Source organism: Caulobacter sp. 602-1, assembly GCF_003931565.1.
Taxonomy (GTDB): domain Bacteria; phylum Pseudomonadota; class Alphaproteobacteria; order Caulobacterales; family Caulobacteraceae; genus Caulobacter.
The window spans coordinates 1-57,671 of the sequence record NZ_RRYI01000006.1 but is presented as its reverse complement, the minus strand read 5'-3'; the positions used below and the strand labels follow the sequence as shown (position 1 = coordinate 57,671).

The following is a 57,671-nucleotide window of genomic DNA, read 5'->3' as shown; positions in this document are numbered from 1 at the left end:
CAAGTGCGGAAAGACACGGATCAGGGCCCCGTCATCGTCTGGTTCCGCAACGACCTGCGGTTAGCCGACAATCCGGCTCTGCGCCATGCCGCGGACAGCGGCCGGCCGGTGATACCGCTCTATATCCTGGACGAGACTCCAGGTCTCCGCACCAGGGGCGCGGCCTCGCTGTGGTGGCTGGACAAGTCTCTGAAGAGCCTCGCCGAAAGCCTTGAGAAGCTTGGCAATGGACTGGTGCTTCGCAAGGGCGTGGCGGCCGAAGTTCTGGACGACGTGATCGCCCATACCGGCGCGACCTGCGTGCTATGGAACCGGCTCTACGACCCGGTCAGCATCAACCGCGACACCGCGATCAAGACCCGCCTGAAGGACGCCGGCGTCGATTGCCAGAGCTTCAACGCCAGCTTGCTGAATGAGCCTTGGACGGTGAGCAACGGCGCCAAACAGCCCTACAAGGTGTTCACCCCCTACTGGCGCGCCGCCCGCGAGCCTCTAAGCCAGGTCACCGTAGAACCTGGGCCCAAACACCTGAAATCACCCGAACATCTCCCATGCAGCGAAAGTCTCTCCGACTGGAATCTGCATCCGACCAAGCCCGACTGGTCGAAGGGCTTCGACCTGTGGTCTCCCGGGGAAGCCGGCGCGTTGAAACGGCTGGACGACTTTCTCTCCGGCCCGGTCGACGGCTATGGCGAGCAGCGCGACCTGCCCAGCGTCGAAGCGACTTCGCGCCTGTCGCCGCACCTGCACTTCGGCGAGATCGGCCCGCGCCAGGTCTGGCTGGCCGCCCGCGACGCCGTCGAGCATCGCGGCGCTCCCGTCGGAGAGATCGACAAGTTCCTCTCCGAGGTTGGCTGGCGCGAGTTCAACCATTCGATCCTGTTCCACTGGCCGAACCTGCCGACCAGCGGGTTCCGGCCTGAATTCGACGCCTTCCCATGGAAATCGAACCCCGGCTTCTTCGAGGCCTGGACCAGGGGCGAAACCGGCTATCCGATCGTCGACGCCGGCATGCGCGAGCTGTGGGCCACGGGCTTCATGCACAACCGCGTGCGCATGATCGTCGCCTCGTTCCTGGTCAAGCACCTGCTGATCGACTGGCGCGAGGGCGAGGCCTGGTTCTGGGACACCCTGGTGGACGCCGACCTGGCCAATAATGTCGGCAACTGGCAGTGGGTGGCCGGCAGCGGGGCCGACGCCTCGCCCTACTTCCGGATCTTCAACCCGATCGCTCAGGGCGAGAAGTTCGATCCGCACGGGGTCTATGTCCGGCGCTGGGTTCCGGAACTGAAAGGCGTTCCCGACGAAGTTATCCACAAGCCATGGACTCGAGCCTTGCATCTGCCAGCGGCGGCAAAACGTCTCTATTCGAGACCAATTGTCGACCACGCCCAGGCGCGCGAGAAGGCCATGGAGGCCTATCGCGGTCTGTAGCGGGTTTACGAGCCGGTCGTTAACGGCGTTAATGAACGCGCAACCGGATGCGAGGCCACGCCTTGGATACGACGCTCTGGAACCACCCCGACCTGAAGGCCGCCCCGGCCGCCTTTCGCACCGCCCTTCGCGTGGCGGCGACGAACTGGGAGACCGGTTCGGTCACCTTCATCCTGCCCACCGGCGCACCGCTGACCGTCCGAGGCCGCCTGCCCGGTCCGGACGCCATGATCCGGATCCACGACTACAACTTCATCCGCCGCGCCTTCTCGTCCGGCGATATCGGCTTCGCCGAAGGCTTCATGGCCGGCGAATGGGAAACACCCGACCTGTCGACGGTGCTGGAGGCGTTCTCGCTGAACTTCGACAGGCTGTCGGCGCTGGTGGAGGGCAACGCGGTGATGCGGATGGTCAACGCCCTCTATCACCTGTTTCACCGCAACAGCCGCGACGGCTCGAGGCGGAACATCCACGCCCACTACGACCTGGGCAACGCGTTCTATTCGCGCTGGCTGGACCCCAGTATGACCTATTCCTCGGCCCTCTATGAGCGGCCCAACCAGTCCCTGCCCGAGGCGCAAACCGCCAAGTACGCGGCCCTCGCCCGGACCATCGACCTCTCACCCGACAAGCACGTGCTGGAGATAGGCTGCGGCTGGGGCGGATTCGCCGAGTTCGCGGCCAAGGAGGTCGGGGCCAAGGTCACCGGCATCACCATCTCCCAGGCCCAGTACGACTTCGCCCGCAAACGCCTGTTCGACCAGGGGCTGGCCGAAAAGGCCGACATCCAGTTGATCGACTATCGTGACGTCCGGGGTCAATTCGACGCTGTGGCCTCGATCGAGATGTTCGAGGCGGTCGGCGAGGAATACTGGCCGTCGTATTTCGGCAAGATCCGTGAGGTGTTGAAGCCCGGCGGCCGCGCCGGCCTGCAGATCATCACCATCCGCGATGAGCTGTTCGCCAGCTATCGCGGACGCACCGACTTCATCCAGCGCTACATCTTCCCGGGCGGCATGCTGCCCAGCGAGGCGCGCCTTAAGGAAGAGACCGAGCGCGCGGGCCTGGAGTGGAGCGATCTCAAGCGCTTCGGCCAGAACTATGCCGACACCCTGGCCGAATGGGCGCGGCGCTTCGAAGGCGCTTGGAGCGACATCCGCAAGGACGGCTTCGACGAGCGCTTTCGGCGGCTCTGGCGCTTCTACCTCAGCTACTGCGAAGCCGGATTCCGCACCGAGCGGACCAATGTCATCCAGTTGGGCCTGAGCCGGGGCTGAGTCGGCGCTGATATCCACAGACTGTGGATATCAGCGCAAGTCATGGTCAAGTTTGAGATTTGATGGCTGGGCTTATGCGCCCTCAGGAAAACTGGGGTTGCGCCGAGCGGTCGCCGCACGATCTACCAGCGATCCGAAAGATCCTCCCAAGGCCGACCATGACCGCCCTGCCCAGCGTCCCCCTTTCGAGCGTCCTGGACGCCATCGGAAACACCCCGCTGATCCGGCTGAACGGCGCCAGCGAGGCCACGGGTTGCGAGATCCTGGGCAAGGCCGAGTTCATGAACCCCGGTCAGTCGGTCAAGGACCGCGCGGCCCTGGGCATCATTCGTGACGCGGAAGCCAAGGGCCTGCTGAAGCCCGGCGGCCGCATCGTCGAGGGCACGGCCGGCAATACAGGCATCGGCCTGGCCATGGTCGCCTCGGCCCTCGGCTACAGGACCACGATCGTCATCCCGCGCACCCAAAGCCAGGAAAAGAAGGACGCCATCCGTCTGCTCGGCGCGGAGCTGGTCGAGGTGGACGCCGTCCCCTACTCCAATCCCGACAACTATGTCCGCTATTCCGGGCGGTTGGCCGAGGAACTTGGCGCCGTCTGGGCCAACCAGTTCGACAATGTCGCCAACCGCGAGGCCCACTATCGCACGACCGGCCCGGAGATCTTCGACCAGACCGGCGGCGGAGTTGATGGCTTCATCTGCGCGGTCGGCTCGGGCGGCACCCTGGCCGGCGTCGCTCAGGCCCTGCGCGAGCGCAAGCCCGATGTGAAGATCGGCCTGGCCGACCCCTACGGCGCGGCGCTGTACGCCTGGTACAAGGACGGCGAGCTGAAATCGGAGGGAACCTCGATCAGCGAGGGCATCGGCCAAGGTCGCATCACCGCCAACCTGAAGGATCTGGTCATCGACCACCCCTACCGCGTCACTGACGCGGAGATGCTGGAGGTGCTGTACGATCTCGTCCAGCACGAGGGCCTGTGCCTGGGCGGCTCGTCGGGCGTGAACGTCGCCGGCGCGATCAAGCTGGCGCGCGAACTGGGTCCTGGCCACACCATCGTGACCATCCTGTGCGACCACGGCTCGCGCTATCAGTCCAAGCTGTTCAATCCCGAGTTCCTGAAGGAAAAGGGCTTGCCGACGCCGCCTTGGATGTAAACTCGCCGCCGAGTCTGAAGTCTAGGAGGCGTTCCATGGCCATCCCGTCCGATCCGCTGGTCTCAACCGCCTGGCTGGCCGAGCACCTCGACGCGCCGGACGTGCGCGTGGTCGACGCCTCGTGGCACATGCCGGCCGCCCAGCGCGATCCAGGCAAGGAGTTCCTGGCCGCCCACATCCCGGGGGCGGTGTTCTTCGACATCGACGACATCTCCGACGAGACCTCGGACCTGCCGCACATGATCCCGACGGCGGTGAAGTTCGCCTCGCGGGTGAGGAAACTGGGCCTGGGCGATGGTTCCCGGATCGTCGTCTACGACAGCAGCGGCATCCTGCCGGCCGCTCGCGCCTGGTGGCACTTCCGCGCCATGGGCCATGAGGACGTGGTGGTGCTGGACGGCGGCCTACCCAAGTGGATCGCCGAGGGCCGCCCGGTCGAGGACGGCCCCGCCATGCCGCAGGAGCGGCACTTCACCCCGCGCTACCAGGCCGACATCTACCGCTCGCTGGAGCAGATGCGGGAAATCGTCGCGACCGGTCGCGAGCAGATCATCGACGCCCGCGCCGCCGGCCGCTTCGAGGGCAAGGATCCCGAACCCCGCGCCGGTCTGCGCGGCGGCCACATGCCCGGGGCCCGCAACATCCCGCTCTCGGCCCTGCTGGCCGCCGATGGGACTATGCTGCCGGCCGACCAGTTGAAGACGGTTTTCGAGGCCGCTGGCGTCGATATCAATAAGCCCATCACCTCGACGTGCGGCTCGGGCATCACCGCCTCGGTCGTGGCCCTGGCCCTGGCCCGCCTCGGCAAGCCGCGTTCGGCAGTCTATGACGGCTCGTGGACGGAATGGGGCGGCCTGGCGGACACGCCCGTGGTCACCGGCCCGGCGGCTTAGCGCAGCGGCGGGGCGTACAGCAGGCCCGGCTTGGGCGCGTTCCACAGCGCGTTCAGGCCGCGGTCCAGTTTCAGCGCCGAGCCGCCGCCGATCTCGCGGTCGAAGATCTCGCCGTAACTTCCCCCCGCGATAATCGCGCGGTAGGCCCAGTCGGCGTCCAGGCCCAGCATGGCGCCGAACCCGCCCTCGCCCAGCAGCCGCCGCGCCTCTGGATCGGCGCCGGTCTTCATGTCCTTGGCGTTGGCCTTGGTCACCCCGTGCTCCTCGGCCAGAACCAGGGCGTAAAAGGTCCATCGGACGATGTCGGTCCAGGCCGGATCGTCCTGGCGAACCAGCGGGCCGAGCGGTTCCTTGGAGATGGCGTCGGGCAGGATCACGTGGGCGCCCGGATCATTCAGCACCGACCGCGCCGCCGCGAGCGCGGAAATGTCGGCGCTGACGGCGTCGCACCTGTCGGCCTGATAGGCCGCTCGGGCCTGCTCCTCGCTGTCGAACGCCATGGCCGTGTAGGCGATGCCGCGCGCGCGGAAGAAGTCCTCCAGGTTCTGAGCCGAGGTGGCGCCGCTCTGGACGCAGATCTTGGCCGTGTTCAGCTCAACGGCGCTGGTCAGGTTCAGGCCGCGGCGGACCATGAATCCCTGGCCGTCGAAATAGGAGATCGCCGCCATGTCCAGCTGGTCGCCGGTGTCGCGCGAGAAGGTCCAGGACGTGTTGCGCCACAGGACGTCGACCTTGCCGGTTCGCAGAGCCGTGATCCGCTCCTCGTTGCCCAGCGGCACGAAGGTCACCTTGTCGGGCTTGCCCAGCACGGCCGCGGCCAGGGCGCGGCAGAAATCGACGTTGAAGCCGCGCCAGTGTCCGCCATTGTCGCGGAAGGCAAAGCCCGGCAGCCCGGGGTTCACGCCGCAACGCAACTCTCCCCGCGCCTTGACGGCCTTCAGGGTCTTGCTGGGCGCGGCGGGTTTGACGGCCAGCGGCGGCGCCTGTTCAGCGGGACGCGGCTCGGGCGCGGATTCGCGCCGATCGCACCCGGCGAGCGCGAGCATCGACAAGACCACTACGCCAAAACGCACCGACACTCGATCACTCCTTGAACCGTGCGCGCGCGGCGCTAGAGCCTGCCTGAGCAGGCTCTATCTCTTACGCTTAGAGCGTGGCAGACGCCAAAACCGCTCACACTTTTGGCTGCCACGCTCTAAACCACAACCGTACCGCCGCGTCGCCGAGAGTCCCCGCCATGGATGAAGAAACCCGCCTGATCCGCAAGGGCTCCGAACCGACCGCCCTCGCGCGCACGGTCAATCCGCCGATCCAACGCGCCTCGACGGTGCTGCTGCCCAACGCCGCGTCACTCTACGACGACGACCAGATCACCTACGGCATCACGGGCCTGTCGTCGCCGGCCGCCTTGCAGAAGGCCTTGGCCGAGCTCGAAGGGTCGCCGGATGTCACCCTCTATCCCTCGGGCCTGGCGGCGATCACCGGCGCCATGCTGGCGGTGCTGAAGGCCGGCGACGAGATCCTGGTGGTCGATAGCGCCTACAAGCCCACGCGCCGCTTCTGCGATCGTGTTCTGACCCGTTTCGGCGTCGCCACCACCTACTACGACCCAGCGCTGGACGCCGACGGGCTGATGGCGCTGACGACGCCCAGGACCCGGATGATCCTGCTGGAAGCCCCGGGCTCCCTGACTTTCGAGATGCAGGACGCGCCAGCCATCGCCAAGGCCGCCAACGACCGGGGCATCATCACCCTGATCGACAACACCTGGGCTGCCGGCCTCTACTTCAAACCCCTGGCGCACGGTGTGACGATCAGCGTCCAGGCCCTGACCAAATATGTCGGCGGCCACTCGGACTGCTTCATGGGCTCGGCCACGACCATGGATGTCGACATCGGCAACGCGCTGGGCGACGCCATGTGGGACATCGGCTGGTCGGTTTCGCCGGACGACGCCTACACCATGCTGCGGGGCCTGCGGACCTTGACCACTCGCCTGCCGCGTCACCATGAGAACGGCCTGGTCATCGCCCGCTGGCTGCAAGACCGTCCCGAGGTGGCGCGCGTGCTGCATCCCGCCCTGCCCGGCGATCCGGGCCACGCCCTGTGGAAGCGCGACTTCACCGGCGCCTGCGGCCTATTCGGCGTAGTGCTCAAGCCGTGCAGCCAGCGCGCCGTCCACGCCTTCCTCGACGCGCTGAAGCTGTTCGGCCTGGGCTTTTCCTGGGGCGGCTACGAAAGCCTGGCCATCCACTGCGATCCACAGCTGAAGAGCCGCTCGGTCCCGGTCGGTCTGGAGGGGCCGCTGCTGCGCCTGCACATCGGCCTCGAAGCGATCGAGGACCTGAAGATCGACCTCGACCGCGGGTTCGAGGCGCTCGGCTCGGCCTAGAGGTAGCGCATCTCAGCTTCGCTAGGCTGCTCCCACCAGAGATTGTCACGGCCGTTGCCGTAGTTGATCGGCGCGGCCGCCAGTTCCTCGGGCCTCGTGTCGTCCAGCGTGGCGACCTGGATCGAGACCACCTTGCCGCCCAGCTGCTCGACATCGGCGCGCCCGAACACGCGCACGCCGCACGTCACGCAGAAGCAGTGATCGCCGCTCATCGTGCCGAACCTGTAGGTCCCCAGGCTGTCCTCGCCGGAGAGCAGGCGGAAGGCCTCCGGCTTCATCAAGGCGCCCCAGCTGCGGGTCTTGGCGCAAATCGAGCAATTGCAACGGCCGGTTCCCGCCTGCAGGTCGATCTCGGCTTCGTAGCGGACGGCGCCGCAGTGGCAGCTGCCGGTGTGAATCTTGAGCATCTTCGTTCCTCGTGTCCGTTCGTTGGACACGGTTCTAGGCTCCTCCTGCTGACAGCCTGCCGTCAGTATCGATGTCGCGATGACGCCAAACGCGATTGGAAGGTGCAATCGCCGCCTTCGCTCTTGCGGTCAGGTTGCAAGGCAAGCCAGTCTCGGCGTCTCGTTGTGAGGGGGAATCTTTTCATGTTGCTCTACGTGTTCGCGTTGCTGATCGGCATGATCGCCGGCCTGCGCGCCATGACCGCGCCCGCCGCCGCCGCCTGGGCCGCCCGTCTGGGCTGGTTGCCCCTGGCCGGCTATCCGCTGGCCTGGCTGGGCGGGCTGATCCCGGTCCTGGTCCTCAGCGCCCTGGCCGCTCTGGAGCTGATCGCCGACCAGCATCCCAAGACGCCGAGCCGCAAGGTTCCGCACCAGTTCATCGCCCGCGTGCTCACCGGCGCCTTCGCGGGCGCGGCCCTAATGATGCCCGGCACCCACTGGCTGCGCGGCATGGTCATCGGCGCGGTCGGCGCGGTGATCGGCACGTTCGTCGGCGCCGACTTCCGCAGCCGCCTGGCGGCCCGGTTCGGCAAGGACAAGCCGGCCGCGATCATCGAGGACGTCGTCGCCGTTGTCGGCGCCTTCGCGATCTTCTTCCTGGCCAAGGCTGCGATCTGACCATGGCCGCCGCCGAAACCTTCGACGCCATCATCATCGGGGCCGGTCAGGCCGGCCCCTCCCTGGCCGGTCGCCTCAGCGCAGCGGGCTGGACCGTGGCGATGGTCGAGCGCAAGGACTTCGGCGGCACCTGCGTCAATACAGGCTGCATGCCGACCAAGACCCTGGTCGCCAGCGCCTATGCCGCGCATCTCGCTCGCCGCGCGGCGGACTACGGCGTTGTCCTCCAGGGCGAGGTCGGCGTCGACATGAAGCGGGTCAAGGACCGCCAGCAGACCGTGGTCCGCAACGCCCGCGGCAATGTCGAAAAATGGCTGCGCGGCATGAAGGGCGTCACGGTCGTCCAAGGCCACGCCCGCTTCGAGAGCGCCGACACCGTCCGCGTCGGCGAGCGTGTGCTGACCGCGCCGAAGATTTTCCTGAATGTCGGCGGCCGGGCCAACGCGCCGGACATGCCGGGGATCGGCGACATCGACTACCTGACCAATGTCGGGATGATGCAGCTCGATACGCTGCCAGAACATCTGGTCATCGTCGGCGGCAGCTATATCGGGCTGGAGTTCGCCCAGATGTTCCGCCGGTTCGGCAGCCAGGTGACGGTGGTCGAGATGGGCCCACGCCTGATCGGCCGCGAGGACCCGGAGATCTCTGACACGGTCCGCGAAATCCTGGAGGCCGAAGGTGTCGCCGTCCGCCTCAACGCCGAGTGCATCAGCTTCAGTACCTGCCCCGAAGGCTACTGCGTCCACGTCACCTGCGAGACCGGCGCGCCGCAGGTGACGGGCTCGCACGTGCTGCTGGCCGTGGGCCGCAAGCCCAATACCGACGACCTGGGACTGGAGGCCGCCGGGATCGCGACCGACAAGCGCGGCTATGTCGTGGTCGACGACCAACTGAAGACCAATGTCCCGGGGATCTGGGCGATGGGCGACTGCAACGGCAAGGGCGCCTTCACCCACACCGCCTACAACGATTTCGAGATCATCGCCGCGAACCTGCTTGATGACGATCCGCGCAAGGTCAGCGAACGCATCACCTGCTACGGCCTGTTCATCGACCCGCCCCTGGGCCGTGTGGGCATGACCGAGGCGGAAGCCAAGGCCAGCGGCCGCCCGCTGCTGGTCGGCCAGCGTCCGATGACCCGCGTAGGCCGCGCGGTCGAAAAGGGTGAGACCCAAGGCTTCATGAAAGTGGTGGTCGACGCCGAGACCAAGCAAATCCTCGGCGCGGCGATCCTGGGCCTGAACGGCGACGAGGTCGTCCATGGCATGCTGGACCTGATGTACGCTAAGGCGCCCTACACGGTCATCTCGCGGGCGGTGCACATCCACCCCACGGTATCGGAGCTGGTTCCGACCATGCTCCAGGAGCTGAAGCCGCTTTAGATTTTCACCGCGTGGCTTTCAGACGAAATCGAGACTGTTGCGGTTGCGATAGAAAACTCGGTCCCCACCTAGCTTCGCAGACGCCGACGGAGGGTCGGCGCCCCGCTCGAGGGACAAGTCTCCTATGCCTACCCTGTTCGACCCGCTGCGCGTCGGCGCGCTTGAATTGCCCAACCGCGTGGTTATGGCGCCGCTGACCCGCCTGCGCGCTGGTCCGACCAACATCCCCAACGCCCTGATGGCTGAGTACTACGCCCAGCGCGCCTCCGCCGGTCTGCTGATCACCGAGGGCGTGCCTGTGAGCCCGCGAGGCGTCGGCTATGCCGGCGTCCCGGGCATCTGGTCGAAGGAGCAAACGGAAGCCTGGAAGCAGGTGACCAAGGCCGTGCATGACAAGGGCGGCCGCATCTTCATGCAAATCTGGCACGTCGGGCGCATCTCCGCCCCCGAACACCTGCACGGCGAACCGCCGGTCGGCCCCAGCGCCATCGCCGCCAAGGGCCATGTCAGCCTGCTGCGCCCCGAGCGCCCCTACCCGACTCCGCGCGCCCTGACGACCGAGGAAGTCGGCGGTGTCGTCGAAGCCTTCCGCCAAGCCGCCCAGAACGCCAAGGACGCCGGCTTCGACGGCGTGCAGCTGCACGGCGCCAATGGCTACCTGCTCGACCAGTTCCTGCAGGACGGTTCGAACCAGCGCACCGACCAATATGGCGGTTCGATCGAAAACCGTGCTCGCCTGCTGCTGGAAGCGACCGACGCGGCGATCTCGGTGTTCGGCGCCGACCGCGTGGGCGTCCATCTGGCCCCGCGCGCCGACAGCCACTCGATGGGCGACAGCAACCTGCCGGCCACCTTCGGCTATGTCGCCAAGGCCCTGGGTGAGCGCAAGATCGCCTTCATCTCGGCCCGCGAGCACGAGGCGTCCGACAGCCTGGGTCCGGCGCTGAAGGCGGCTTTCGGCGGTGTCTACATCGCCAATGAGAAGTTCGATCTGGCCAGCGCCAACGCCGCCATCGCGGCCGGCAGGGCCGACGCCATCGCCTTCGGCAAGGCCTATATCGCCAACCCGGATCTGGTGGAGCGCCTGAAGAAGGGCGCGCCGCTCAATGCGCCCGATCCCACCACCTTCTACGGCTTCGACAACGGCGCCCGGGGCTACACCGACTATCCGACGCTGGCCCAGGTCAGCGAACCGGCCGAGTAATCGATGCGATCCTCGCGATGGCTTCAGGTCGTCGCGGGGATCAGCCCCTCGGCCATGTAAGCCTGCGCCACGGCCTCGGCGACCTTGATGCCATCCACCGCCGCCGAGAGGATGCCGCCGGCATAGCCCGCGCCCTCACCGGCTGGGAACAGGCCGGCGGTGTTCAGGCTCTGGAAGTCCTTGCCCCGGGTGATCCGGATCGGCGAGGACGTCCGGGTCTCGACGCCCGTCAGGAGCACGTCGGGGTGGTCGTAACCGGCGATCTGGCGGCCGAAGACCGGCAGCGCCTCGCGCATGGCCTCGATCACGAAGTCCGGCAGGCAGGCCGACAGGTCCGTCAGGGTGACGCCCGGCTTGTAGGACGGGACGACCTCGCCCAACTCGGTCGACGGCCGGCCCGCCATGAAGTCGCCGACCTTCTGGCCTGGCGCCTGATAGCTGGAGCCGCCCGCCACATAGGCCAGGCTCTCCCATTTGCGCTGGAACTCGATCCCGGCCAGCGGATGGCCCGGATAGTCGCGTTCGGGGTCGATGCCGACCACGAAGCCGGAATTGGCGTTCCGTTCGTTGCGCGAATACTGGCTCATGCCGTTGGTCACCACGCGGCCGGGCTCCGAAGTCGCCGCCACGACCGTGCCGCCCGGGCACATGCAGAAGCTGTAGACGGTGCGGCCGTTCTTGCAGTGGTGCGACAGGCTGTAGTCGGCCGCGCCCAGGTCGGGGTGACCCGCGCAGGCGCCGAAGCGCGCCTTGTCCATCCACGACTGCGGATGCTCGATGCGCACGCCGATCGAGAACGGCTTGGCCTCGATATGGACGCCACGATCGTACAGGACTTCGAAGGTGTCACGCGCGCTGTGGCCCAGGGCCATGACCACGTGGCTGGCCTGAAGGTATTCCCCCCCGGCGATATGCAGCCCCTTCAGCCGGCGCGCGCCGTCGGCGCCGACCGCGATGTCGAAGTCCTCGACCTTGTGCTGCCAGCGATACTCACCGCCCAGGCTCTCGATCAGCGCACGCATCTGCTCGACCATGTGCACCAGGCGGAAAGTACCGATGTGCGGATGGGCCTCGGTCAGGATCTCTTCCGGCGCGCCCGCCTTGACGAATTCCTCCAGCACCTTGCGGCCCAGGAAGCGCGGGTCCTTGATCTGGCTGTAGAGCTTGCCATCCGAGAAGGTCCCCGCCCCGCCCTCGCCGAACTGGACGTTGGACTCCGGGTTCAGCTCGCCGCGCCGCCACAGGCCCCAGGTGTCCTTGGTCCGCTCGCGCACCACCTTGCCGCGATCGACGATAATCGGCTTCAGGCCCATCTGGGCCAGGATCAGGCCGGCGAACAGGCCGCAGGGGCCGGCGCCGATCACCACCGGGCGCGGACCGTCGAAGCCCTCCGGCGCCTTGGCCACGAAGCGGTATTCGGTGTCGGGCGTGATGCGGACGTGGTGGTCGCCCGCAAAGCGCGCCAGCACGGCGGCCTCGTCGCGCAGCGCCACGTCGACCGAATAGACCATCAGGATCGCCGACTTGCGGCGCGCGTCGTGAGCGCGGCGGGCGACTTCGAAGCTCACCAGGTCGTCGGCCTCGATCCCCAGCCGTTCGACGATGGCGGGCTTCATCGCCTCCGGTGGATGGCCGAGCGGCAGCTTCAGTTCCGAAATACGCAGCATGGCGGGCGTCTTAGCCAAAAGCGGGCCGGCGCGCCATCGCGACGCGCATCGTCCGCGCGCCGCGCAAAGCCGTCAGGACAAGGATGAATCGGCCCAACCGTCGCAAACACTTCACAAAATTCCGGCTCCGAAAACTGTCCCCGTCGAGGCCCCGGCCGCCTCTCCCCGCCAGACGGCCGGCGGAGAAGCCTCTCCGTCCCGTCATCGCTCAAGCGGAAACCGCAAGGGATCGGGGCCATGCTCAAAGTCACCAAGTTCAACCTTCTGACCACGACGGCGCTGACCGTCGCCATGCTGAGTGTCGCCGCCCAGGCGCGCGCCGCTGAAGCGCCGGCGACCGCGCCCGCTCCCGCTCCCGCTCCCGCTCCCGCCGACGCGCCTGGCGACGTCTCGGAAGTCGACGCCATCGTCGTCACCGGCTTCCGCGACAGCCTGCTGCACGCCCGCGACCTCAAGCGTAAGGCCGTCGGCACCGTCGACGTGATCGTTTCCGAAGACATCGCCGCCTTCCCCGACCTGAACCTGGCGGAATCGCTGCAGCGGGTGCCGGGCGTCACCATCTCGCGCGACAGCGGCGAAGGCCGTCAGATCACCTTGCGAGGCCTGGGGCCAGACTTCACGCGCACCCAGCTGAACGGCATGGAAGTGCTGGGCAACACCGCCTCGGGCATGGACAACCGCGGCGGCGTCAGCCGCTCGCGCGCCTTCGATTTCAGCCTGTTCGCCTCGGAACTGTTCAACCGCGTGACGGTGCAGAAGTCCTACGCCTCCGAGCAGGACGAAGGCGGCATCGGCGGCACCGTGCAGCTGGCGACCGCCAAGCCGTTCGACTATCCGGGCTTCAAGGCCGTGCTGTCGGCCAAGGGTCAGCGCAACAGCAACGCCGACGACAAGATCACGCCGCGCGTGGTCGGCCTGATCTCGAACCGCTGGGGTGATTTCGGCGCCCTGGCCTCGATCGCTTATGGCGAAACCGACTCCAACGAGTTCGGCTATCGCAGCTACAATTGGGGTCGGATCCGCGCAAATCCGGGCAACATCGGCTCGGGGGTCAGCGCCGCCGACGCCGCGCGCCTGACGGCCGCCACCGCGACCGTCTTCGCCCCGCAAGCCAACACCTATTCGACCTGGTTCGACCACCGCAAGCGCCTGGGCGCGACGGTGGCCCTGCAGTACGAACCGGGCGACAAGCTGAAGCTGGCCTTCGACGGCCTGTACAGCCAGCTGGAAAACAGCCGCCAGAACTTCTCGCTGGCCACTTCGGGCGTCAACAGCCTGACCGGCAACATCACCGGCACGCAGGTGATGCAGACGGCGGTGATCCAAGGCGACACCCTGATCGCTTCCAGCTACACTGGCGTCGACATCCGCAGCGAGTTCAACCGCGAGGAAGACAAGACCAAGTTCTACCAGCTGGGTCTGAGCGGCTCGTACCAGGCCACCGACAAACTGCTGCTGTCGGGCCTGATCGGCTACTCGAAGTCGGACTACGCCCTGCCGGTCTTCGACAAGGTGTTCCTGGAATCCAAGAACTACGCCTTCAGCTTCGACGACCGTCCGAGCATGCCGGTCAACACCTACGGCGCCGGCCTGACCGACCCGGCCAAGTGGGACCTGATGCGCATGGACACTCAGGAGAACAAGATCTCCTCGGAATACACCAACGCCAAGTTCGACGTCGCCTTCGCGGCCAACGAGATCTCCTCCCTGAAGGGCGGCGTCTCGTACAAGAAGTTCAAGAACTACGGCGCTCAGTGGGGCGACAAGCAGTTCAGGAACGTCCCGGCCAACACCAAAATCCCGGACAATCTCAAGCTGGTCCTGCCGTTCAAGTCGCTGGGCGCCTACATCGTCGGTGACGTCGATCCGGTCTACGCCCAGATCGGCCAGACGCGGAACCTGGAAGCCCAGGGCGCGAAGTTCGCCACCCCAGGCACGGCCTTCACGGTGACCGAGGAGACCAAGGCGGCCTATCTGCAGTACGACCTGAACACCGAGATCCTGGGTAAGGGCGTGCGGGCCAACGCCGGCGTGCGCTACTATTCGACCGACCTGAGCTCGGACGGCACGCTGAACACCGGGACCAGCCTTCAGCCGGTGTCGATCAAGCACAAGTACAATGGCTGGCTGCCGGCCCTGAACGTGGCCGTCGACGTCAACGAAGGGATGGTCGCCCGCTTCAGCGCCAACCGCGACATCAGCCGCCCGGCCCTGGGCGACCTGGCCGCGGCCGGCTCGCTGACCACCGCCCCGTTCGGCGGCACGATCAGCACCGGCAACCCGAACCTGACGCCGTTCACGTCGGACTCGATCGAAGGCTCGCTGGAGTTCTACGACGGCAAGGTCGGGTCGTTCACGATCGGCGTCTTCTACAAGAAGTTGAAGTCGTTCATCACGTCGCAGACCAGCATCATGCCCTATTCGCAAACGGGCTTCCCGCTGTCGTTCCTGCTGCCGGGCCAGGATGGCTCGATCCTGTACAATGTCAGCCGCCCGGTGAACGGCCCCGGCGCCGACATCCAGGGCCTGGAAGCCTCGTTCCAGCGTGATTTCGACTTCCTGCCCGCCCCGTTCAACCACCTGGGCGTCGTGGCCAACGGCACCTATGCCGACGGCTCCTCGCCAGTGATCATCAGCGGCCAGTCGGTGACCCTGCCGCTGTTCCAGCTGTCGAAGTACTCGGCCAACGCCACGATCTACTACGAGACCGACACCTGGGGGATGCGCCTGTCGACCGCCTATCGGGACAAGTACCTGACCGGCGCCGGCGGCAACGGCAACATCGGCGACGGCTACAAGGCGACCAACAATATCGACTTCGCCGCCCACTACAACGTGCTGCCGAAGCTGAAGCTGACGCTGGAAGGCATCAACCTCTCCAACGAACACAGCATCCAGTTCACCGACATCGCCGCCAAGCGGACGACGGTGAACGTCAGCAGCGGTCGCACCATCCTGATCGGCGCGACCTACGAGTTCTGACCCCTCGAAGAGACCCCTTGAACTGGGCCGCCGTCCTCTTCCGGATGGCGGCCCTCTTTTTTCGCATGGCCAGCCAGACGTTGCTGTTGGGCCACGCCGGGGCGCTCGGACAGATCCGCCCACAGAACCTTCAAATTAGTGACATGCGTCCTTTGTAGGGGTTCGCGTGGGCGCCTGAAGCTTTGCCGGCCGCCGTTGTGAGGACCCTTATGGCGGGACGGCGCGCCTGGCTGTCACGATCAGGTCCGGTCATGGCCGGCTCGATACTGGCCCTGGTCGCCGTAGCGCCTGTGTGGGCCGAAGCGCCGAAGCGCTTCGAGATCCGTGGCGGCGATCTCTCTCAAGCCCTCAACGCCTTTTCTCATCAGGCCGACGTGCCGGTCATGACCCTGGCCGACATCCGCCGCCGCACCAGCCGTGGCGTGCGTGGCCTGCTGACGCCCGAGCAGGCGCTGAACCGCCTGATCGACGGTCAGAATCTGCGCGCCGTGGCGGCCGGGGGCGGCTATGTCCTGCGCGAAGCGACCGCCCCGCTTTCCCCGCCTCCTCCCGTCGCGCCGCGCTACCTGTCCTCGCCTGAGGCGCCGACCGAGGTCGACCAGGTCGTCGTCACCGGCTTTCGCGAAACCCTGCTGCACGCCCGCGACCTGAAACGACGGGCCGCCGGCGCTCAGGAGGTGATCCTGGCCGAGGACATCGCCGCCTTCCCCGACCTCAATCTCGCCGAGTCCCTGCAGCGCGTACCCGGCATGACCATCTCGCGCGACACCGGCGAGGGCCGCCAGATCGCGCTGCGCGGCCTGGGTCCGGACTTCACCCGCGCCCAGCTGAACGGCATGGAGGTCTCGGCCTCGACGGCCTCGGGCATGGACAATCGCGGCTCGGTCAGCCGCACCCGGGCCTTCGACTATTCGATCTTCGCCAGCGAGCTCTTCAACAGGGTCACGGTCTGGAAGTCCTACGCGGTCGACCAGGATGAAGGCGGCATAGGCGGCACGGTCGAGCTACGCACGGCCAAGCCCTTCGACTATCCAGACGACAAGCTGGCCTTCTCGGCCAAGGCGTTGAACAACAGCGCCACCGGCGTGGTCAGCCCGCGGATCGCGGCCCTGGCCTCGCGGCGTTGGGGCGACGTCGGGGCGCTGATCTCGTTGGCCTATAGCCAGAACGACGCCAACGAGTACGGCTATCGCAACTGGGGCTGGTCGCCGGTGACGTTCGGCGCGGCCAATATCGGGCCGGACGTGGCGCGCGACGTGGCCGATCGCCTGCTGGCCACCGGTCCCGACCGAGTCGTCGCGCCCATGGCCGAGAGCTATTCGACCTGGTTCGACCATCGCGAGCGGCTGGGGGTCACCCTATCCCTGCAATATCAACCCGGCGATCGGATGAGGCTGGGCGCGGATCTGCTTTACGGCCGGCTCTCCAACGATCGCGACGAATTCTCGCTGGCGGCGGCCGGCGACAATCCGCTGACCGGCGATGTCAAGGGAACCCAGCGCCTGCGCGCCGCCGAGATCCGGGGCGACAGCCTCGTCTACGCCGACTATTCCAGCGGCGTCGATCTGCGCAGCGAGCATAAGCGCTCGGAGGACACGACCGTCTTCCTGCAGGGCGCCATCAATGGCGAGATCCAGGTCAGCGACCGCCTGCGCCTGCGCGGCGCGGTCGGCTACTCGAAGTCGGATTTTGAGGGACCGATCTTCGACAAGATCTTCCTTCAGGCCAGCGACAAGGCCTTCGCCTACGACCTGCGCGGCGACGATGCGGCCGCCCACAGCACCTACGGCTTCGACCCAACCGATCCGCACTCATGGAGCCTGATGCGGGCGGACACCCGCGAGGATCAGGTCGTCAACCAGTTCACCACCGGACGCCTCGACTTCGACTACCAAGCCGCGCCGGCCCTGACGATCGAGGGCGGCGCCCAGTACAAGGCGTTCCGCAACGACGGTTACACCCGCCGCGGCCGCGCCGACTATCCGACCGGCGCGTCCGCGCCCCAGGCGGTCAAGGCGCTGGTCTTCGAGAAATCGCTGCGGCCCTACGTCGTCGGCGATATCGACGCGACCTTCGCGCGCCTGGGCCTGAACCGCGACCTGACCGAAGCCGACGACATGCCCGGCTCGCACTATTCCCTCAGCGAGAAGACCTGGGCCGCCTATCTGATGGCGCGGGCCAATGGTGTGGTGGGCGACAGGACCTGGCGCGCCGATTTCGGCTTCCGCTACTACGCCACCGACCTGACCTCGGCCGGCATGGTCAACACCGGGACCAAGCTCGAGCCAGCCTCGATCCACAGCCGCTACGATGGCCTGTTGCCCGCCATGAACCTGGCGGTCGACCTCTCATCACGTGTCGTCGCCCGCGTCTCGGCCAATCGTAACATCAGCCGGCCGAGCCTCTCGGACCTGCGGGCCGCCGGCAACGTCAACTCGGCCCCGTTCGGCGGGACCATCTCGGCCGGCAATCCGAACCTGCGCCCGTTCCTGGCCGACGCGGTCGAGGGCGCGCTGGAAGTCTACCAGAGCCGCGGCGGCTATTTCGCCGTCAGCCTGTTCTACAAGCGGATGGACTCGTTCATCACCACGGCGACCAGCGCGGTGCGTTACGGCTCGACCGGCTATCCGCTGACGTTGCTGGCGCCCGGCAACGGCCCAGACACGGTCTACACCTTCGTGCGGCCGGTGAACGGCGACGGAGCAGCGATCAAGGGGATCGAGCTGGCTTGGCAGCGCGACTTCACCTTCCTGCCCGCCCCGTTCGATCAGCTGGGCTTCGTCGGCAATGTCACCCACGCCGCCGGCCGCTCGAACGTGCTGATCGAGGACCGCTCGATAGCCCTGGACCTGTTCCAGCTGTCGAAATGGACCTCGAACGCGACGCTTTACTACGAGACCGCGCGGTGGGGCGCGCGGGTCTCGTCGGCCTATCGCTCGGGCTATCTGGACGGCGCGGGCAGTCCAGGCTCGATCGGCTCGGGCTACAAGGCGTCGAACAATATCGACTTCGCCGCCCACTACAATACGGCCGGCGGCCTGCGGATCGTGCTGGAAGGCGTCAATCTCACGGATGCGCCGATCACCCAATACACCGATATCACCGAGAAACGCCTGACCGCCCGCACGGTCAGCGGCCGCACCTTCACCCTGGGTGTGACCTATGAGTTTTGACGGGCGAATTCCGATTCCGAAACATTTTCTGTCCCCGTTCGCCCGGCTCGCGCCTCTCCCCTCCATGGACGCGTGCACGACCATGCCGACTGGAAGCGCCATGAAGGACGTCCTCGCGGCGCTGCGGCCTCACGAGCGCAAGCTCGCGGCCTATATCGTGCGGCGGTCCAAGGACCCGGCGCGCGCAGAGGACATCCTGCAGGAGACCCTCCTGATGGTGTTGCGCCAGGCGCGAAAGCAGGAGATCACCCAGCCGCTAGCCTATGCCTACCGGGTGGCGGATTCGCTGATCTACGCCCAGGCCCGCCGCGACCGGCGCGAGGAGCCGATCGGCGACGAGGACTTCGGCTGCGACCTGCCGCTGCCCGACGCGGTGCTGGAGCACAAACAACGGGCCGCGGTGTTCGAGAAGGCGCTGAAGCGTCTCTCGCCGCTGCGCCGCGACATCTTCATCCGCCGTCACATCGACGGCCAGTCCAGACAAGCCATCGCCGACGATCTTCGGATCAATGTGGAGGCCGTCAAGAAACACCTCGTGCGGGCCATGACCGAACTGGCCGGCGCGATGCAGGACGCGGCGGTCAACGCCGCGCGAGAAGGGAGCCGCCAGGATGCGCGCTAACGACAACTGGCGCCTGCCGTCCGAGGAGGATCTCGAGGTCGCCGCCGACTGGGCCGATCGCCTGCCCGACCTGACGCAAACCGAGCGCGCCGAGCTGGAAGCCTGGCTGGCCGGCGCGCCCAGCCGCGCGGCCGCCTTCGCCCTGATGCGTGACACCCAGCGCGACACCGCCCTGCTGGACGCCGCCGAGCGCGTCCGCGCCGCGCCCGCCAAGAGGCGACACCTGCGCATGGGCTTGATCGCCGCCGGCGTCGCCATGGTCGCGGGGCTGTCGGTCGTGGTGCTGATGCGTCCGTACCTGAGCGAAAGGCCGATCGACCTGGCCACCCCGGTGGGCGCGCGCGCCGAGCATCGGATGAGCGACAAGTCCGTGATCACCCTGGCCGCCGACACCGGCGTCTCGGTGCGCTACAGCCGCGCCGCCCGCGACGTGGCGCTGAACAAGGGCGACGCGGTGTTCGACGTCGCTGAGGACGCCAAACGACCCTTCCGGGTCCAGGCCGGCGACACCCAGGTGACCGCCGTCGGCACCACCTTCGAGGTCGAACTGGTCAGCGACGCCGTCCAGGTGCGCGTGTTCGACGGCGTGGTGCGGGTCAATCGCGATGGCGCCGAACGCCGCGTCGGCAAGGGCGAGTGGCTGATGCTGGCCGCCGACCGCGCGCCGGTCCAGGGTCGCCTGGGCCCCGACAGCTACCAGGCCTGGCGCTCGGATTGGCTGGACGCCGACGCCCTGCCGCTGAAATACGTGATCGCCCGCCTCAACCGCTACACGCTCCAGAGCGTGGCGTTGCACGACACGGCGCTGGGCGAGCTGAAGGTCAGTGGCCGGTTCAAGCTGGACCGCCCCGCCGAGTCCCTGGCGATGATCGCCGCCCTGCTGGACATGCGGACCGACCCGGACGGCCGCAAGGTCTATCTCTCGCCGCGCCAGACCTCGCCCGAAGGGGCGCGGGGACCGACAACCTAGCCCCGCGCGCCGTCGCCCAAGCTATCGTCGCGGCTCTGAGCTAGCTTTCGACCGGCTCACCGATTGCGATGAAGCCGTGGGCCTGGCTTCGCGTCGCCTCGCCGGTGGTGATGCGCATCAAGGGATTGGGCCGCGGCTCGGCGACCTTGGTCAGGGCGTTGCGGTCGACATGACGGAACGGCGCCGTGCGGCCGCGGACCTGCAGCATGGTGGTTGAGGTGTAGGACCACCCGCCGTCGGCCTCGAAGCGGACGTCCAATTCGTAGGAATCCGTCCGGAACGCCCACTCCAGGAAGTCGGTCGAACAGATGCCGTAGCCCGGCCCGCCCCGCTCGGCGCGAACGACCAGTCCTGAACCATCCTCGGCCGCGCGCCCGGCGGCCAGGGCAACCTGGCCGCGCGGAATGGCCAGGGTCTGCAGGATCAGGCCCGTCGCCGGCTCGTACAGCCAATAACCGACCTGGTCGTGAAAGCTGGTCTCCTCATCCGAGGCGACGATGTGGACATGATAGCGCAGGCCGTAGAACAGCTGCGGGCCGTTGGCCTGCGGGTCGATCGGCTGCATCTCGATGCGCTCGAGAAAGTCGCGCCGTTCGGGGCCTTCGGCCTTCGGGTTCAGATCGACGCCCTTCAGTCCCTCCCATACGCCAGCCAGCGGACGCAGCGGACCCAGATTGGCCAAGGTGTCCGGATCCACGTCCGAGGGCTCGGTGAAGATGTCGTCGGGAAAATTGATCATGCCGGCCTCCGGTGACGCTTGACCTCGGCTCTAGCGGCCCAGGCGCGCCGGTCAAGCCGAAGAACCTCCACTTGTGCGTTCACCGGCGACTGAGCCCGGATTTGCCGTTCAGAAGGTGGCGTCGATCACGGCTCGGAACGCCGCGGCGACCGGCTCGACCAGTTCCCCCGACACGCAACGCATATCGTCGCCGGCGGTATGGAAGTAGCGATGGCCGCCATAGAGGCCGATGGCCGACACGTAGCCGGCCTCGATCACATTGACGAGTTCGCCGCCGGCATTGGCCTTGTTGGCCTCGTAGGTGGCCTCAAGACCGGTGATGCCGTGGAAGGCTCGGCGGGTCCGTTCCAGCAAGTCCGGCGTCGCGGTCAGCACACGCTGGGCGTCGGCGCTGGGTAAAGGCCGCAGGGCGCCCAGTTCATGCCAGTCGCGCGCGGCGGCGCTTGCGCCGATGTGGACCCAGGCGTGGGTGTCGGCGGGCTTGGGCGCGTGGTGCTCCAGATAGCGCTCCCCGCCCAGATAGATGTATTCGTGGCCGCTGGTGGCGGCGAATTCCAGATTGACCTTGGGCTTGGCCGCCGCCAGGCCAAGGGCCAGCGACAGCCAGATCGCCACTCCCGCCCCTCGCTCGGCCGCGCAGGTGAACCAGCCCGAACGCGGCGTGGTGACGATCAAGGTCTTGGCCGCGCCGCGATCGAGACGGGCGATCAGGTTGTAGGCCGGTCGCCGGCCGACCTCGGCGTCGACCGTCAGGGTCACGGTCGCGCCCGCCTTGGCGGCCGCGACGAATGGAGGGGCGTCCTTGGGGGCCAGCAGGACGACTGGCTTCTGGAAGCCGGGTTCCGACGGGCTGACATTCAGGCCGATCACCTCGCCTGTCGGCCCCGTGGTCACGACCACGGCCGCCGCCGCGCCGCGATCAAAGGCGTCCTTCAGAGCGGCGCGGATGACCGGTTGGGCCATGCTGACCCACCGGCTGTACGGCAGCACGACCAGCGCGATGGCTCCATCAAGGCTCCCCGGCATGGCGGACGACTTGAGGGGCGCGGTCAGTCCCCCGACGGCCGTCGTCCTGACGGTCGCCTGCGGGAAGACCTCGGCGCGTCGTCCGCCGGCGACCAGCGTCGCCTGGCGCACATCTGCGTACGGGACCTCGAAGGCCTGTCGCTCGCAGCGATAGCCGAGCGCGGTCAGCTCCTTTTCCAGCCAATCGCCGCTGGCGTTGTCGCCCGCGCCGCCCGAGGCCTTGCCCCCAAAGCCGGCGAAGCGCTCCAGCACCATCTGCAGCCAGGCGGCGTCGAATTTGGCGGCCGCCGCTTGAGCCCCCGGCGCAGCCGCCAGAGCGCCGACGCCCAGGGCGCCCACCAGAAGATCCCGACGCGACGCGCCCATGCCGTTCTCCGTTCCCGTCAACCGTGGATGATGTGCGCCTCGACGGCGCGTCGGCGAACCATGGCGAGGGCCAAGGCGCATTGTCGCCGGCGAATCGCGGCGGCGCGGCGACCATGAACAGGCCTGGCATGATCCCTCCCTCGACGCCGTGATCGCCGCGCCGTTGACCTCGAGGACACACGCGTGCGTTCAACCTCGTCAACAATATTGTTCAACAATTTTTGTTGATGCTCGCGCGAAATGAAGTTCATCATCCGCGATGATCGAGCACGGCTTCCGCTTCGCCCCCGCTTCCGGCGCCAAGATGGCCATGCAGGACAAGCAAGCTCCGGGGCTCTTCCTTGTTGCGCCTGACTTCATACACGGCCCGGCCGACAAGGGCCTGCCAATTCATGGGAGGCGACTCATGCCATTCGCGATTTCACGCCGGACCATTCTGGCCAGCGCGGGGCTTCTCGCGGCCTCGCCAGCCCTCGCCGCCGCGCCGTCCACGGCCCTGCGGCCGGTGCTCGACTATCTGGGCGAGCAGAACACCACCGGCTTCCTGGTGGTCCAGCGCGGCGAGACACTGGTCGAAAAGAACTGGCCCCTGCCGGCCGACGCGGGCCAGTTTCGGGCCAGCTTCACCTACGGAACGACAAAGGACGGGGCCTTGCTGGAGGACGTCGCTTCGCAGCAGAAGAGCTTCGTCTCGATGCTGGTCGCCATCGCCATCGACAAGGGCCTGATCGATGTCGACAAGCCGGTCGCCCACTATATCGGCGCGGGGTGGTCCAAGGCTTCGCCCGAGCAGGAAGCGGCTATCCGCGTGATCCATCTGCTGACCATGGCCTCGGGCCTGGACGAGAAGCTGGCCTTCGTCGCTCCGGCGGGGACGCGATTTTTCTATAACACCCCGGTCTATGCGGAAACCAAACGCGTCGTGGCCGCCGCCGCCAAGCTGCCGCTCGAGACCATCACCCGCGACTGGCTGACCGCGCCGGCCGGGATGGTCGACACCGCCTGGCGCCAACGGCCGGCCGCCTTCGCCAGCGTCGGCAACGCCACGGGTCTGGTCACCTGCCCGCGCGACGTCGCCCGGTTCGGCCAGATCGTGCTTGACGGCGGCAAGGCGGCCGACGGCAAGCGGATCGTCTCCGAAGCAAGCCTCAAGGCGATGTTCGTCCGCTCGGCGACCAACCCCGCCTATGGCCGGCTGTGGTGGCTGAACGGCGGCTCGGAGACCATCCGAGCGACCGGACGCGCCACGCCGGGGCCCCCTATTCCCGCCGCGCCCGCCGATACAGTCGCTGCGTTCGGAGCGCTCGACCGTCGCCTCTACGTCTCGACCAGCCGCAAGCTGGTCGTTGTCCGCATGGGTCAGGCCGCGGCCGATCAGGATTTCGACCAGCAGCTGTGGCTGCGCCTGTCGAAGGCGCTGGGCTGACGGCCTCAAGCCGCCTTGACGTTCTGCGCCGCCTTGGCGGCCAGAAACGCCGGCCGCGCGGAAAGTCGCTCCCAGTAGGCCGCGACTTCCGGGCTGAACTTGTGATCCAGTCCGACCGTATGGGCCAGCAGCAGGGCGTAGCCCACGCAGACGTCGGCCATGGTGAACCGTCCGGCGCACAGCCATTCGCGGTCGGCCAGGGCGCGGGTCACATGGCGCAGGCGCGACAGGAACCACTGGGCGTAGTCGTCGGCCGCCTGCTTCACCCAGCGCTCCTCGGGCTCCAGCTGGGTGTAGCGCAGCACGATCGTCTGCGGGAACGTCAGCGTCGCCTCGCCGCGATGCATCCAGTCCAGCCACAAGCCGTAGTCCGGCTCGTCCACGCCGACCGCCAGCGGCGTGGAGCCATGGCGTGTCGCGAGATACTGCGGGATCGCGGCCGACTCGGTCATTCGCGTCTCCCCATCGACCAACAGCGGGATCGTGCCCAGCGGATTTTGCGCCAGGTACTCGGGCGCCAGGAAGCGTGGCGGGAACGGCAACACGTGCAGGCGATAGGCCAGCCCCATCTCCTCCAGCGCCCAAAGGGCTCGGAACGATCGCGCGTCATGGCAGTGATAGAGTTCGATCACCGAAGTCCCCTCGCCTGGTCCCACAGCGGCCGCCCGAGGACGATGTGGGCAATCTCGTTCCGGCGATCGTACAACAGGAATTGAGATTGGCCGCCAGCCCCACGGCAAGCTCGCCAGCCACGCGCCCTATTTCAGACCCGGCTTGGCGCGCGGATAGCTGCGAGTCGACAGCGCCGGGACCTTGTAGTCGACCTGGAAGTGGCAGGCCTCGCCATAGGTCTTGGCGGCTTCGGCGCAGCCGACGGCAAGGGTCGCGGGGCTGGGCTTGGTTCCCAGCTCGATCCAGGCCGTCATAGCCCGCAGCAAGGCCGCGTATTCGGGCGTGGCCAGCTTGGAATGCTCGTGCTCGTCGGTGAACGACTGGACCAGCAGGTCGCTCTTGCCAGCCTTGGCGACGGTGTCATGGAACACCTGTTCCAGTTCGACGAAGGCGGTCGGATCGTCGATGGCGTGCATCGTCAGGGTCGGAACCAGCAGCTTGCCGGTCAGGTCGCTGTCGTCGGCCAGCTTGCGCACGCCCTCGGGATCGGCCTTGAAGCGGATCACGCCCTTGTTCAGCGCCTTGTCGTCGTCGGAACCCTTGTAGACCACGCCGATGTTGGTGAAGGGGTTCTTCCCGTCCAGCCGCTTGTTGACCATGTCGGCAAAGGTGAAGGTCGCCCAGGAGAGGTGGCTGCCCAGGGTGCGCTCGGGGATCCTGGTCACCGCCAGGATATTGGCGAGGTTGCGCCGCTGCTGCACCGTGCGCTGGCCCGCCGGCAGGTCGACGCCGGTGCAGGCGTTGACCCGCTCGTCGAGCTCCTTGTTGGTCAGCTTCGAGCCGACCGGCTGTCCCTGCCACAACGGATACTGGGCCTCGCCCTTTTCCGGATGGTTGCCGCAATAGTACTGGTAGACGGCCCGCAGATCGGCGCGGAAGTCATAGGCGCGCGTGCCGCCCGAGACCACGCCGCTGGTGAGGATGACGCCATCGTAGACGAGACTGCCGTCGGCGTCCTTGCCGTAGAGCTCGGCGGTCTTGGCCGCGACATTCCCGCCCCAGGACTGGCCGTGCAGAATGGTGCGCTTGGGCCGGCCGTAGTTTTCCCAGAACAATTTGCGCAGGTTGTCGCTGTCCTCGGCGGCCGAGCGGACGCCGTAGCCTTCGCGGCGATAGTTGGAGCCGGCCCAAGCATAACCCTCGGCGACGGTGACGGCGAAGCGCTGCAGATCCTCGATCGCGTCGTCGGGCTTGGGCTTCTTCAAGCGCGGCCCGCCATGGGTATGCAGGACAAGCGTCCCGTTCCAAGCCTTTGGAATAGCGATCCAATAGTAGGCGCCATTGATGTCCTGGCCGGCCATACATTTGGTCTCGGCCGGCAGGCCATCGGGACAGGTCTTTGCGACGGGCGCTTGGGCCCAGGCGGCCGTGGCGGACATCGCCAGACAGAAAGCCAGAGCGGCGCCCGAGAGCTTGGGGGACAGCTTCATCACCGGCGAAAACCTCGTCACGCAAATACGAAGGAAAGCCGGCCGCTCCTGGGAGAATGTTGGAGCGGCCGGTGCGCTGGGCCTCAGAATGACTTGCTGACGCTCATGTACCAGTAGCGGGCATAGGGGTTGTAGAGCGAGCCGATGTAGCCCGACGACGACAGCGGCGGATCCTTGTCGAACAGGTTGCGCGCCCCGACCCGGATGCGGGTGTCGTTGGCCCAGCCCTTCCGCTCGAAGCGGTACTGGCCATAGAGGTTGACCGTGGTCAGCGGTTCCACGCGCCAGGGCTCCCCGGTGGTCGACAGCAGGTCGGTGTCCAGCACCGCGCCGGTATAGATCACCGAGGCGCCGATCTGGACCGGACCGCCGCGCCAGGTGCCCGTGCCGCTCCACTTCCACTTCGGCTTGCCGTTGCGCTTCAGCAGGTCGCCCGGATCGGTCAGCGGCGTGGCCGGGTTGATCGTCCCGGCCGCGCGGGCGGCGAACAGATCGGCGATCGGCGGGGCCAGTTCCTGCGAGAACTTGTCCATGTAGGTGCCATCGACATTGGCGCTGAAGCGCCCCAGCTTGTCGGTGCGAAGCGTCCAGTTCAGGCCGAAGTCGATGCCGCTGACGGTCTGGGGCTGCAGGTTCTTGAACTGGTCGCGGATCTCAAGGATCTGGCCGACCGGGGTCAGGCCCGTGCCGTTGAAAAAGGCGACGTCGTCTACCGTTGGTGCGGCGCGGATGACATTGGCGTTGGTCGAACCCGTCAGGCGGAACAGGTAGTCCTGCACGGCGGCGTTGGTCGAGCCCAGTGTACCGACGATGCCCTGCTGCTTGATCTGCCAGCGATCGACGGTGACCGTGAAGCGGCCGAACTGCTCTGGAATGAAGGTCGGCTGCAGCACGACGCCCACCGAATAGCTCTCGCTCTCCTCGGCCTTGAGGTTCGGGTTGCCGGCGGTCGTGAAGCGGATGCCCACGCCGCGCGTACAGGCGCTGAAGGTCGAGATGCGGCCGGCCCGCAGATCGGCCTCGCAGCGGTAGTAGTCGGTGACGGTGTTGGTCCGCGAATAGGCGAACGGATTGGTCGTCTCCAGGTTCGGGGCGCGAAAGCCCTTCTGCCAGGAGCCGCGGAAACGGACGCCGTCGACCACATCCCAGGCGAAGGCCACCTTGGGCTTCGCGACCGAACCGAAGTCGCTGTAATTCTCGTAGCGGCCGGCCAGCTGGACATCGATACGGCGAACCAGCGGGATGTTCATCTCCGGCGAGACAAGCGGCAGGGCGAACTCGACGAAGGCCGAGCCGACGTCGCGCGAACCCTTGGTGCTGGGCGTGTCGTTGACGCCGGTGACGTTGCTGTTGCTGGTGTTGCCCGTCACCGGGTCGGTGAAGGGCGTACGACCGTCCAGCTGCGGGTCGCGGCGGTCCTGTTGGGTCTCGTGACGGAACTCGACGCCGGCGGCGACGCCGACATCGCCCGACCAGATGGTCAGCAGGTCCGGCTTGGACACCTTGAAGTCGGCCAGGGTCAGGGTGGTGGTCGAATGGCGCTTGAGGCGGAAGCGGATGGCGTCCAGCGCGGCCTTGGAGCTGGGCGTGCAGTCACGACCACCCGCGCCGTCCAGGCAGCCGCCGTTGAACGGGTTGTAGGCGTCGGGCGTGGACAGAGCCAGCTGGGCGGCCAGCTTCTTGCTGTCGATGCCGTCGCTCTCGTCCTTGGCGTCGGCCTTGGAATAGAGCAGCGCCGAGTCCCAGGACCAGCCCCACCGCTCGCCCTTCAGGCCGCCCAGGAAGCGGGTCTGGTAGTTCTCGACCTCGACCTTGCTCGGTCCCAGGTCGTTGAAGCGGTAGTTGGTGAAGGTCACCGGCAGGCCGGCGGCCGGCACGTTGGTCAGGTTCGGCAAGCGGTTGGGATTGACCGTACCGTCGGCGAAGGTCACCGGGCCAAACGGATTCCAGTAGTTGCTGCCCGGGACCCCGATCGCCACCAGGCTGGTGCCCTGGGTCGTCAGGCCCTCCGACGTGGCGTGATAGAGGCCGATCTCGCCATAGGCCGTCAGGGTGTCGCCGATGTCGTAGTGGCCGTTCAGGAAGACGTTCTGGCGCTCGATCTCCGGCGCGATGGTCGTCGCGTCGTTCTGCACCGCGTTGTAACGGTAGGCGTTGGCCGTGCTGCCGGTGGCCAGGTTGCCCGTGCCCAGGCACAGGCCGGCGCCCAACTGTGTGGCGCAGCCGGCGATGGTGTTGGGCTGCACGTGGGTCGCGCCGGCCGCCGAGGTCAAAGCCGTCGCTCCCTGGCGGATGACGCCGGGACCGCCGAACACCGTGAAGTTGGCGAACGAGTTCTGGTTGCCGCGATTGTCCGGCGCGGCGCTGGCGGCGTACTCCGGATAGCCGGCGAATAGAGAGCGCAGGTCCTGGGTCGCGGTATAGGGCCGGTCGCTGGGACGTTGGGCCGTGCGCCAGGTGAAGTTGCCGTTCAGCGAGATATTGCCCCGGCCTTCGGCGAAGTTGCGGCCGGCGAAGATGTTGCTGGTGTATTCCTTGCGGTGCGTGCCCTCGGCCCAGCCGTACTGGGCGTCGACGGTCAGACCGTCGAAGTCGGTCCGTAGCACCGTATTGACCACGCCGGCCACGGCGTCCGCGCCGTAGATCGCGGCGGCGCCGTCGCGCAGCACTTCCAGGCGATCCAGGTTCGAGGTCGGGATGGCGTTGGCGTTGTAGCCCAGCAGCGGCACGGTGCCCGACGACTGACTGGTCGGATGCGAGACCAGGCGGCGGCCGTTCAGCAGCACCAGGGTGTTGCCGACGCCCAGGCTGCGCAGGTTGATCGAGTTGACGTCTCCGCGCGTGGAGTTGCTGGTCTGCGGCGCGTTGCTGGGATTGATGAAGACATCGCCCATCTGCGGGATCGAGCGGAACAGGTCATCGCCCGACACCGCGCCGGTGGCGGCGATCTGGTTGTTGTCCAGCACCGTAACCGGCAGCGCCGCCGTGGTCTTGGCGCCCTTGATCTGGCTGCCCACCACGACGACTTCCTCGACCTTGGTGGCGTCGGTCGCCTCCTGGGCGGCGGCGGCCGTGGCGGCGAGCAGGCTGGCCAGGGCTACGCCTTGGACAAGGCGGCGGCGATGGCCACGGAGGTTTTGGTGCGTCACGTTTAGCTCCCCAAGTTTCTTGTTCTGAGCAGGCTCTGGAGTTGGATCCGCCGGCCCTAAGGGCGCGCGGCGTCCGGGACGGGACCGCTCGTGTCGGGCGGGTGTTTCTCGGGATTGAGGGCCGACCTGAGGGCCGCGACATCGAGGCCGCGCTCCCAGCGCGAGACGACGATCGCCGCCACCGCGTTGCCGGTGAAGTTGGTCAGGGCCCGGCACTCCGACATGAAGCGGTCGACGCCCAGGATCAGGGCCATGCCGGCCACCGGAACGGAGGGGACCACCGACAGGGTCGCGGCCAGGGTGATGAAGCCCGCGCCGGTCACGCCCGCCGCGCCCTTCGAGCTCAGCATGGCCACGCCCAGCAGCAGCGCCTGCTGCTCCCATGACAGGTGAACGCCGGTGGCCTGGGCGATGAACAGCGCCGCCAGGGTCATGTAGATGTTGGTGCCGTCCAGATTGAACGAATAGCCGAGCGGGACGACGAGGCCGACGACCGACTTCGGGCAACCAGCCTTCTCCAGCTTCTCGATCAGGCTGGGCAGCGCGGCTTCCGACGAACTGGTGCCCAGCACCAGCAGCAGTTCGGCCTTCAGGTAGCGGATCAGGCTGAAGATCGAGAAGCCGTTGGCGATACCCACCGCGCCCAGCACCACGATCACGAACAGCGCCGAGGTCAGGTAGAAGGTGCCGACCAGCATGGCCAGGTTGGCGACCGAGGCGATGCCGTACTTGCCGATCGTGAAGGCGAAGGCGCCGAAGGCTCCCAGCGGGGCGGCCTTCATGACGATGTGCACGAACTTGAAGAAGGCCTGGGCCACCAGCTCCAGGAAGTCGACCACGGGGCGAGCCGGCTCGCCGACCAGGGTCAGCGACAGGCCGAACAGGATCGAGATCAACAGCACCTGCAGGATCTCGCCCTCGGCGAAGGCGCCGACCACGGTGTCCGGGATGATGTGCAACAGGAAGCCGACGATGCTCTGGTCGTGCGCCTTGGCGGCGTATTCGGCGACCTTGTCGGTCTTCAAGGTGGCGGAATCGATGTTCATGCCCGCGCCCGGCTGGACGACATTGGCGACGATCAACCCGACGATCAGGGCCAGGGTCGAGAAGATCAGGAAATAGACCAGCGCCTTGATGGCCACGCGGCCGACCTTTTCCAGGTCCCGCATGCCGGCGATGCCGGTCACCACAGTCAGGAAGATCACCGGGGCGATGACCATCTTCACCAGCTTGATGAAGGCGTCGCCCAGAGGCTTCAGCGACTGGCCGATCTCCGGATAGTAGTGGCCGATGGCGCCGCCCAGGACGATGGCGAGCAGCACTTGGAAATAAAGGTGCTGGAAGAACGGCCGGGATCGTTCAGTGGCTCGCGCGGGCGCGGCCGGTTGGATCGTCTTCACTGTCGCCTCTTGGAGCCGCGTTTCCACCCGCGCCCCTTTGCCAGGGCGCCTGGATAGACGATCCTTTCAGGCGGAAGCCCGCGCAAGCGGCCTGAAGAAAAGCCATAAGACATTGCTTCAAAACAATATTCCTTATTCGAAGACGACGCTAACAGCGCCACCGACTGCGAAAATCCCTACAGCCAATCCGGCATTTGTGCGAGAATCCACACAAATCCTGGAAACGCGTTGATGACGACCATGCGGCCGCCGAATCTCGCCGACCCGATCGTTCGCCGCTGGGCCGCCTATTTCGCGGTGAGCGTGATCATCCTGGCGGCGGTCGTCGGCTTCGCGGGCGCGGTCGCCGAACGGCGCGCCGAGGCCGACCTGGCGCGTCAGGCCCAGACCTCCGCCACCCTGCACGCGGCCGTGCTGCGCAGCGAACTGGCCAAGCACCGCTCCCTGCCCTTCGTGCTGGCTCAGGACCCGGACGTGGCCGAGACCCTGCGCTCGGCCGATCCGCGCGGCATCGACGCCCTGAACCGCAAGCTGGAAACCCTGAGCGGCGGCACGCGCGCGGCGGTGATCTATGTGCTGAACGCCAAGGGCAGGACCATCGCCGCCAGCAACTGGCGAGAACCGACCAGCTTTGTCGGCTCCGACTATAGCTTCCGCCCCTACTTCAAGGAGGCCAGCGCCAAGGGCGTGGCCGAACTGTTCGCCCTCGGCACGGTCAGCCGCAGGCCGGGCCTGTTCATGTCCCGCCGCGTCGAGGGGCGCGAGGGCATGCTGGGCGTCGTGGTGGTGAAGGTCGAGTTCGAGGCGCTGGAGGCCGAATGGTCGGCCGCCGAGCCGGCCTTCGTCGCCGATCCGCGCGGCGTGATCCTGGTGACCTCTATCCCAGCCTGGCGGTTCTCGACACTTACCCGCCTGCCCCGCGCCGAGCAGGAACAACTGCGCACCGAGCACAGGTTCGGCGATGCCCCGTTCTCGGTGCTGAAGGCCTCGCCCGCGCCCTTGGCCGGCCGGCCGCCGGTCCTGACCACGGCGGCGGCGGACGGCGACACGCGCTTCATGGCCGCCAGCGCCGACCTGGGGGCCGCCGGCTGGACGGTCTTCACCTTCACGCCGGTGGGCGAAACCTTGCGGACCGCCGTCGCCGGGGCGCGAGCCATCGCCCTGCTGGTCGGTCTGGTCGTGTGCGGTATCGCCTTCGCCCTCCTGCGCTGGCGTGGTCAGGCCAGCCTCCGCGCCGCCCGCCAGGAGACCGCCCGGCTGGAACTGGAGGCCCGCGTCGCCGAGCGCACCACCGAACTGCGCGAGACCAACCAGCGTCTGGTCGTCGAGATCGAGGAACGCCGCCGCGCCGAGGCTCACGTCCACCTGATGCAGGACGAGCTGGTGCAGTCGAACAAGCTGGCCACCCTAGGCCAGATCGCCGCGGGCGTGGCCCACGAGATCAACCAACCGGTCGCCGCCATCCGCGCCTATGCCGACAACGCCGCCGCCTTCCTGGACCGGGCCGACGACAAGACCGCCAAGGCCAATCTCGGCCTTATCGCGGGCCTGACCGAGCGTATCGGCCTGATCACCGACGAACTGCGCGCCTTCGCCCGCAAGTCCAGCGCGCCCGCCGCGCCGGTGACCGTGCGCGACGCCATCGATGGCGCCCTACTGTTGGTCGGCCCACGCGTGCGTCAGCAGAACGTCCGGGTGATCCGCGACGAGGCGGACGAGGCCGCCCGGGTGATGGCCGAGCGTTTCCGGCTGGAACAGGTGCTGGTCAACCTGCTGCAGAACGCTCTGGAGGCGCTGGAGGGCGCGACCAATCCGGAGATCCGGGTTCAGGTCGCGGTCAAACGCGCGCAGGTGCGGATCGTGGTCGCCGACAATGGCCCCGGAGTCGCCCCCGAGGCCGCCAAGAGCCTGTTCACCCCCTTCGCGACCACCAAGCCGCGCGGCCTCGGCCTGGGCCTGGTGATCAGCCGCGACATCGTCGCCGAGTTCGGCGGCGAGCTTTCCCTGGAGCCCGCCCCCGGCGGCGCCCGCTTCGTGATGTCCCTCCCCAAGGCGCGTTCCTGATGCTTGTTCCCGTCAACCAAGTGGCCTTCATCGACGACGACGAGGTGCTGCGCGACGCCAATGTTCAGACCTTGCAACTCGCCGGGTTCGAAGTCATGGCCTTCGCCGCCGCCGAGGCGGCCCTGGCCGCCCTGCCGGCCGGCTTCCCGGGTGTGGTGGTCAGCGACATCCGCATGCCAGGCCTTGACGGCCGCCAGCTGTTCCGTCGCCTCAAGGCCCAGGACGAAGATCTGCCGGTCATCCTGATCACTGGCCACGCCGACGTCGCCGAGGCGGTCGAGGCCCTGCATGACGGGGTCTACGACTTCGTGGCCAAGCCCTACGCCCCCGATCGTCTGGTCAGCAGCATCCGCCGCGCGATGGAGAAGCGTCGGCTGGTGCTGGAGAACCGCACCCTGCGCACCCTGGCCGTCGAGGCCCAGGGCGATTGGCCCCTGATCGGCCAGACGGCGGTCATGGAGCGACTGCGCGCGACGCTAAGACAGCTGGCGAACGCCGATGTGGACGTGCTGCTGGAGGGCGAGACCGGGGTCGGCAAGGAGTTGGCCGCCCGCGCCCTGCACGCCTGGGGTCGCCGCCGCGACCGCGAATTCGTCGCCGTCGACTGCGCCGCCCTGCCCGCCGCGGCCCTGGATAGCGAGCTTTTCGGCCACGAACTGGGCGCCTTCAGCGGCGCCGTGCGTCAGCGCGCCGGCCGCATCCAGCAGGCTGATCGCGGCACCCTGTTCCTCGACGAGATCGAGACCCTCGCGCCGGAGGCGCAGGGCAAGTTCCTGCGCGTGCTGGAAGAACGAGAAGTCACGCCAATGGGCTCCAACCGCGCCCAGACCCTCGATCTGCGCGTCGTCGCCGCCGCCAAGTCGGACCTGTCGGACGCCGTCGCGGCCGGCGCCTTCCGCGAGGACCTGTTCCACCGCCTGGACGTCGTGCGTATCCGCATCCCACCGCTGCGCGAGCGACGCGAGGACGTGCCGCTGCTGTTCGCCCACTTCCTGGCCAGGGCCTGTGAACGGCTCCAGGGCGAGTCGCCGAAGATCGACGACGCGATCCGCTGGCGGCTCTGCAATCACGACTGGCCCGGCAACGTCCGCGAGCTCAGCCACTACGCCCAGCGCGTGGCGCTTGGCTTAGCGGACCAGGGCGGCGATTTGCCGGCCCAGCCCCCGCCGCCGCTACCGGCGCGGGTGGCGACCTACGAGGCGCATCTGATCGAGGAAGCCCTGACGGCCGGTGAAGGCGATGTCCGCAAGGCGCTGGAAATCCTGCGCATTCCACGCAAGACCTTCTACGACAAGATCGAGCGTCACGGCATCGACCTGGCCCGCCACCGTCGCCGGCAGCGCTAGCCTAGCAGCCTTGGCCGTAGACCAGCGGCCGGCAGACGCCGTCGATGTCGGCCGGCGCCTTGACGCCTGTGACAGCGGCGATGGTTGGGGCGATGTCGACCGTGTCCAGCGGCAGCACCCGCTCGTGCGGCGTCGCGCCCTTCCACCAGAACAGGATCGGCACGCGACGGTCGTAGTCCCACGGGCTGCCGTGGGTCGAGACGTAGGTCGCCCCCGCCGTGGCCGGCACGCGGTTGGGCTTGAAGGCGATCAGTATATCCCCGACCCGGCCCGGATAGACGCTGCGACGCACGCGCTCGGCCACCGACAGTTCTTCGATCGCGGCGTCGGCCGGAGCCGGCGCCAGGGTCAGGATGGCGTTGGAATCGAAGGCCTCGGCCACGGCCGGATCACGCTGGATCAAGGCCAGGGCCGCGGTCGTAATGCGGGCGCGGTCGGTGATCGAGGGCGCCTTGCGATCCGGTCCGACGACATAGATCTGGTCGATGCCGCCGTCGGCGATCAACGGATCCCACGACAGGTTTAGATCCTTGCGCAGCTGGGCGTTCAGCCCGGCGACCCACGGCTTGCCGATCACGCGCTCGATGTCGTAGCCCTCGTCATGCAGGCGTTCGGCGAAGTCGGCGCCGCCATGGTCAGCGGCCAGCACGACCAGAACCCCGCCCTTGACCTTGTCCAGGCTCTTGAGGAACGCGCCCAGGCGGTCGTCAAGGCGGGCGATCTGGTCGCACATCTCCGGACCGCGCGTGCCCCAGCGGTGGCCGATGAAGTCGGTGGCCGACAGGCTGACCGTCAGCACGTCGACCTGCGGCCCACCGCCCAGGGCGTAGGTCTCGCGCAGGGTCTGGGCCAGCTCCAGGGTCACCTGGTCCGTATAGGGGCTGGCGTAGAGATCGCGCTGCCGGCCAGCCTCGTCGGTCGCGAGCGGAATCGGCAGGGCCGCGCGCCACTTGCGGCCGCCAGTCTCGTAGTCGGCCTCCAGCGCCTGGCAGCGCTTGGCCGAACCGCCGACCAACTTCCTGTCGTAGTCCCAGACGTAAGGGTGTTTCTTGAGGTCCGCCGCCAGCCTGGCGTTGAAGGCGGCGACGGGCTTCAAGCGCTCTTCCGCCGTCTGGCCCTGGGCGACCCAGGTCGTGAAACCGAAGCCCGGCTGATACCAGAACTGCCCATCGGCCTGATGGCCCGACATGGTGATCGCCCCGCGATCCTTGCCAGACACGCCAAAGACCCGGCTTTTCGGCGACACGGCCTTCAGCCAGTCGCCATAGGTGGTGGCGACCAGATTGACCGGCGACACGGCCCGGCCCTTGGGATTGTCGGCCGGCGTCGCGTTGGGATCGGCCAGGCAGTAGACCGTCTTGCCGGTGGAGAGGTCGTACCAGTCGTTGGCGCTGATGCCGGTCTTGTTCGGATGTTTGCCCGTCAACAGGGTCGAGTGACCCGGGCAGGTCTCGGTGAAGGCGTGCGACTGGTAGCCGTTCGGATAGACCACGCCGCTGCTCAGCGTCTTGAGCCCACCTGTGAACTCCGGCCGGTGCTGGGCGTAGAGGTTGGCGCTGAACTGATCGATCGAGATGACCACGACCAACCTTGGATCCGGCTTGGCGGAAAGGGTGGACGCCTGGGCGGCAAAGCCCATCGACACGGCGGCGGCGGCGAGGCCGCAGGTAAGCATCTTCTTCATTCGCAGCGATTTCGCGCGAACCTATCGTCCTTGCAAGGCCGGAAACGGAGCCCGTGCGATACGGGCCACTTTTGTCAGCTGTCAGATGATATTTCGAACATCGCGGCGACTTTCAGCCGAAGGCCCTGCGCTCGACCTGTGACATCGAATTGGCGGTTGCGAAGGCGGCGACCTCGCCGACGACGATCAGCAGCGGCCCGTCGCCGGCCTCGGCGATGCGTTCCGCCAGCGTCGCCAAGGTGGCCGGATAGAGCCGGGCTTCGGCGCCGCCGGCCTTCTCGATGGCGACGGCAGGCGTGTCGGCGGGCCGGCCGGCTTCGATCATCCCTCGGGCGAGGTCGCCCGCCACCGCGCCGCCCATATAGACCGCCAGCGTCGCCTCGGGATCGGCGGCGGCGCTCCAGTCGCCCGACAACTTGCCGGCCTCCAGCCGCGCGGTGGTGAAGACCACCCGGCGCGCCTCGCCGCGGTGGGTCAGCGGAAAGCCGAACTGGGCGGCGGCGGCGCAGGCGGCGGTGACGCCGGGCACGACCTCGGTCTCGACCCCGAAGCCTTTAAGGAACGCAGCCTCCTCTCCGACCCGACCGAAAATGGAGGGATCACCGCCCTTTAACCGGACAACCTTCAGGCCCTTGCGCGCCAGTCGCAGCATCAGGCGGTTGATCTCGTCCTGCTTCATGCTGGGCTTGCCCGCGCGCTTGCCGGTCTGGATGCGCACGCAGCCGGCGGGCGCCAGGGCGATGGCTTCCTCCGAGCACAGGGCGTCGTAGAGCAGCGCTTGGGCGCTCTCGACGGCGCGGACGGCGCGGACGGTCATCAGATCCACTGGCCCCGGACCGGCGCCGACCAGCAGCACCTTGCCGAGCTTGATCTCAACCGACATGGACGGGCTCCTTAGGAGTAACGGCGAAGGTTTTGATCATGCGGGCTATTTCAGGACGGCAGGATCCGCAGTTGGTCCCCGCGCCCGTGACCGCGCCAACGGCGTCCGGGCTGTCCGCCCCGGCGGCGATAGCCGCGTCGACCGCCTTGGCGCCGACCTTCAGGCAGGCGCACACGATCGGCCCGCTGTCGACCGACGCGCCGGGCCGGCGGCCGAACAGCAGGGCCGAGCGCGCCTCGGGCGAGAGGGTCTCCTCGGCGAACAACTCGGCCAGCCAGTCGCGCGGCGGCAGGCGGCCGGTGGTGGTCATGTAGAGGACGGCGACCAGGCGCCCGTTCTCGACCCACGCCATGCGGCGCGCGCCGGTGGCGGGGTCCTCATAGGTGACGAGTTCGCCGGCCAGGCCCTTGGTCAGGGCCTTGCGGAGGGCGTCGCGCTCGACAGCGTCGCCCCGGCCGGCGAACTCGTGCTGCTGGCAGGCGTCCTGGGGGATACGCCGCCAGACAAGATCCGCCCCGACCAGGGACGTCAGGACGGATCGGCTCAGAAAGAATCCCTTCCAGGTTTCGCGATAGGGGCGGACACGGGCGGGGGTGTGCTTGAACTCCGGCTGGCCGGAGGTGGGGTCGACGTTGGGCGCGACCAGGGCGTTGGCCCGACCCGACGGCGCGAAGGCGTCCGTCCAGTGCATGGGCATGAACAGGCTGCCGCGCCGCTGGCGGTCGCTGACCTTGGCCACGGCGACAGCCTCGGCTCGCGCGGTCGTCACCCGCGCCAGGGCGCCGTCCTTCACGCCCAGAGCCAAGGCGTCGTCCGGATGGATCTCGACATAGGGCTCGGGCGCGTGACGGCAGAGGTCCGGCGCTAGGCCGGTGCGGGTCATGGTGTGCCACTGGTCGCGAATACGGCCGGTGTTCAGTGACATCGGGAAGGCGTCGCCGACAGCCTCGGCCGGTCCCTTCGGCTCGACCGGAACCATCCTGGCCCGGCCGTCGGGGGTCTGGAAGCGGCCGTCGACGAACAGCCGCTGCGCGCCCTTGCCATCCCTCACGGGCCACTGGATCGGTAAAAGTTCATTGTAAGCCTCTGGCGTCAAAGCCGAAAGGCCGGATAAGTTCAGAAGTCGACCGTCGTTCTCGTAGGCCGTCAAACGGGCCCATTCACGAAAAACACCGGCGTTGCTGGCCCAGCCGAAGCCGTCGAAGCCCATGGCCGTGGCGACGTCGGCCACGATCTTCCAGTCGGCGCGCGCCTGGCCTGGCGCCGGGAACAGGGCCCGCTGGCGCGAGATCCGACGCTCGGAATTGGTGACCGTTCCGTCCTTCTCGCCCCAGGCCAGGGCCGGCAGCTTGACGTCGGCGAAGGCGGTGGTGTCGGTATCGACGCAGTCGGAGACCACCACGAACGGACACGCGGCCAGGGCCTCGCGGATCGCGCCGCTATCGGGCAGGCTGACGGCGGGATTGGTGGCCATCACCCAGATGGCTTGGATCCGCCCGTCGCGGACCGCCTCGAACATCTCGACAGCCTTCAGGCCCGGCGCGCGCGCCGTGTCGGGCGCGCCCCAGAAACGGGCTACCCGGTCACGGTCTTCCGGCGCGAAGTCCATGTGACCGGCCAGGGTGTTGGCCATGCCGCCCGTCTCGCGCCCGCCCATGGCGTTGGGCTGGCCGGTGATCGAGAACGGGCACGCGCCGGGCTTGCCGATCCGACCCGTCGCCAGGTGGGCGTTGATGATCGAGAGGCCCTTGGCCACGCCCTGAGCCGACTGGTTCGCCCCCATCGAGAACAGGCTAACCGTCCGCGGGTTGGCGGCGAACAGATCGTAGAAGGTCAGCAGATCGACCTCGGCCACGCCGCAGTCCGCTGCGACGGCGCTTGAAGACTGGTCGCCTTCGGCAAGCTTGGCCATGACTTGCTCGAAATTGTTCACATGTCGGGTGATGTAGCCGCGATCGATCGCGCCGCGCCGGATCAGGTCGGCCAGCAGGCCGTTCCACAGGCGGACGTCGCTCTGAGGGGCGATCGCCAGGTGCAGGTCCGCGCCCTCGCCGGTGTCGGTGCGGCGCGGGTCGATGACGACGTGCTTCTGGCCGCGCGCCCTCGCCTGCTCCATGCGGCGGAACAGCACCGGGTGGGTCCAGGCGGCGTTGTGGCCGCTGAACACAACGAGGTCCGCGAGATCGAGATCCTCGTAGCAGCCGGGCACGAGGTCGGCTCCGAACGCCTGCTTGTGGGCGGCGACGGCCGAGCCCATGCAGAGGCGGCTGTTGGTGTCGATATTGCCCGAGCCGATGAAGCCCTTCATCAGCTTGTTGGCGACGTAGTAGTCCTCGGTCAGCAGCTGCCCCGAGACGTAGAAGGCCACGCTGTCGCGACCGTGGCGGGCGATGGTGTCCCTGAACCTTTTCGCGACCAGGGCGGTAGCCTCGTTCCAGGTCGCGGCCTTGCCGTTGATCGTCGGCTCCAGCAGACGCCCTTCCAATCCGACCGTTGCGCCGAGGGCAGAACCCTTGGAGCACAGCCGGCCGAGGTTGGCCGGATGGAGGACGTCGCCGGCGATCGACACCGAACGCCCCTGCCCGACCGCACCCGTCACCCCGCAGCCGACGCCGCAGTAGGCGCAGGTGGTCTTGACGGTCTTCAGCGACGTGGAGCCATCGGCCATGCGCTCAGTCCGCCATGACGGGCTGGGCCAGCAGGACCCGACCGTCCCGAACCAGAACCGGCACGACCGGCGCGCAGCCCTTGCCGGCGTCGGCGCCCGTGGGCTGACCGGTCGCCAGGTCGATGACCCAGCTGTGCAGGGGGCAGGTCACCCCGTGGCCGTGGACGATGCCCTGGCTCAAGGGACCGCGCTTGTGCGGGCAGCGGTCGACCAGGGCGAAGACCTGGCCGTCGCCAGTGCGGAACACGGCGACGTCGCCCTGGGCGGTGGCCACCCGACGCGCGCCGCGCTCGGGGATGTCCGTCACAGCGCCGACGTCTCGCCAGTGCGGATCGATATGGGCTTGCAGGGTCATTTGGCCGCCATCTCCAAGGGAAGGGTCGCCATGGGCGCGAACTCACCCGCCGCCACGCCGCCAGTGGCGCGCTCGGCCCACGGGTCAATCTGGGCGGTTTCCTGCGAGACCACGAAGCGGGCGTAGAGCGTGGCGCGGCTGTCGAGGTCGTCGACGGTGGCCGCGCGGATCGTGTCGAGGCCCACGCGAGCCATCCACTTGTAGATCCGCTCCAGGTACCAGCCGCCCTCGCGGTACATCTGCATGACGGCGGCGATCACCGCGATCGCCTCGTTTTCGGTCGGAACCTTGGTCAGCAGCTGCGTGCCCTGGATATGCAGGCCGGCGGCGCCGCCGACGTGGATCTCGTAGCCGCTGTCGACGCAGATCACGCCGATGTCCTTGCAGGTCGATTCCGCGCAGTTGCGCGGGCAGCCCGACACGGCCAGCTTGACCTTGGCCGGCGCCCACGAACCCCACATGAACTTCTCGAGCTTGATCCCGAGGCCCGTGGAGTCCTGCGTCCCGAAGCGGCACCAGTCGCTGCCGACGCAGGTCTTCACCGTGCGCAGCCCCTTGGCGTAGGCGTGGCCGCTGACCATGCCGGCGGCGTTGAGGTCGGCCCACACCGCCGGGAGGTCGTCCTTCCTGACGCCCAAGAGGTCGATGCGTTGGCCGCCCGTCACCTTGACCGCCGGAATGGCGTACTTGTCGGCGACGTCGGCGATAGCCCGCAGCTCGGCGGGGCTGGTCATGCCGCCCCACATGCGCGGCACGACCGAATAGGTCCCGTCCTTCTGGATGTTGGCGTGGACGCGCTCGTTGATGAAGCGCGACTGGCTGTCATCCACGTACTCGCCCGGCCAGGCGCACAGCAGGTAGTAGTTCAGGGCCGGGCGGCATGAGGCGCAGCCGTCGGGCGTGGTCCACTCCATGGCCTGGAAGACGGCGGGCATGGACTTCAGCTCGAACTCGACGATCGCCTTGCGCACGTCGCCATGCGGATGATGCGTGCACTTACACATCGGCTTAGGGCCGGCCTGGGCCTTGAAGCCGTCGCCGAGGGTCAGGCGGATGACCTGCTCGACCAGCGGCGTGCAGGACCCGCACGAAGCCGAGGCCTTGGTCACCGCCCGGACGTCGTCCAGCGTGGTCAGGCCCTGGGTCGTGATGGCGCCCGTGATCGCACCCTTGCAGACGCCGTTGCAGCCGCAGATCTCCTGCGTGTCGAGCATGGCCGCAACGGCCGCGCTAGGGTCCAGGCCCGAGAGGCCCTCCGTGATCGCTTGCCCGAAGATCAGGGTCTCGCGGATCTCGGCGACGTCGGTCCCGGCCCGCATCAGGTCGAAGTACCAGCCGCCGTCGGCCGCGTCGCCGAACAGCACCGCGCCGGCGACCTTGCCTCCCTCGATGACCACCCGCTTGTAGACGCCGCGCGCGGCGTCGCGGAACACGATGTCTTCGCAGCCCTCGCCGCCGGCGAACTTGCCGGCCGAGAAGACGTCGACGCCCGAGACCTTCAGGCGTGTCGAGAGGACAGAGCCGGCATAGGCGCCTTCGCCATCCGTCAATGCCTCGGCCAGGACCCGACACATGTCCCAGATGGGCGCGACTAGGCCGTAGCAATTGCCGCGGTGCTCGACGCACTCGCCCACGGCGAACACCGCCGGATCGGACGCGCGCATGGCGTCGTCGACGATCACGCCGCGATTGACCTGCAAACCGGCGGCCTTGGCGAGGGCGGCGTTCGGGCGGATGCCGACGGCCATGACCAGCAGGTCGCACGGCAGGACGCGACCATCCTTCAGCTTGAGACCGGCGACCTTGCCGTCGCGGCCGACGATCTCCTCGGAATGCGCGCCCAGCACCGTCTCGACGCCGCGTTCGGCCAAGGCCTCGCGCAGCAGGTAGCCGGCGCTCTCGTCCAGCTGGCGCTCCATCAAGACGTCCATCAGGTGGACGACCGTGGCGGCCATGCCGCGGCGAGCCAGGCCATAGGCCGCTTCGAGGCCCAGCAGGCCGCCGCCGATGACCACGGCGCGGGCGTTCGGCTTGCCGGAAGCCTCGACCATGGCCTCGACGTCGTCGAGGTCGCGGAAGGTGACCACACCCTGGAGGTCAGAGCCCGGCAGCGGAAGGCGGAACGGGTCCGAGCCGGTGGCCAGGATCAGCTTGTCGTAGCCGACCTCAAGCCCGCCCTCGGCGATCACCTTGCGGCCTTCGATGTCCACCGCCTTGATGGCGCGGCCGGCGTGCAGGGTGATGGCGTTGTCGCGGTACCAGGCCTCGTCATTGATGACGATATCGTCGAAGGTCTTTTCACCCGCCAGCACTGGCGACAGCATGATGCGGTTGTAGTTCACCCGCGGCTCGGCGCCGAAGATGGTGACGTCGTAGCGGGCGGGGTCGCGCTTCAGCACTTCCTCGACCGCCCGGCAGCCGGCCATGCCGTTGCCGATGACGACCAGACGTTCTTTCGTCATGGGTCTATCTCGCTTGCCGGAGGAACAGGATCAGACGCGGACGGTCGCGGCGTCGCCATGCAAGGTCGGCCAGATCGCCCGCCAGCGCGCCTTGAGGCTGAACAGGGCCACCAGGGCGAACAGCGCCAGCAGGGCGAAGCCGATGAAGCCGGACTGGTAGGAACCGGTCATCTTCTTGGCCAGACCCAGGGTGGACGCCAGGTAGAAGCCGCCGAGGCCGCCGGTCATGCCGATCAGGCCGGTCATGACGCCGATCTCCTTGCGGAAGCGCTGCGGCGCCAACTGGAACACCGCCCCGTTGCCCGCGCCCAGGGCCAGCATCGAGAACATCAGCACGGCCAGGGCGACATAGGCCGAGGGCAGCTGGAAGCTGGCGGTCGTCAGGCCGATCGCGGCCAGGACATAGACGAAGCTCAGAGTGCGCACGCCGCCGAACCTGTCGGCCAGCGCCCCGCCCACCGGACGGATGAAAGAGCCGGCGAAGACGCAGGCGGCGGTGAAGAAGCCGGCGACGACCGGGTCCAGGCCGTATTCGGAGTTGAAGTACATGGTCAGCGACGAGGCCAGGCCCACGAAGCCGCCGAAGGTCACCGCGTACAGCAGCATCAGCCACCAGGCGTCCGGGACCTTCAAGACGTCGAGATATTCGGCCAGCTTCTTCGGGGCGGGCTGCTCGGGCGCGTCCTTGGCCAGCAGCATGTAGACCACGAACGCCACGGCCAGGGGGATGGCGGCTAGGCCGATCACGGCCTGCCAGCCGAACGCCTTGGCCAGAGCCGGCGCGAACAGGGCCGCCAGGGCCGTGCCCGAGTTGCCGGCGCCGGCGATGCCCAGGGCCAGGCCCTGATGTTCCTGCGGATACCAGCGCGAGGCCAGCGGCAGGGCTACGGCGAACGAGGCGCCGGCCACGCCCAGGATCACGCCCAGGGCCAGCACCTGATGGTAGTTGTGGATGCCGATCGCCCAGGCCAGCACCAGGCCCGTCAGGACGATCATCTGCCCGACCATGCCGGTCTTCTTGGGACCGATCCGGTCGACCAGCACGCCATTGACCAGGCGCAGCACGGCCCCGGCGAGAACGGGGATCGCGACCATCAGGCCCTTCTGGGCCGGGTCGAGATGGAAGTCCTTGGCGATGGCGACGCCCAGCGGCCCCAGGATCACCCAGACCATGAAGCTGAGATCGAAATACAGGAACGCTGCGAACAGGGTCGGCGCATGGCCGGCCTTCAAAAAGTCGCGGGAGATCATGACGGCCTCGGATGTTTGCGTGTCTGCGAGAGCGGGACGTCGTCGTCCCGGACGGTTGACCGCATCCGAGCGGTCCTCTGGCAGCCGCGAACGCCGTTGTTCGGAGGCCTTGAAGCTAGATGAGACCCAGCTTCACGCGGCTGTCACGCCGGCGACGTGTCGCGATGTCGAGGTTTGTTGCGGCGCACGTTTGCTGAGCGGCACGGCGTCGGCGGCGCTCACGAAGCGTGCAGATCAGGCGAGAAGATGTCCCGAAATCTCCGCCGCATCACGGTAGAGGTCGGACCGGTAGACCCGATCGACCAGGGCGTCGAGGTCGACGCCAGCGCGCAGTTGGCCCCAGCGGACCATTCGGGACGCCATCCACAGGCCGTCTTCGCGGCGCGGCAAGCTGGCTCCGTCGCGGTGGAAGACGATCTCGTTCGCCAAGGCCCGAGCGATGGCGGCTGGCGCGGCGCCGACGACATCGGGACGCGCCAGGATGGCGATCAGGTCTTCGCGGTTGATTGGGTCATCGGCCCAGGCCGCGCCGCGGATCACGGCCCGCAGGCAGGCGCGAAGGTCGTCGGGCCGTTGCTCGGCCAGCGTCGCCGGAACGCCCAGCACCTTGTCCGGTCCGCCGGGCAGCAATTGCGAGGCCGTGATCAGGATGCGACCAAGTCCCTCGGCTTCCGCCACCGCGTTCCAGGGCGCGCCGACGCAGAAGCCGTCGACCTCGCCGGCTCGCATCCGCTCGACCATGCGCGGCGGCGGGATCACCACCAGGCGCACATCGCGGTCGGGATCGATCCCCGCCGCCGCCAGCCAGTCGCGCAGCAGGTAGTTGTGCATCGACTCCGGGAAGACCACGGCGAAGGTCAGCGTCCCCCGCCCGCTCGCCCGCCGCGCCGCGACGACCTCCGCCAGCCCCTCGCCCTTCGGCCCGATCGTTCCGGCCAGCGCCGTCGAGACCGTGATGGCGGCGCCATTCCGGTTCAGGGCCAGCGGAGCCAGGATAGCGCCCCCGGCGGCCAACGCCATCGGCGCCAGCATGTGCGCCCCGTCCAGCGCCCCGACGGCGACCTTGTCTCGGATCGTCGCCCACGAGGCCTCGCGGACCAGTTCGACGGCCAACCCCTCGTCCTCGAAGAAGCCCAGCGTCGCGGCCACGGCCAGCGGCGCGCAGTCGGTCAGCGGAATGAACCCCAGCCGCAGTTCGGAAAGGCCGCTCACGAGGCGTCTCCCCGCAGCACGCCGGCGAAGGCCAGCAGGTCTGCGGCCACGACGCCGATCGGCTTGCCCCGGTCCATGGCCAGCTTGCGCAGCAGGCGATAGGCACCGTCCTCGTCCAGGCCGCGCTCCTTCATCAGCAGGCCCTTGGCCCGGTCGACGACCTTGCGGGATTCCAGATCCGCCTTGGCCTTGGCCAGGTCGCCGCGCAGTTGCTGGGTCAGGGCGAAACGGCTCATGGCCACGTCGAGGATCGAGCGCACCCGGCCCGGCGCCAGCCCATCGACCACATAGGCCGCCACTCCGGCCCGAACGGCTTGCTCCGCCAGCCCAGGCTCGGAGCGGTCGACAAACATCACGACTGGACGCGGCGCGCCTTCGGTGGCTTCGCGCAGGCTTTCGAGTGTGTCGCGATCGGGGCTTTCCGCCGCGATCACCACCACGTCGGGCGCGAAGGCCAGGACCTCCGCCTCATCGTAGAGGGTCGTGTGACGCACCTCCGCCGGCTCGACGCCCTGAAGCCCTGCGGCCACGAGGGCCGCCCGGGCGTGATCGGGGTCGATGACGAGGACGCGCATATCGACCGCCTAGGCCTTTAGCGGCGCCTTGAGGAGCCTCGTCGGCGGTTCTGATCTCCTTTTGGGCAATCTGCCTAGATCGAGGGCGCCGGGCCCGAGCGGCGCCGGGTCAGCCAGACGTAAAAGCTCGGCAGCACCAGCAGGGTCAGCACGGTCGAGGTCAGCAGGCCGCCGACCACCACGGTGGCCAGGGGCTTTTGGACCTCGGCCCCAGGGCCGATCGCCAAGGCCATCGGAATGAAGCCCAGAATGGCCACCAGCGCCGTGGTCAGCACCGCCCGTAGGCGGCCGACCGCGCCATCGATCACGGCGGCGGCGATGTCGCGCGCGCCTTCCATCCGCTGTTTGATGCTCTGCATCAGGACAAGGCCGTTCAAGGTCGCGACGCCCGAAACGGCGATGAAGCCGACCGCAGCAGAGATCGAGAACGGCATTCCTCGCAGTAGCAACGCCAGCGCTCCGCCGACCAGGGCCAGGGGCACGCAGCCGAAGACAAGCACCGCCTCCGTCGCCGACCCGAGGGCGAAGAAAAGCAGCACGGCGATGACCAGGAACACCATCGGCACGATAATCGCCAGTCGCGCGCTGGCCCGCTCCAGATTCTGGAACTGACCGCCCCATTCGAGCCAGGAGCCCGGGCTTGGCTTGATCTCGCGCGCCACGGCGGCCTGGGCGTCGGCGACGAAGCCGCCCAAGTCGCGGCCCCTGACATTGGCCTGAACCACGATCCGCCGCTTGCCGTTCTCGCGGCTGACCTGGTTGGGCCCCTCGGCGGTGTCGAAGCGGGCGATGCTGGACAGCGGGATCGCCGTCGAACCCTCCCCGCTTTCTGACACGACCGGCAGTTGCCCCATCACGGCCGGATCGGCGCGTGAGGCGTCGTCCAGCCGCACCACCACGTCGAAGCGGCGGTCGCCCTCCAGGATGTGGCCGGCCTCGCGTCCCCCAAGGCCGATCTCCAGGGCGTCGGCCGCGTCGCTGGCGTGGACGCCCAAGGCGGCGGCGGCCGTACGGTCGACACTGGCGGTGATGGTCGGCTGGCCGGAGATCTGCTCGACCTTCACATCCGCCGCGCCGGGGACCTTGCGCAGCGTCGCCGCGACCTGATCGGCGGTCCGGCTCATGGCCGCGAAGTCGTCGCCATAGACCTTCACCGCCACGTCCGACCGCACGCCGGCGATCAGTTCGTTGAAGCGCATCTGGATCGGCTGGGTGAACTCGTAGGCATTGCCGATCAGCTTGCTAAGGTCGCCCTCCATCCGCTCGACCAGCTTGGCCTTGGACAGGCCGGGATCCGGCCACTCCTTGCGCGGCTTCAGGATCACGAAAGTGTCCGAGGCGCTCGGCGGCATCGGGTCCGAGGCGATCTCGGCGGTGCCGGTGCGGGTGAAGACCAGGGCCACCTCGGGCTGGGCCGAGAGCGCCTTCTCGACCTCGAACTGCATGGCCTGGCTCTCTTCCAGGGAGATCGAGGGGACGCGACTGGCCTGGACCAGAAGGTCGCCCTCGTCCAGCGTCGGCGCGAACTCGCGACCCAGGGCGAAGAAGGCGACGACGCCGAGCGCCAGCGCCAGGACGGCGCCCCCAGCCACCACCTTGGGACGCGCCACCGCCGCGCGCAGCACCGGTTCGAAGCGCCTGCGGACGGCGGCCATGGCCTTGGTCTCGCCGTGACCTTTCGGCTCGCGCACCGCCAGGGCGGTCAGGGCCGGGACCAAGGTCAGGGATAGCACGAAGGCGCCGGCGAGAGCGAACATCACCGTGGCGGCCATCGGGGTGAACATCTTGCCCTCGACGCCCTCGAAGGTCAGCAGCGGAGCGTAGACCAGGAGGATGATCGCCTGGCCGAACGCGGCCGGACGAGCCATCTCCTTGGCCGCTTCAATGCTGATCGACAAGCGTTCGGCGGCGGTCAGGGCGCGACCCTTGACGTCGCGGCGCTGAGCCAGGCGTCCCAGCGTATTCTCGATCACCACGACCGCGCCGTCGACGATCAGGCCGAAGTCCAGCGCTCCCAGGCTCATCAGATTGCCGCTGATCCCGAACCTGCGCATGGCGATGGCGGCGATCAGGAACGACAGCGGGATCACCAGCGCCGTGATCAGGGCGGCGCGGAAGTTGCCCAAGGCCACGAACAGAACCGCGATGACCAGCAGGGCCCCGACGGTCAGGTTGTGCTCGACGGTGCGGATCGTGGCGTCGACCAGCCGGGTGCGATCCAGCACCGGCTTGATGATCACTTCGGGCGGCAAGCTGGGCGCGATGGCCTTGAGGCGTTCGTCGACCCGGGCGGCGACGGTGCGGCTGTTCTCACCGACCAGCATCAGGGCCGTGCCGATCACCACCTCGCGGCCGTTCTCGCTGGCCGAGCCCAGGCGCGGGGCATGATCGATCGCCACCCTGGCGACGTCCGAGACCTTCACGACCGCGCCGCCGCGACGGCCGATCGGGGTGTCGGCCAGTTCGGCCAGGCTCTTCACCCGTGCATCGGTGCGGACGATATAGGCCTCGCCGCCGCGCTGGACATAGCCGGCCCCGGCGATGCGATTGGCGTGCTCCAGAGCCTCGACCAGCTGCGGCAGGCTGATCCCGCGCGCGGCCAGCTTGGCCGGATCGGGATGAACCGCGTACTCCTTGACGTAGCCGCCCAGCACGTCGACGCCAGCGACGCCGTTCAGGGTCTTCAACTGCGGCGCGACGATCCAGTCCTGGACGGTGCGCAGATAGGTGGCCTTCTCGATATCGGTCCGCAGCGTCTCGCCCTCGGGCGTGACATAGGAGACCCCGGGTCGCGCCGGAGCGCCCTTGAACTCGACGGTCCAGATATAGACCTCGCCCAGCCCGGTGACGGGCGGGCCCATGCTGGGTTCCAGACCGTCGGGCAGGTTGGCGCGGGCTGCCTGCAGGCGCTCGTTGATCAGGGCGCGCGCGAAATAGAGGTCGGTCCTGTCGGTGAACACGGCGGTGATCTGCGAGAAGCCGTGCCGCGACAGCGAGCGGGTCTCGACCAGGCCAGGCGTTCCGGCCAGGGCCGTCTCCAAGGGGAAGGTCACCTGCCGCTCCACCTCCTCCGGGCCGAGCGCCGGCGCGATGGTGTTGATCTGCACCTGGCGGTTGGTGATGTCGGGCACGGCGTCGATCGGCAGGCGCGACAGCTGCTGCAGGCCGAACGCGAACAGCGCCACGGCCAGCAGAACGACGATCCAGCGGAAGCGGACCGAAAGGTCGATGAGACGGTTCAGCATGATCAGTCCTCGTGCCCCGCCTCGCCCTTGCCCAGTTCGGCTTTCAGGCGGAAAGCGCCCTTGCCGGCGAGGGTCTCGCCGCCCTCGAGGCCTTTCAGGATCTCGATGGAACCGGCGGCGGTGCGACCGGTCACGACGGGCGTGGCGCGGAAGCCCTTGGGCTCGACGACGAACACGACGGTGCGACCGTCCAGGGTCTGGACGGCCTCGGCCGGGACCGTCAGACCGCCCTGCCCCTTGGCCAGGATCATCCGGGCCGAGACGATCGCGCCGATCGGCGGCGCGGGCGCGGTCGGCTTGGCGCGCACGACCGCGGCGCCAGCGCCAACCGCGCTGGGAGCGACGGCGACGATGCGTGCGCTGGCCTCCCCGCCTTCCGGCCTTTGAACCTGGATCGTGTCGCCGACATGGATGGCGCCGGCCGAGGCCGGCGGCGCGTCAAAGACGTATTCGACCTGGCTCTGGTCGGCGATCTCGGCGACGAGGTCGCCTTGGGTCAGAAAGCCGCCGACCCGAGCGTCGATCCGCGTGACGATCCCGGCGATCGGCGCGCGCAGGATCGCTAGGCCGCTGGCGCTGGGCGCGCCCTGAGCGGCGACCTGGGCGCGGGCGGCGCGTAGCTCGGCCCGGGCCTTGTCGGCGGCGGCCTGACTGGCTTCCCAGTCCTGCCGGGCGACAACCCCCGCCTCGAACAGGCGACGGTCCCTGGCCGCGGCGGCCTGGGCGGCGTGCGCACCGGCGGCGGCGGCGTCGACGCTGGCCCGTGCGCCAGCCCCCTCCGCGCTGCGTAGGGTGGCGATCGCCGCGCCCGCGGCCACGCGATCACCGGCGGCGACGTGGACGCGTTCGACCGCCCCCGACACGGGCGCGCCCAGAGCGGCCGAGGCGTTGACGGCCAGGGCCACCCGGCCGGGCAGAACCAGCTCGGAACCGCCGCCGCGTCCGACCGTGGTGGTCAGCACGCCGGCCCTGGCGGCGTCGGCGACGGACAGCGCCACGAAGCCCTCTTCGTGCGGGGCTCCTTCTTCCTTCTCGTGGGCCGGCGCGTCAGCCGGAACCTTGTCGGTCAGCCGGCCTGCGCCAAAGCCGAGGCCGATAGCGGCGACTAGCGCCGTGGCCGCACCGGCGAGAATCCATTTGCGGTCGGTCATTGGGTGTCCTCGAAAGCGACCTGTCCGTTGGCCTGGGCGAGGTCCGCCAGCGCCTTGGCGCGCGCCAGCCGCGCCTCGATGGCGCGTTGCCGGGCGGAGACGAGGTCGCGACGCGCGGAAAGGAGTTCGAGCAGCGGCAGCTTGCCGGCCTCGTAGCCCAGGCGAGCCAGACGATAGGCCTCGCGGGCGGCGGCCTCGCCTTCACGGGCGGCGGCGGCGGAGCGTTCGGCCGCCGCCGCCTCGCCCTCGGCGCCGCGGCGGTCGGCGACCGCGTCGGCCTGGGCCATGAGCAGCCTGGCCCGCGCCGCGTCGGCCTCGGCCCGCGCCGCCTTCACGGCGCCGCGGTTGCGGTCGAACAGCGGCAGGGGCAGCGAGAAGCCGGCCACGGCGGCGATGGCGTCCTCGCCGGCCAGGCGGCGAATGCCGAAATTGACGGTGACGTCGGGCGTGGCGCGGCGGTGTTCCAGGTCGAGCTTTCGCGTCGCGACCCGCTGTTCGGCCTCGGCCACGGCGACCGTCGGCGCTTGAGCCGCGACGGCGGAGGCGCGCCGGGCATGGTCCAACGCGCCGGGCGTCACGGCGGTGAAGGTCCGCTCGCCGCCGGTCAGGGCCGCCAGCCGGGCCAGCGCTCCACCCGATTCCGCCTCGGCCCGCGAGACCTCGGCCTGCGCGACCGAGACCGCCGCGCGCGCCTGCAAGGCGCGTAGTTCGGCTTCCTTGCCGTTGTCGACCAACAACCGCGCCGCCCGGGCGTCGGCCTCGGCCAGCTCATGGCTCTCCCTGGCGACGACCAGCCGTTCGCTCGCCGCCTCCGCGGTCGCATAGGCCACGACCAGATCGCGGGCGTAGGCGACACGACCGAGTACGGCGCGCGACCGCGCCGTGTCGAACTCGGCCCGGGCCGTGGCCGTCCGCGCGCCGCGCTTGCCGCCCAGTTCCAGGACCTGGCCGATCGACAAGGTCGTCTCGGCGGCCTCAAAGTCATGATAAGGCCCGCTTCCGCCGACGTTCTCGACCTGCAGGTCCAGGGTCGGATTGGGCCGGGCCCGGGCCTGTTGGGCGCGCCCCTCTGCGGCGCGCGTTTCGGCCTCAACGACGATCAGGCGAGGCGCGGCGGCCTCGCGCAACAGGGTTTCAAGCGGCGGCGCGGTCTGGGCCGCGGCCACGCCATGGAGCGCGCCGCAAGCGGCGAACGCCCAGGCCGCGCGCGGCGGCCATCGGTTCGATGACATGAAAATTCCTCGCGATGATATGACGACGGCGCGCTAAAGCGCGCGGGCCGTCAGCCGCGAGGTGGGCGATCGAGAGCGGAGACCGTCAGCGACGGCAGGGCGTGGACCGGCGTAATAGCGTGACGAGCGCCCGCGAGGGCCGGCGCGGCGACGCTCGAAACGGGGGCGTCGAGCGCGGGTCCCGCGTGATGGCAGTGACCACCCAGGCAACAGGCCGCCTTGCACGGCGCGCTGTCCTGCCCGTGGTCGGGCTGTAACGCTTGGCCGACGGTCGGCGCGACCGCGTCCCCCGCGCAGAGGCAAGCCGCGGCGCTGGTCATCGGCGCGGCGACAAGCAGGGACAGGACACAGGCGGCCAGAAGGCCTCCCAAGTTCCGCCACCATGTCGTCTTGCGCCGCATGACCGCTCTCATAGCGCCGAGGCGCGAATTTGAGAACGCGTTACATAATCACACGGCCTTGGCGTGTCGCTCGGTCGCCTTGGGCAGACGCGCGTCGAACGCGGCGGCGACCACCCGCATCAGGCGTCGCGCGGTCTCGGGGATCGTGATCACCGCGCCGTCGCGGCGGCAAAGTCCGGCCAAGGCCAGGGCGTCGACGGCGTCCAGGCTCTCGGCCAGCAGGTCGCTGGACATTCCTTGATCCCGGCAAATCGCGTCGACGTCGACGGAAAGGTCGCACATCAGCCGCTCGATCACGAGCGCGCGCAGGCGATCCTCGTCACCGATAGCCAAGGCGCGGTTCAGCGGCAGCTCGCCCTGGGCGATGCGGGCCGCCCACTGGTCGCTCGGCACATGGTTCTGAACGAAACCCTCGCGGAACTGACCGATGGAGGACGGTCCAATGGGAATGAGCACCGCCGCCGCGTCGTCGGTATAACCCTGGAAATTGCGCCGCATCCGCCCCTCCGCGGCCGCATGGCTGAGCGCGTCGTCGGGCAAGGCGTAGTGATCGAGGCCGATCCGTACATAGCCGGCCTCGACCAGGGCCGCATCGGCCGCATCGGCCTGCAGCCAGCGTCCATCGAGATCGGCGAGGTCGGCTTCGCGGATCATCACCTGGTGCTTCTTCATCCACGGCACGTGGGCGTAGCCGAACACCGCGATCCGGTCGGGCCGCAGGGCGACGGCCTCTCGGGCGGAGGCGTAGACATTGTCGGGCGTCTGGCCGGGCAGACCGTACATCAGGTCGAAGTTCAGGCCGCCGACGCCCACGTCGCGCAACCCCTCGACCGCCCGCGCGACTTGCTCATAAGGCTGGACGCGGTTGACCAGGGCCTGAACGTTCGGATCGAAGGTCTGGACGCCCAGGCTGACGCGGGTCACGCCCGCTTCGCCGACCGCCGCGATGAAGCCCTGCGACAACATGCCAGGATCAAGCTCTGCGGCGATCTCGGCGCCAGGCCGCAGGCGGAAGGCGCGCGCCAGTCGAGCCGTCAGGTCGACGAAATCTTCGGGCCGCAGCGCGTTGGGACTGCCGCCGCCGAAGTGCAGGTGCGCCAGCCCGTCGTGCTCGCCCAGTCGCCCGGCGACCAGATCGATCTCGCGCCGGAGCACGTCGAGATAGCTCCCCACACGGTCGTAGGTCGGCGCGATCGAGGTGTGGCAGCCGCAGTACCAGCACAGGCGGCGGCAGAATGGCACGTGGACATAGACCGACAGCCGGTCATCCGGCCTTGTCGCCCCATACCAGCCTTCCGCGTGACTCGCATGGGCGCTGTCGAAGGCCAGGGCCGTCGGATAGCTGGTATAGCGTGGCAGGTTGCGCTCGGCGTGCGAGCGTTGGGCGGCGGGCAGGATCGTGGCGGTCATGGGCGGGCGTCCTCGGGGACCGGGAAATCAAGAGCTTTGAAGCGGCGACGCTCTCGGTCGGCCTGGCCGGGCCGGGCGGCGTCGAAGGGGGCGTGATTGTCGATCGAGCTATCGGCGGCCGCGAGCAAAGCGAGATCGCCAGGCCGGCGCAGCGTGACGATCGGACCGTCGACCTCGACCCCCAATGGCGCCAGACTGGCGAAGCCGCGCGACAGGTTCTCGGGGGTCATGCCCAGCAGCGAGGCCAGGACCCGTTTGCGACTGGGCAAGGTCAGGCGGGTGGCGCCGTTCTGGCGCCGGTGCTGGGTCAGCAGATAGTTGGCCAGGCGCTCCAGCGTGCCGCGCAGCCGCTGGTTCTTCAGGGCGCGAACGACGCCGCTGTAGCAACCGGAAAGCTCCTCGGAGATCGCGAAGGCCAGGGCGGGATCGGTCCGGGCGGCCAGGCGCAGCGCCGCGCCAGGAATCGTCAGCACCTCGCTGCGCGGCGCGGCCCAGGCCGTCACCAAGGCCGGCGCGTCCAGCACGACCGAGGCCAACATCACGGTGGACAAGGGTTCCAGCAAGGCCAGGGTCGCGCCCTGTCCGTCCCGTCCGCTCTCCAGAGCCACCGAGCCTTCCATCAGGATCGAAAGGCTGGGACTGACCTCGCCCTCGAGCGTCAGGGCGGTGCGGCGCGAAACGCTCTGCAGCACGGCGTCACGCGTCAGCTGGGCGAAGCTGTCTGCGGAGGCGGCGTCCAACAAGGGCAGCTTGCGGACACGAATCAGGTCGGCGGTGTCGAGGGACATGCGGGCCCTTCCACGATGAAGTGAACCCGTCTTGCCGTGTTCGACGATCGCGAACCTTGATCGGCGTCAATCCTCCGCCGGCGGCTTGTCGTCGAGATGGTCGTAGAGGATGCGGGCCGCATCGCCCTTGGGGTCGTCGTACTGGCCCGAGCGCATCGTCCAGAAGAAGGCCAGCAGACCCAAGGCGCCGAGGCCGATCGACGCCGGCGCCAGGAACAGGATGATGTTCATCGGCCGGGCCATCGCAAACGAGGCCTGGCGGCGTTCAGCAACACAACGATCGACGAGCCCGACATGGCCAGGGCCGCGATGAACGGATTGACCAAGCCCGCCATCGCCGCGGGCATGGCCACGACATTATAGACGGCCGAGAAGCCGAAATTCTGCAGCGCCCGACGGCGGGCCGACCGCGCAGTGTCGATCGCCTCGGGCGCCGCGCCAAGAGCCTCGCCGGTGAAGACCATGTCCGCCGCGTTCTGGGCGGCGTCGACCGCCGCGCCGGGGGCCATCGAAGCATGCGCCCGAGCCAGGGCGGCGGCGTCGTTGAGGCCATCGCCGACCATCAGCACCTTGTGGCCCCGCGCCTTGAGGTCGTCGACGATCGCGGCCTTGTCGAAAGGCGTCAGGCCCGCGCGCCAATCCTCGACGCCGACCGCGCGGGCGATGTCGCGCACCGGGCCAGCGAGGTCGCCCGACAGAATCTCGACTGACAAACCCATTTGGCGAAGTCGCGCGATGGCCTCGGACGCGTCGGCGCGCGGCTGGTCCTCGAACACGAAGCGAATCTTCACGTCGCCTTCGAAGCCGAACCACAGCTCGGTCTCGCGCGCGTCGCCATCCTTGACGCCGACGAAGGCCGCGCGGCCCAGGCGCGCGCGGCGACCGTCGATCAGGCCCTCCACGCCCTGCCCGGCCGTCTCGACGCATTCGGCGGCGACGGGGCCGGCGCCGGCTTGCGCGGCCAGGGCCTTGGCCAGGGGATGGCGCGAGGCGCGGGCCAGCGGCGCGGCCAGGGCGACCAGATGGGTCGGCGCGTCAACGAGCCGAGGGCAGCCTTCGGTCAGCACGCCGGTCTTGTCGAAGATGACGTGGTCGACCTCGGCGAGGCGCTCCAGGGCCGCCCCCGACTTGACCAGCACGCCCTTGCGGAAGAGGCGGCTGCTGGCGGCGATCTGCACGGCCGGCGCGGCCAGCCCCAGGGCGCAGGGGCACGTGACGATCAACACCGCCGCCGCTCGCAGCAGCGCCTCGCGCGGACCCAGGCCCAGAGCCCAGCCGCCGATGAAGGTCGTGGCCGCGACGGTGTGGACGACCGGCACGTACAGCGCGGCGGCCTTGTCGGCCAGGCGGACATAGGCCGAGCGGGTCTGGGCCCCGGCCTCCATCAGACGGGCGATGGCGGCCAAGGTGGAGTCCTCGCTTCGCGCCGTGGCGGTCATGACCAGGCGGCCGGAGAGGTTGAGCGCGCCGGCGTGCAGTCGCGCCCCGACCGTGACCGGCGCCAAGGCCGTTTCGCCGGTGATCAGGGCGTTGTCGATCTCCGAGCGGCCGGCCTCGACCACACCGTCGACGGGTACGCGATCGCCGGGCGCCACGACAAGCCGGTCCCCAACGACGATATCGGCGACGGGCACGCCATGCTCGGCCTCGCCCGACAGGCGCACGGCCACCGGAGTTTGCAGGGCCAACAGGTCGCGCGCCGCAGAACGGGCGTTGGCGCGTAGGCGGTGATCCAGGTAGCGCCCGATCAGGAGCAGGAACAGCAGGGTGACGGCGGCGTCGAAATAGGCGTGCTGGCCGCGCAGCATGGTCTCGGAGAAGCTGACAATCAGGGTCAGGATCACACCGATCGAGATCGGCACGTCCATGTTCGCCTTGCCGCGCTTCAGCGACGCCCAGGCCGAGCGAAAGAACGGCCGCCCCGCGAACAGGGCGCAGGGCGTGGCGACGATCGCAGCCATCCAGTACATCAAGGTCAGGGTCGCCGGCGTCAGTTCCTGGCCGAACAGGCCCGCCCAGGCCGGGACCGTGAACATCATCACGTTGCCGGCCCCGAAGCCTGCGACTCCCAGCGCGACGGCCAGTTCGCGGCCTTCGCGATCGATCGCGGCGACAGCCTCGGCCGGATCGAACAGGCAGGCGCGGTAGCCCAGGCCCTCGACCGTCTCTACTACGCGTTCCGGATTCGCCTCGCGCCCGGCGAGTTCGACGGCCAGCTTGCCCGTCGTCAGGTTCAGGCGGGCGCCGGCGACGCCCGGCACGCCGGCGACAGCGGTCTCGATCTTGCGGATACAGGCGGCGCAGCGAGCGCCGCTGACCAGCAGTTCAAGCCGCCCTCGCCCCGCCTCGTCGCGGCGAACGAAGGCTTCCAGATCGCGATCCACGGTCAGGCTGGCGTTCATTTGGCGGGCTCCAGCAGACGTGTTTCCAGCTCGAAGACGTCGCGGCTGTTGCGCGCCGTGGCCCGCAGGTCCCAGGCGCCGTCGAGCCGCGCGCGGGCCTGATAGCGGCCGTCGCCCAGCGGCTTGAAGTCAAGAGTCTGGCGGCCGGTCTCGGTGGCCGGCCGCTCAAGGACGCCAGTCACGGAAAGGCGGTCCAGCGGCGCGCCGGTCTTGTCGACGAGGTGCACCACCACCGTCCCGCCGTCGGCCTTCTCGACCGAGGCGGCCCAGCCCAGGGCCGCCTCTCGCTGGCGCTGGGCCAGGGTCTTGTTGAAGGCCAGGCCCGCCTCGTAGGGGTTGGAGGCGACCTCGCCCGAGAAGGTGCCGTAGGCCTTGATCATGAACAGCGTATCGACGCCGATCACGACGGCGAAGAACGCCACGACGGCGATCAGGACGTGCCAGCCGGTGATAGGCTTGACGGCCTTGGACTGGGCGATCTCGGGGGACGAGGCGGCGGTCATTGCGGGTTCGCGGCTCCGGAGAGGAAGACGGTCTTGGCGTCGGCTTGGACGTCGCCGGCGCGGGCGATGAAGCGGACTGGCGTGCTGGCCGCGAGTCCGGCTTCGGGCGGCGCGGTGACGAAGACCCGCACCGAGGCGACCTGGTCCGCCGGGACGGTGACGCTGACGGCGCCCGGGGCGCCCGGCTGGCTGAGGCGCGCGCCGGCGACGCCGTCGAACGCGATCTCGAACCGGCGGTCGAAGAAGGTCCGGTTTGTGATCTTCAGCGTATAGCCGTCCCGCACCGCGCCATCATGCATGCGCACGAAGATCGGGTTGCGGTCGCGGATGACGTGGAGGTCGGCCTTGGGGCGGCTGATCAACGCAGCCAGCGTCAGGCCGCCGACCACCGTCAGGGCCAGGGCGTAGTAGATCGTCCGCGAGCGCACGGGCTTGTAGGTCGCCTTACGCCCGCAGGCGCGGGCGGCGACGGCCGCGTCGGTGTCGTAGGCGATGAGGCCCGTGGGTCGCGCCAGCTTGGTCATGATCTCATCGCAGGCGTCGACGCAGAGGCCGCAGTTGATGCACTCCAACTGACTGCCGTCGCGGATGTCGATGCCCATCGGACAGACGACGACGCACTGGTGACAATCGATGCAGTCGCCGCGCCCCGCCCAGTCCTCGCCCTTCTTGTGCGCGCCGCGCGGCTCGCCGCGATCGCGCAGATAGGTCACCTGCAGCGAGTGTTGGTCCAGCATGGCGCCCTGGATGCGAGGCCATGGGCACATATAGGTGCAGACCTGTTCGCGCATCCAACCGGCGAAGGCGTAGGTGGTCACCGTCAGCAAGGCGCAGGAGACATAGGCAGTGGCCGGGGCCTGGCCGATCCAGAAGGTGCGGATCAGGGTCGGGGCGTCATGGAAATAGAAGATCCACGCCCCGCCGGTGCCGAAGGCGATGCCAATCCAGGTCAGGTGCTTGCCCGCCTTGCGCCAGAGCTTGTCGAACGACATCGGCGCGGCGTCCAGACGCATGCGGGCGTTGCGGTCGCCCTCGAACAGGCGTTCGACGACGATGAACAGGTCGGTCCAGACGGTCTGCGGACAGGTGTAGCCGCACCACAGCCGGCCGAACAGCGCCGTGACCAGGAACAGGACCAGGGCGCCGGCGACCATCAGCCCGGTGATGATGTGGACGTCCTGCGGCCACAGCTGGATATTGAAGAAGTAGAAGCGGCCGCCGGTGAAGTCGACCAGCGCGGCCTGCTGCGGGAAGCCCTCTGGCCGGCGCCAGCGGATCCACGGGGTGACGTAGTAGACCGACAGGGTGGCGATGAGCAGCGCCCACTTCACCCTGCGCCACGTCCCGTGGGCCAGCTTGGGATAGATCGGCTCGCGCGGTTTGTAGAGGCCATCGCCCTTGGGCGCCCCCCTGCCCTTGGCCCGTGCGGCGGCGGAGACGGCTGTTGTGTTTTGGGTTTTGGGTTTGGTGTTGTCGATGAGGGTTGGCATGGCCGGCTATTGTCCGGCGGCGTTGGCGTGGACGTAGACGGCGATGGCCTTGATGGTTTCGGGGCTGAGGCGTCCGGCCCAGGTGGGCATGACGCCGCCGTTCCCGGCGAAGATCTGGCCGCGG

Annotated in this window: 41 protein-coding genes and 2 pseudogenes (1 of these 43 running past the window's edge); 16 read left to right on the top strand and 27 right to left on the bottom strand. The window is 68.4% G+C overall.

The genetic code is table 11. The features are described 5' to 3' along the window. The 4 genes from EIK80_RS17655 to sseA form a co-directional block, all read left to right on the top strand. Positions 1 to 1,434, top strand: the 3' portion of a protein-coding gene (locus EIK80_RS17655; protein ID WP_125158335.1) for a deoxyribodipyrimidine photo-lyase. The gene continues 6 nt to the left of window position 1, outside the view; 1,434 of the gene's 1,440 nt are visible here — the last part of the coding sequence; the start codon falls outside the window, past its left edge; the stop codon is at positions 1,432 to 1,434. Positions 1,435 to 1,481: 47 nt separating this feature from the next. Further along, a complete protein-coding gene (locus EIK80_RS17650) occupies positions 1,482 to 2,711 on the top strand; it encodes a cyclopropane-fatty-acyl-phospholipid synthase family protein (protein ID WP_125158334.1) in 1,230 nt (409 codons plus the stop codon). 158 nt (positions 2,712 to 2,869) lie between these two features. Then, positions 2,870 to 3,865 (top strand): cysteine synthase A, encoded by a 996-nt coding sequence (locus EIK80_RS17645; protein WP_125158333.1) that lies wholly within the window; start codon positions 2,870 to 2,872, stop codon positions 3,863 to 3,865. Positions 3,866 to 3,900: 35 nt separating this feature from the next. After that, the gene (sseA, locus tag EIK80_RS17640) at positions 3,901 to 4,758 is read left to right on the top strand and encodes a 3-mercaptopyruvate sulfurtransferase (protein WP_125158332.1); all 858 of its coding nucleotides are present in this window, start codon (positions 3,901 to 3,903) and stop codon (positions 4,756 to 4,758) included. On the opposite strand, the gene EIK80_RS17635 is transcribed toward sseA, so the two are convergent. After that, positions 4,755 to 5,837 carry an amino acid ABC transporter substrate-binding protein gene (locus EIK80_RS17635; RefSeq protein WP_233586808.1) on the bottom strand — a complete coding sequence of 361 codons (1,083 nt, stop codon included), beginning with the start codon at positions 5,835 to 5,837 and terminating at the stop codon, positions 4,755 to 4,757. The two genes, sseA and EIK80_RS17635, sit on opposite strands and share 4 nt — an antisense overlap. 39 nt (positions 5,838 to 5,876) lie before the next feature. Between EIK80_RS17635 and EIK80_RS26720 the strand changes: the two are divergent. Then, positions 5,877 to 5,954, top strand: a pseudogene (locus EIK80_RS26720) (hypothetical protein); the annotation flags it as partial. Between the two features lie 41 nt (positions 5,955 to 5,995). Further along, entirely contained in the window at positions 5,996 to 7,150 is a 1,155-nt protein-coding gene (gene metC, locus EIK80_RS17630) for a cystathionine beta-lyase (protein ID WP_125158331.1), read from the top strand. On the opposite strand, the gene EIK80_RS17625 is transcribed toward metC, so the two are convergent. Beyond that, the gene (locus EIK80_RS17625) at positions 7,147 to 7,557 is read right to left on the bottom strand and encodes a GFA family protein (RefSeq protein WP_125158330.1); all 411 of its coding nucleotides are present in this window, start codon (positions 7,555 to 7,557) and stop codon (positions 7,147 to 7,149) included. The two genes, metC and EIK80_RS17625, sit on opposite strands and share 4 nt — an antisense overlap. A gap of 183 nt (positions 7,558 to 7,740) precedes the next feature. Between EIK80_RS17625 and EIK80_RS17620 the strand changes: the two genes are divergently transcribed. From EIK80_RS17620 to EIK80_RS17610, 3 genes are all read left to right on the top strand, one after another. Next, on the top strand, positions 7,741 to 8,214 hold the full coding sequence (locus tag EIK80_RS17620) for a DUF4126 family protein (RefSeq protein WP_125158329.1): 474 nt from the start codon (positions 7,741 to 7,743) through the stop codon (positions 8,212 to 8,214). 2 nt (positions 8,215 to 8,216) lie between these two features. Next, the gene (locus EIK80_RS17615; protein ID WP_125158328.1) at positions 8,217 to 9,599 is read left to right on the top strand and encodes an FAD-containing oxidoreductase; all 1,383 of its coding nucleotides are present in this window, start codon (positions 8,217 to 8,219) and stop codon (positions 9,597 to 9,599) included. A 124-nt stretch (positions 9,600 to 9,723) separates the two neighbouring features. Then, positions 9,724 to 10,803 (top strand): alkene reductase, encoded by a 1,080-nt coding sequence (locus EIK80_RS17610; protein ID WP_125158327.1) that lies wholly within the window; start codon positions 9,724 to 9,726, stop codon positions 10,801 to 10,803. A gap of 23 nt (positions 10,804 to 10,826) precedes the next feature. Here EIK80_RS17610 and EIK80_RS17605 read toward each other — a convergent pair whose 3' ends face one another. Further along, positions 10,827 to 12,470 (bottom strand): NAD(P)/FAD-dependent oxidoreductase, encoded by a 1,644-nt coding sequence (locus EIK80_RS17605; protein ID WP_125158326.1) that lies wholly within the window; start codon positions 12,468 to 12,470, stop codon positions 10,827 to 10,829. Between the two features lie 237 nt (positions 12,471 to 12,707). Here EIK80_RS17605 and EIK80_RS17600 point away from each other — a divergent pair, with 237 nt between their 5' ends. The 4 genes from EIK80_RS17600 (at position 12,708) to EIK80_RS17585 (ending at position 20,217) form a co-directional block, all read left to right on the top strand. Then, on the top strand, positions 12,708 to 15,452 hold the full coding sequence (locus EIK80_RS17600) for a TonB-dependent receptor (protein WP_125158325.1): 2,745 nt from the start codon (positions 12,708 to 12,710) through the stop codon (positions 15,450 to 15,452). A gap of 251 nt (positions 15,453 to 15,703) precedes the next feature. Continuing rightward, positions 15,704 to 18,625: a TonB-dependent receptor gene (locus EIK80_RS17595; protein ID WP_233586806.1), complete on the top strand. Its 2,922-nt coding sequence runs from the start codon at positions 15,704 to 15,706 to the stop codon at positions 18,623 to 18,625. Between the two features lie 100 nt (positions 18,626 to 18,725). Next, positions 18,726 to 19,247 (top strand): RNA polymerase sigma factor, encoded by a 522-nt coding sequence (locus EIK80_RS17590; protein ID WP_233586804.1) that lies wholly within the window; start codon positions 18,726 to 18,728, stop codon positions 19,245 to 19,247. Further along, entirely contained in the window at positions 19,237 to 20,217 is a 981-nt protein-coding gene (locus tag EIK80_RS17585) for a FecR domain-containing protein (protein WP_125158322.1), read from the top strand. Before EIK80_RS17590 ends, EIK80_RS17585 begins: the two co-directional genes overlap by 11 nt. Positions 20,218 to 20,257: 40 nt before the next feature. On the opposite strand, the gene EIK80_RS17580 is transcribed toward EIK80_RS17585, so the two are convergent. Next, positions 20,258 to 20,956, bottom strand: coding sequence for an FABP family protein (locus EIK80_RS17580; protein ID WP_125158321.1), 699 nt, complete (start codon positions 20,954 to 20,956; stop codon positions 20,258 to 20,260). A 108-nt stretch (positions 20,957 to 21,064) separates the two neighbouring features. Next, entirely contained in the window at positions 21,065 to 22,348 is a 1,284-nt protein-coding gene (locus EIK80_RS17575) for a M28 family peptidase (protein WP_158624730.1), read from the bottom strand. Between the two features lie 406 nt (positions 22,349 to 22,754). On the opposite strand from EIK80_RS17575, the gene EIK80_RS17570 reads away from it, so the two are divergent. After that, complete coding sequence (locus tag EIK80_RS17570; RefSeq protein WP_125158319.1) at positions 22,755 to 23,774, top strand: serine hydrolase; 1,020 nt, start codon at positions 22,755 to 22,757, stop codon at positions 23,772 to 23,774. A 5-nt stretch (positions 23,775 to 23,779) separates the two neighbouring features. On the opposite strand, the gene EIK80_RS17565 is transcribed toward EIK80_RS17570, so the two are convergent. From EIK80_RS17565 to EIK80_RS17550, 4 genes are all read right to left on the bottom strand, one after another. Then, the gene (locus EIK80_RS17565; RefSeq protein WP_125158318.1) at positions 23,780 to 24,406 is read right to left on the bottom strand and encodes a glutathione S-transferase family protein; all 627 of its coding nucleotides are present in this window, start codon (positions 24,404 to 24,406) and stop codon (positions 23,780 to 23,782) included. Positions 24,407 to 24,532: 126 nt separating this feature from the next. Next, on the bottom strand, positions 24,533 to 25,876 hold the full coding sequence (locus tag EIK80_RS17560) for a hypothetical protein (protein ID WP_125158317.1): 1,344 nt from the start codon (positions 25,874 to 25,876) through the stop codon (positions 24,533 to 24,535). 83 nt (positions 25,877 to 25,959) lie between these two features. Further along, positions 25,960 to 29,025 carry a TonB-dependent receptor domain-containing protein gene (locus EIK80_RS17555; RefSeq protein WP_125158316.1) on the bottom strand — a complete coding sequence of 1,022 codons (3,066 nt, stop codon included), beginning with the start codon at positions 29,023 to 29,025 and terminating at the stop codon, positions 25,960 to 25,962. Positions 29,026 to 29,081: 56 nt separating this feature from the next. Further along, entirely contained in the window at positions 29,082 to 30,425 is a 1,344-nt protein-coding gene (locus EIK80_RS17550; RefSeq protein ID WP_199743530.1) for a dicarboxylate/amino acid:cation symporter, read from the bottom strand. Positions 30,426 to 30,656: 231 nt separating this feature from the next. Between EIK80_RS17550 and EIK80_RS17545 the strand changes: the two genes are divergently transcribed. Together EIK80_RS17545 and EIK80_RS17540 are read left to right on the top strand one after the other, a co-directional pair. After that, positions 30,657 to 32,489, top strand: a complete 1,833-nt coding sequence (locus tag EIK80_RS17545; protein ID WP_125158315.1) for an ATP-binding protein — start codon at positions 30,657 to 30,659, stop codon at positions 32,487 to 32,489. After that, positions 32,489 to 33,835 carry a sigma-54 dependent transcriptional regulator gene (locus EIK80_RS17540; RefSeq protein WP_125158314.1) on the top strand — a complete coding sequence of 449 codons (1,347 nt, stop codon included), beginning with the start codon at positions 32,489 to 32,491 and terminating at the stop codon, positions 33,833 to 33,835. The genes EIK80_RS17545 and EIK80_RS17540 overlap by 1 nt, the downstream gene beginning before the upstream one ends. Before the next feature lies 1 nt (position 33,836). Here EIK80_RS17540 and EIK80_RS17535 read toward each other — a convergent pair whose 3' ends face one another. From EIK80_RS17535 to EIK80_RS17445, 18 genes and pseudogenes are all read right to left on the bottom strand, one after another. Beyond that, positions 33,837 to 35,510 carry an alkaline phosphatase family protein gene (locus tag EIK80_RS17535; RefSeq protein WP_199743541.1) on the bottom strand — a complete coding sequence of 558 codons (1,674 nt, stop codon included), beginning with the start codon at positions 35,508 to 35,510 and terminating at the stop codon, positions 33,837 to 33,839. Positions 35,511 to 35,631: 121 nt separating this feature from the next. Next, a complete protein-coding gene (gene cobA, locus EIK80_RS17530) occupies positions 35,632 to 36,402 on the bottom strand; it encodes a uroporphyrinogen-III C-methyltransferase (RefSeq protein ID WP_125158312.1) in 771 nt (256 codons plus the stop codon). After that, positions 36,392 to 39,070: a nitrate reductase gene (locus tag EIK80_RS17525; protein WP_125158311.1), complete on the bottom strand. Its 2,679-nt coding sequence runs from the start codon at positions 39,068 to 39,070 to the stop codon at positions 36,392 to 36,394. The genes cobA and EIK80_RS17525 overlap by 11 nt, the downstream gene beginning before the upstream one ends. Before the next feature lie 4 nt (positions 39,071 to 39,074). Further along, on the bottom strand, positions 39,075 to 39,425 hold the full coding sequence (gene nirD / locus EIK80_RS17520) for a nitrite reductase small subunit NirD (RefSeq protein WP_125158310.1): 351 nt from the start codon (positions 39,423 to 39,425) through the stop codon (positions 39,075 to 39,077). Further along, complete coding sequence (gene nirB, locus EIK80_RS17515; RefSeq protein WP_125158309.1) at positions 39,422 to 41,887, bottom strand: nitrite reductase large subunit NirB; 2,466 nt, start codon at positions 41,885 to 41,887, stop codon at positions 39,422 to 39,424. Before nirB ends, nirD begins: the two co-directional genes overlap by 4 nt. Positions 41,888 to 41,917: 30 nt before the next feature. Further along, positions 41,918 to 43,138 carry a NarK/NasA family nitrate transporter gene (locus tag EIK80_RS17510; RefSeq protein ID WP_125158308.1) on the bottom strand — a complete coding sequence of 407 codons (1,221 nt, stop codon included), beginning with the start codon at positions 43,136 to 43,138 and terminating at the stop codon, positions 41,918 to 41,920. A gap of 234 nt (positions 43,139 to 43,372) precedes the next feature. Beyond that, a complete protein-coding gene (locus EIK80_RS17505; protein WP_158624729.1) occupies positions 43,373 to 44,350 on the bottom strand; it encodes a CmpA/NrtA family ABC transporter substrate-binding protein in 978 nt (325 codons plus the stop codon). After that, the gene (locus EIK80_RS17500; protein ID WP_125158307.1) at positions 44,347 to 44,925 is read right to left on the bottom strand and encodes an ANTAR domain-containing response regulator; all 579 of its coding nucleotides are present in this window, start codon (positions 44,923 to 44,925) and stop codon (positions 44,347 to 44,349) included. The genes EIK80_RS17505 and EIK80_RS17500 overlap by 4 nt, the downstream gene beginning before the upstream one ends. A gap of 74 nt (positions 44,926 to 44,999) precedes the next feature. After that, positions 45,000 to 48,170 (bottom strand): efflux RND transporter permease subunit, encoded by a 3,171-nt coding sequence (locus EIK80_RS17495; RefSeq protein ID WP_125158306.1) that lies wholly within the window; start codon positions 48,168 to 48,170, stop codon positions 45,000 to 45,002. Between the two features lie 2 nt (positions 48,171 to 48,172). Next, positions 48,173 to 49,321, bottom strand: a complete 1,149-nt coding sequence (locus EIK80_RS17490; protein WP_125158305.1) for an efflux RND transporter periplasmic adaptor subunit — start codon at positions 49,319 to 49,321, stop codon at positions 48,173 to 48,175. Then, a complete protein-coding gene (locus tag EIK80_RS17485; protein ID WP_125158304.1) occupies positions 49,318 to 50,553 on the bottom strand; it encodes a TolC family protein in 1,236 nt (411 codons plus the stop codon). Before EIK80_RS17485 ends, EIK80_RS17490 begins: the two co-directional genes overlap by 4 nt. Positions 50,554 to 51,002: 449 nt before the next feature. Further along, positions 51,003 to 52,364: an oxygen-independent coproporphyrinogen III oxidase gene (gene hemN, locus EIK80_RS17475; protein WP_125158302.1), complete on the bottom strand. Its 1,362-nt coding sequence runs from the start codon at positions 52,362 to 52,364 to the stop codon at positions 51,003 to 51,005. Then, on the bottom strand, positions 52,361 to 53,152 hold the full coding sequence (locus EIK80_RS17470; protein ID WP_125158301.1) for a helix-turn-helix domain-containing protein: 792 nt from the start codon (positions 53,150 to 53,152) through the stop codon (positions 52,361 to 52,363). Before EIK80_RS17470 ends, hemN begins: the two co-directional genes overlap by 4 nt. Positions 53,153 to 53,218: 66 nt before the next feature. Further along, complete coding sequence (ccoS, locus tag EIK80_RS17465) at positions 53,219 to 53,383, bottom strand: cbb3-type cytochrome oxidase assembly protein CcoS (protein ID WP_125158300.1); 165 nt, start codon at positions 53,381 to 53,383, stop codon at positions 53,219 to 53,221. Next, positions 53,380 to 55,554: a heavy metal translocating P-type ATPase gene (locus EIK80_RS17460; protein WP_125158299.1), complete on the bottom strand. Its 2,175-nt coding sequence runs from the start codon at positions 55,552 to 55,554 to the stop codon at positions 53,380 to 53,382. Before EIK80_RS17460 ends, ccoS begins: the two co-directional genes overlap by 4 nt. Next, positions 55,551 to 56,057 carry a FixH family protein gene (locus tag EIK80_RS17455; protein WP_125158298.1) on the bottom strand — a complete coding sequence of 169 codons (507 nt, stop codon included), beginning with the start codon at positions 56,055 to 56,057 and terminating at the stop codon, positions 55,551 to 55,553. The genes EIK80_RS17460 and EIK80_RS17455 overlap by 4 nt, the downstream gene beginning before the upstream one ends. Then, positions 56,054 to 57,547, bottom strand: coding sequence for a cytochrome c oxidase accessory protein CcoG (gene ccoG, locus EIK80_RS17450; RefSeq protein WP_125158297.1), 1,494 nt, complete (start codon positions 57,545 to 57,547; stop codon positions 56,054 to 56,056). Before ccoG ends, EIK80_RS17455 begins: the two co-directional genes overlap by 4 nt. Positions 57,548 to 57,553: 6 nt before the next feature. Next, positions 57,554 to 57,671, bottom strand: a pseudogene (locus EIK80_RS17445) (cytochrome C oxidase Cbb3); the annotation flags it as partial.

What these genes read in the sequence shown, in the direction of transcription:
- EIK80_RS17455 (WP_125158298.1), bottom strand. Translation starts at nt 56,057, where the DNA reads ATGACCGCCGCCTCGTCCCCCGAGATCGCCCAGTCCAAGGCCGTCAAG.
- EIK80_RS17470 (WP_125158301.1), bottom strand. Translation starts at nt 53,152, where the DNA reads ATGTCCCTCGACACCGCCGACCTGATTCGTGTCCGCAAGCTGCCCTTG.
- EIK80_RS17590 (WP_233586804.1), top strand. Translation starts at nt 18,726, where the DNA reads ATGAAGGACGTCCTCGCGGCGCTGCGGCCTCACGAGCGCAAGCTCGCG.
- hemN (WP_125158302.1), bottom strand. Translation starts at nt 52,364, where the DNA reads ATGACCGCCACGATCCTGCCCGCCGCCCAACGCTCGCACGCCGAGCGC.
- EIK80_RS17625 (WP_125158330.1), bottom strand. Translation starts at nt 7,557, where the DNA reads ATGCTCAAGATTCACACCGGCAGCTGCCACTGCGGCGCCGTCCGCTAC.
- EIK80_RS17460 (WP_125158299.1), bottom strand. Translation starts at nt 55,554, where the DNA reads ATGAACGCCAGCCTGACCGTGGATCGCGATCTGGAAGCCTTCGTTCGC.
- EIK80_RS17600 (WP_125158325.1), top strand. Translation starts at nt 12,708, where the DNA reads ATGCTCAAAGTCACCAAGTTCAACCTTCTGACCACGACGGCGCTGACC.
- EIK80_RS17610 (WP_125158327.1), top strand. Translation starts at nt 9,724, where the DNA reads ATGCCTACCCTGTTCGACCCGCTGCGCGTCGGCGCGCTTGAATTGCCC.
- EIK80_RS17580 (WP_125158321.1), bottom strand. Translation starts at nt 20,956, where the DNA reads ATGATCAATTTTCCCGACGACATCTTCACCGAGCCCTCGGACGTGGAT.
- EIK80_RS17540 (WP_125158314.1), top strand. Translation starts at nt 32,489, where the DNA reads ATGCTTGTTCCCGTCAACCAAGTGGCCTTCATCGACGACGACGAGGTG.
- nirB (WP_125158309.1), bottom strand. Translation starts at nt 41,887, where the DNA reads ATGACGAAAGAACGTCTGGTCGTCATCGGCAACGGCATGGCCGGCTGC.
- EIK80_RS17560 (WP_125158317.1), bottom strand. Translation starts at nt 25,876, where the DNA reads ATGAAGCTGTCCCCCAAGCTCTCGGGCGCCGCTCTGGCTTTCTGTCTG.
- metC (WP_125158331.1), top strand. Translation starts at nt 5,996, where the DNA reads ATGGATGAAGAAACCCGCCTGATCCGCAAGGGCTCCGAACCGACCGCC.
- EIK80_RS17595 (WP_233586806.1), top strand. Translation starts at nt 15,704, where the DNA reads ATGGCCGGCTCGATACTGGCCCTGGTCGCCGTAGCGCCTGTGTGGGCC.
- EIK80_RS17620 (WP_125158329.1), top strand. Translation starts at nt 7,741, where the DNA reads ATGTTGCTCTACGTGTTCGCGTTGCTGATCGGCATGATCGCCGGCCTG.
- EIK80_RS17490 (WP_125158305.1), bottom strand. Translation starts at nt 49,321, where the DNA reads ATGACCGACCGCAAATGGATTCTCGCCGGTGCGGCCACGGCGCTAGTC.
- EIK80_RS17575 (WP_158624730.1), bottom strand. Translation starts at nt 22,348, where the DNA reads ATGGGCGCGTCGCGTCGGGATCTTCTGGTGGGCGCCCTGGGCGTCGGC.
- EIK80_RS17535 (WP_199743541.1), bottom strand. Translation starts at nt 35,510, where the DNA reads ATGCTTACCTGCGGCCTCGCCGCCGCCGCCGTGTCGATGGGCTTTGCC.
- EIK80_RS17525 (WP_125158311.1), bottom strand. Translation starts at nt 39,070, where the DNA reads ATGGCCGATGGCTCCACGTCGCTGAAGACCGTCAAGACCACCTGCGCC.
- EIK80_RS17645 (WP_125158333.1), top strand. Translation starts at nt 2,870, where the DNA reads ATGACCGCCCTGCCCAGCGTCCCCCTTTCGAGCGTCCTGGACGCCATC.
- EIK80_RS17615 (WP_125158328.1), top strand. Translation starts at nt 8,217, where the DNA reads ATGGCCGCCGCCGAAACCTTCGACGCCATCATCATCGGGGCCGGTCAG.
- EIK80_RS17545 (WP_125158315.1), top strand. Translation starts at nt 30,657, where the DNA reads ATGACGACCATGCGGCCGCCGAATCTCGCCGACCCGATCGTTCGCCGC.
- sseA (WP_125158332.1), top strand. Translation starts at nt 3,901, where the DNA reads ATGGCCATCCCGTCCGATCCGCTGGTCTCAACCGCCTGGCTGGCCGAG.
- cobA (WP_125158312.1), bottom strand. Translation starts at nt 36,402, where the DNA reads ATGTCGGTTGAGATCAAGCTCGGCAAGGTGCTGCTGGTCGGCGCCGGT.
- EIK80_RS17510 (WP_125158308.1), bottom strand. Translation starts at nt 43,138, where the DNA reads ATGATCTCCCGCGACTTTTTGAAGGCCGGCCATGCGCCGACCCTGTTC.
- EIK80_RS17650 (WP_125158334.1), top strand. Translation starts at nt 1,482, where the DNA reads ATGCGAGGCCACGCCTTGGATACGACGCTCTGGAACCACCCCGACCTG.
- ccoS (WP_125158300.1), bottom strand. Translation starts at nt 53,383, where the DNA reads ATGAACATCATCCTGTTCCTGGCGCCGGCGTCGATCGGCCTCGGCGCC.
- ccoG (WP_125158297.1), bottom strand. Translation starts at nt 57,547, where the DNA reads ATGCCAACCCTCATCGACAACACCAAACCCAAAACCCAAAACACAACA.
- EIK80_RS17485 (WP_125158304.1), bottom strand. Translation starts at nt 50,553, where the DNA reads ATGTCATCGAACCGATGGCCGCCGCGCGCGGCCTGGGCGTTCGCCGCT.
- EIK80_RS17500 (WP_125158307.1), bottom strand. Translation starts at nt 44,925, where the DNA reads ATGCGCGTCCTCGTCATCGACCCCGATCACGCCCGGGCGGCCCTCGTG.
- nirD (WP_125158310.1), bottom strand. Translation starts at nt 39,425, where the DNA reads ATGACCCTGCAAGCCCATATCGATCCGCACTGGCGAGACGTCGGCGCT.
- EIK80_RS17495 (WP_125158306.1), bottom strand. Translation starts at nt 48,170, where the DNA reads ATGCTGAACCGTCTCATCGACCTTTCGGTCCGCTTCCGCTGGATCGTC.
- EIK80_RS17570 (WP_125158319.1), top strand. Translation starts at nt 22,755, where the DNA reads ATGCCATTCGCGATTTCACGCCGGACCATTCTGGCCAGCGCGGGGCTT.
- EIK80_RS17605 (WP_125158326.1), bottom strand. Translation starts at nt 12,470, where the DNA reads ATGCTGCGTATTTCGGAACTGAAGCTGCCGCTCGGCCATCCACCGGAG.
- EIK80_RS17585 (WP_125158322.1), top strand. Translation starts at nt 19,237, where the DNA reads ATGCGCGCTAACGACAACTGGCGCCTGCCGTCCGAGGAGGATCTCGAG.